This window comes from Clostridium lundense DSM 17049, assembly GCF_000619945.1.
GTDB lineage: Bacteria > Bacillota > Clostridia > Clostridiales > Clostridiaceae > Clostridium_AO > Clostridium_AO lundense.
Genome location: NZ_JHVC01000008.1, coordinates 1 through 57,671, shown reverse-complemented (window position 1 = coordinate 57,671; position 57,671 = coordinate 1). Strand labels below are relative to the sequence as shown.

Below are 57,671 nucleotides of genomic sequence, written 5' to 3'. Positions count from 1 at the left end.
GAGCAGCAGCCATACTGTTAGTACCTTTTAGAAGAGCTAGATTTTTTTCCTATAGAAATCCTTGGGTAGATCCACAAAAAACTGGTTATCAGTTAATTCAATCTTTTTTAGCATTAGGTTCCGGTGGAATATGGGGAGTTGGATTAGGACAATCGAGACAAAAGTGCTACTACATACCAGAACCTCATAATGATTTTATATTTGCAGTAATAGGGGAAGAGTTAGGGCTTATTGGATGTGTTTTCATAATACTACTATTTCTTTTATTTATTTGGAGGGGAATTGTTACAGCTGTTAAAGCAAAGGATACATATGGTACTTTGCTTGCTACAGGTATAACTTCAATTATAGCAGTTCAAGCGTTAATAAATATTGCTGTAGTTACAGGTTCAATTCCTGTTACAGGAGTGCCTCTTCCTTTTATAAGTTATGGGGGATCTTCTCTTTTTGTTAATATGGCAGCTATGGGAATATTATTAAATATTTCAAGACAAAAAAGTAATATTTAAACAAATAGCATTGCATAAAAGCAATGCTATAATTATGTAAAAAAGTATTGAAATTTAATAATAAATTTAATGAAATTAATTTTATATCGTGTTATTATATATATAGCCTATAATTTAAAAGGTGGAGATAATATGATAGATACTAATAATTTAGTTAGAAAAGAAAAAAATGAACTTATAATAAAAAGGAGAAGAAAAAAGTTTATAAAAAAATGTATTCTTCTTTTAACATTACTTGTATCTACCTTAACAGCCCTTTGTTTGAAGCATCCATATTTTAATATAAAGAAGATTGAGATTATAAATAATAAAAATATACCCAAGGAGGAAATAGCAAAACTTTCCGGAATTTTTAAAGGAGACAATATATTTTATATTAATATGGACAGGATAAAAAAAGGTATATTGACTAATCCGTATATATTAGATTTAGAAGTGAAGAAAAAATTGCCTGATACTATAATTATTAATGTTAAAGAAAGGGAAGCCACTTTTTACGGAGAAAAAAATGGTAGGTTTGTTGTTATAGATAAAAATGGTGTTGTTTTAGAAAATAGAAAAGATATTAAAAATATGAATTTAGTTAAACTCCAAGGATTTGATTTTGAAAAAACTGAAGTAGGTAAACCAATCCTAAGTAAAGACGATAGAAGGTTACAGTTAGTATGTAATATGAGTTCTTTGATAGGAAATAAAAAGGATAATTATAAAATTGCGCTTGTGGATATACAGGATGTAAATGATATAAAGCTTTATTATGGGAATTTTTTGATTAAGTTAGGGAATGATGGGGATTTGGATAAGAAATTAAATAAGGCTTTCAATATTTTATTGCAGAAAGAGGAAGTGAAACTAGCTAAAAAAGGGTATATTGATGTTAGTTTTGATGGAAATCCTGTAGTATTTTTAGAAAAGTAGGAGGATAAAACTATTATGCGTAAGTGGGGTTCTCAAGTTAGTGTGGCTTTAGTTTGTGCTATTTTGGGCTTTATGTTGGCTCACCAATTTAAAGTTCTTCTTAGACAAGAAAAAATAAATATTAATCCATATAATGCTGCAGATATTACTGCAGAAATTGAACAGTATAAAAATGAAAAAGAAAAATTAAATAAAAAAGTAGATGAGCTTGAAGGAAAAGTAAAAAGTTATGAAGAAGCAGCAGCAGGAAGAGATGATGCTACTAAAAATTTGCTGAAGGAATTAGAGGATACTAGAATACTAACAGGAACCACTGATGTGCATGGTGAAGGAGTTATTATTTATTTAACTCCTAATAGTGGAATTTTTGGTGCAGGAGCTGAAGCTAGAATAACAGATAGACATCTTGTTTATTTAATAAATGAGTTAAAATATTCTGGAGCTGAAGCTATTTCTATAAATGATATAAGAATTACGGGAAGAACGGGAATAAGAATTTCAGGAAATAGCATATCAATAAATGGAGAGGATAGAGTTTCACCATCAAAAAGAATAGTTATAAAGGTTATAGGATATAAGAAAAACTTAATGGAATTATTTGATTTTCCAGAAACTTTATCTGAGTTTAAGGGTATTTGTGAAGTTAAATACGAACCAGTTGATGACTTAAAGATTGAGAAATATAATAAACCTTATAAGTTTGAATATGCAGAACCAGTAAAAAATGAATAATTTAATTTTATATAGGGGTGAGTTAAGTAATGATAGCGTTTTTAGGTTTAATAATAGGGATAATAGTGGGGGCTATATGGAAGGTAAATATTCCTGAAAAATTTTCACCCTATATGTCCGTGGCAATTCTTGCTTGTTTAGATTCTGTTTTTGGAGCAATGAGGGCAAGGCTTTCTAAAAACTTTCAGGCGGATATATTTATATCTGGTTTTTTTGGGAACTCAGTTTTAGCAGCAGGATTAGCCTATCTAGGGGATAAATTAGGGGTGCCAATATACATTGCTGCGGTAATTGTATTTGGAGGAAGAATATTTGACAACTTTGCTATAGTTAGAAGACTTTTAATAGAAAAGGCTAAGTCACGTCAATGAGGTGAATTTTATGAGAAATAATGAAGCTAATGTGTTTGTATTTGTAGCTTCTATTATAATTGGTATATTAATTGCTATGAATATAAGTTTTACTAGGGAAAATAAAACAACATTCTTAAGCAGTAAGCAATATCAAGATGCCTATGCTTATAGAAATGAATTACTTAATAATTTAAGTAATTTAAATGACCAATATATAATGTATTCAAATAAACTTCAAAAATATGAAAACAATGCAAAAGATAAAAACAAGATAATAGGGCAGATTAATGAAGAAATTTCAGCTAATAAAAAGATTATTGGATTTACAGAACTTGAGGGGCCTGGAATAAAGATATCCATGGAAGATGCTAGTACTGAATTTGTAGAAGATCCTGATGAGTATAAATTAAAATTAATACATAATGAGGATATGATTCAAGTAGTAAATGATCTTATGAATGCTGGTGCAGAAGCAATCTCCATAAACGGATTAAGGATAGTGTCTTCTACAGGAATATATTGTAATGGAGCTTTTTTAAGAATAAATGGTATTCAAGTATGTGCACCATTTTATATAAATGCTATCGGAAATAAGGATGTGTTGAAAAGCTATATGTTAGCAGATGAAAACCATTTAAGGTCTCTTATATTAAGAGGAATTCAAGTAGATATAGAAGAAACTGATGCAATTAAGGTTCCTGCTTATAATGGGGAAATAAAAAATAAATTCATAAAATCCATAAATAAATAGTATATGGTGAAGGATTTTTAAATTTTATGAAGAATACTAAAATTAAGACAAATTAAATCTAAAGGAGACGATAGAATTGTCAATGTTAGAAAATATAATGTCCATAAAAAGTAACATTGGGGAAGACATAACTTTAGTAGCAGTTTCTAAAACTAAACCTTTAGAGGATATAAAAGAGGCCTATAATTTAGGGATAAGAGATTTTGGAGAAAATAAGGTACAAGAATTGGTATATAAAATGGATAATATCTGTTATGATGATATTAAATGGCACTTGATAGGGCATCTACAAAGAAATAAAGTAAAATATATTGTAGGTAGGGTTTATTTAATCCATTCTCTAGACAATATAGGTCTTTTAGAGGAAATAGAAAAACAATATAAGAATAAAAATGAAATAGCACAGGTGCTAATTCAAATAAACATAGGAAAAGAGGAAAGTAAATCTGGGGTTTATGTAGAGAACTTGGAAGAGTTGATAGAAGCTTGTGAAAGTTGTAGTAATGTAAAAGTTAAAGGTCTTATGACAATAATTCCTAAAGGTGATGACGAAAGTTGTAGAAAACATTTTAAAGAAACAAAGAAAATATTCGATAATCTGAAAGAAAGAAAATTTAAAAATTTGGAAATGAAATATCTTTCCATGGGCATGACTGGTGATTATAAAATCGCAGTAGAAGAAGGCGCAAACGTTATAAGAATTGGTCAAGGAATTTTTGGAAAAAGAGATTATAATGTAAATGCATAGGAGGAGTAAAAATGGCAGGTAAAGTATTAAATAAAGTTATGGGAATTTTAGGACTAGAAGATGACATAGATGAATTAGAGGAAAAAGAATGTGAAGAAGAAACTGAAAACACAGAAGAATATGAACCGATAATTCAATCTTCTAAAAAACCAGGAAAAGTTGTAAGTATACACACAGCATCTACTGCGAAAGTAGTAATAGTAAAGCCAATAACTTATGATGAAGTAGTAGATATTTGTGATAATTTAAAGAGTAGAAAAATAATAGTAGTTAACTCTATATCTTTAGAGCCTAAGATTGCTCAAAGATTATTAGATTTTATAAGTGGAGCTACTTATGCATTAGGTGGAAGTCTTGAAGAGGTGGAAAAGGGAATTTATATAGTATCACCTTCCAATGTAGAAGTAGATAGTGAATTAAAAAATGAATTGTCAACTAAAGGAATATTTAACTGGAATAGATAAAATTTGGAGGTAGATATGAACTATACTTTAATTAGAATTATTAATATTTGTTTTAGTATTGCAGAATGGGCTATATTAATTGATGTACTCTTATCCTATGTGCCTATGGGAAGGGAAAATAGTGTTACTCAATTAGTTCATGCTATTACAGAACCTCTACTAGCTCCAGGAAGAAAGATACAAGAAAGAATAATACCAGGGCTTATGATTGATTTTTCACCTGTTTTTGCACTTTTAATACTATATGTATTAAAAAGAATTGTTTATTCTATAATAGCTGGATCATTTATGATATAATATTATGATAGATAAAAAAAATTTTGTGAATAATGTTGAATTTGATGACAAAAACAGGATATGTAATTTATACGATAAAATGTTACTTTCAAATAAAATTGGTAATACCGTATTTACTGATGAATTTTATCCGCCTAATGTATGGAGAAGGTTAGAAGAACTTAGAGAATGCATACCAGTAAATATATTTAGCAATGGTATATTTGAAGAAGCAGAAAGAAGAATTATTGCATTTTCTCCTCAGGAAGTATGGCATTACCCTTTAGAATTAATAAAAATAATAAATAAATCACCATTTAAATCACTTACACATAGGGAATATTTAGGATCTATAATGTCATTAGGTATTAGAAGAGATAAATTTGGAGATTTAATAGTAAAAGATGATATATGTTATCTTCCTTTACAAGATGAGTTAAAAGAATATGTAATTGCAAATTTAAAAAACATAGGGAATTGTCCATGTGATGTAAAGATAGTAGATATATATAATGAGGATATTCCACAGTATAATTTTCAAGATTTAAATATAATATCTACTTCTAATAGAATAGATTGTGTTTTAAGTGGAATTACAAATTTATCTAGAAGTAAAGCTTTAGAGTTAATTTCTTCAGGGAAGGTATTGATGGATTATCTTCCTATAAAGGATAAAGATAAGATAGTAAAAGAGAAATCCATAATTACTATAAGAGGATTTGGAAAATATAAATTCGTAGATAAGTCTGGCTTAACAGGGAGTGGAAGGCAAAGATTGTTATTTAAAAAATTTATTTGATTCGGGGTGTTGACAATGAAAATAACTTCAATGGATATTACAAGCAAGGAATTCAAAAGAGGTTTTAGAGGGTACGATATGGATGAAGTAGATGAATTCCTAGATAAGATTGCAGAACAATATGAAGCTATATATAAAGAAAATTCATCATTAAAAGAAAAACTAAATTCTATTGAAGAAAATTTGCAGCATTACAATAAAATGGAGGAGACTATACAAAATACTCTTTTATTAGCTCAAAATGCTGCGGACCAATCTAAAAAAGCTGCTCAAAGAGAAGCTGAGTTTATTATAAAGAATGCAAATGAAACATCAAAGAGAATTTTAGATAAGGCTCATAATGATGTTATAAAAATTAATGATCAGTTTGAAAAAACTAAAAATGAATTTTTTATGTTTAGAACTAAATATAAGAATTTTATGCAGTCCCAATTAGAAATGTTTGAAAATATGGAAAAGGATTTTGTAAAGAATTATAATATTGGAAGTAAAATGATGGATTCAGAGTTAAGAGAAAAAGATATAGAGATTAATAGCAATGATGACCAAAAGAAGGACAATAATAAATTTATGTTAGAAGTTAAAGAAGATTCAAAGGATGATTTTCAAAAGGACAGTTTAGAGGAAATAAAAAACTTTTTTGTTAAAGATTAAAATCTCGCTCAATATGAGTGAGATTTTTTATGTACAAATAGTGTAATAAATAGATAATAGTGAATAATAAAGAATAGAGAATAAATAATAAATCAATTATTTATATTTTACAATCTATTCTTTGACTAAAAGATGGAGGTGTTTTATGAAGGAATTAGAAGTGGGTGGTGTAAATGGCTATAGAGTATATATAGATAGTACTACAGATAGGCTTTATCAAGCATTAAGTGAGAATAAAGTAAAACATACTGACAATATTTTTTTAGTTACTGATGATAAGGTATATTCATTATATAAAAATGGAATAAAGAAATTTAAAGAAGACTTTAATATGAAGGTATGTTATTTTAAAAATGGTGAGAGTAATAAAAATATAAATACAGTGCAAGAAATTTATACTTTTCTTATAGAAAATAATGCTAATAGAGATAGTATAATTATAGCATTGGGTGGAGGTGTGGTAGGAGATATAGCTGGATTTGCTGCTGCTACTTATATGAGAGGAATAAAATATATAAATATACCAACTACATTACTTTCTCAAGTAGATAGTTCTATAGGAGGAAAGGTTGGATATAACGAAAATTCTATAAAAAATATTATAGGAAGCTTTTATAATCCATACTTTGTGTATGTATCTACTAATTTTATAAAAACATTAGATGAAAAATATTTTGTAGATGGATTGGGGGAAATAGTAAAATATGCTTTGATAAAAGATAAAGCACTATTTAACTATTTAAGTGAAAATTATAAAGGCATATTAGAAAGAGAAAATGATAAGATACTTCACATTGCTAGAAATTGTTTGAAAATAAAGAAGGATATAGTTGAACAAGATTTTGAAGACACTGGATTAAGAAATTTATTAAATTTTGGACACACTGTAGGTCATGGAATAGAAATGATATCCGGTAAGGAATTAACACATGGACAGTGTGTAGCATTAGGAATTTTAGTTTCTTTAAAACTTTCTGAAAGTATTTTAAACCTAGATAAACAGGTATATGAAAAAACAATAGAATTATATAAAAAGCTAGGATTACCTGTAAAGTACAAAGTTGACAATTATAATTTATTTATGTATGCTATTAATCATGATAAAAAAAATAATGATAAAATAAGATTTGTTTTACTTCAAGATATAGGAGAAGGAAAAATAAAGATAGAAGTAAGCAAAGAACAAATTTTTGAAGCTATAAGGCAAAGTATAAGCAAGGGGGAATAAAAATGGTTATTGGAATTATCGGAGCAATGATGGAAGAAGTAGAACCACTATTAAAGGAATTAAAGTTAGAAAGAAAACTAGTAAAGGCTAAAATGGAGTTTAACCTTGGTGAGTTGTGGGGAAAAAAGGTTGTTGTAGTACAAAGTGGAATCGCTAAAGTAAATGCAGCAATATGTGCCCAAATACTAGTTGATGACTTTAATGTGGATGCAGTTATAAACGTTGGAGTAGCTGGAGGAGTTGGAAAAGAAGTTTATCCAGGAGACGTAGTAATTGCGGAAAATCTTGTTCAGCATGATATAGATTCTACTGTGTTTGGAGATAAAAGAGGGCAAGTTCCAAGAATGGATACTTTTGATTTTAAATGTGATGAAACATTAGTGTTAAAAGCAAAAAGAGCATGTGAGAAAATTACTCACTGTAAATGCTTTATAGGAAGAATAGTTACTGGAGATCAGTTTATAGCAGACCCAGAAAAAATAAAATGGTTAAGCGAAGAATTTGAAGCATTAGCATGTGAAATGGAAGGCGGCAGTATAGCACAAGTGTGCTATTTAAATTCAGTTCCTTTTGTTGTAATAAGATCTGCCTCAGATAATGCTAATAATGGTGCACATGTGGAGTATGAAGAGTTTAAACCTGTTGCAGTAAGAAATTCAGTAGGTATTCTTAAGAACATGTTGGAAACTATGTAGGTGATATTTAATGAAAGATTTGTTAGTAGATTTAAAAAGTGGAAATAAAATTAAAGTAAAAGTAAAAGATGTAACTATTGGTGGAGAAGAAAAGGTATTTATATCTGGACCTTGCTCTGTAGAAGATTTAGATACCATGATTAATATTGCAAAAGAGTTAAAATTAGCAGGAGTACATATGCTAAGAGGAGGAGCTTTTAAGCCTAGAACATCTCCCTATGATTTTCAAGGACTTCAATATGAAGGACTAAAGATTATAAAAGAAGTTAGTAATGAAGTTAATATGCCTTTTGTAACAGAAATAATGGATACAAGGGATGTGGAAAAAGCTATAGAATATGTAGATATGATACAAATAGGATCAAGAAATATGTATAATTATAGTCTTCTAAAAGAAGTTGGAAAAACAAATAAGCCTATACTACTTAAAAGAGGAATGAGTGCTACATTGGCTGAGTGGTTATACGCAGCAGAATATATTATGTCTGAAGGAAATATAAATGTAGTTCTTTGTGAAAGAGGCATTAGAACTTTTGAAAGTTACACAAGAAATACTTTAGATTTAAATAGTGTTGCAGTAGTTAAACAGAAATATAGGCTTCCTATAATAGTTGATCCTAGTCATGGAACGGGTCTTAGGGAAATTGTCCCTGCCATGAGTGTTGCAGCTATAGCAGTAGGTGCAGATGGCCTTATGGTAGAAAGTCATATAAGTCCTGATAACTCAGTATCTGACGCTAGGGAAACTATATCTACTGATGCTATGAAAAAAATAATAGAGAGAATAAATACAAATAAGTTATTTTAATTTTAAAATTTCTTTATTTACTTTAATAGAATAATTTAGTCCATTAGCGATAAAATAATTATAGTTATTAAAACATCACTTTAAAGAAGGGAGATAACTATAATTATGGATAGGCAAACTATGGATAAATTTAAGGTGAGATTATTAGAAGAAAGAAAAAATGTAGAAGATATTCTTCATCTTATGAAAAAAAATGAGACTATAGATTCAAATGTGACAGATACTCAAGAATTATCATTATATGATAATCATCCAGCAGATTTAGCCTCAGAACTTTATGCTAAGGAAAGTGGTATGGCTTTAAAAGAAAATGAAATAAATATATTAAATAAAATAGATTCTGCTCTAAAAATGATAGATGAGGGAACTTATGGTGTATGTAAAAAATGTGGCAAAGAAATAAATAAAGGTAGATTAGAGTTTATTCCTTATGCAGAGTATTGTGTTCATTGTCAAGAAGAAATAAATGGGCCTGTGAATATTGATTTGCATACAAGAACTTTTGCTCCTAAAAATAGACCTATAGAGGAAGATATACTAGGACATAATTCAATGTTTATGGATAATGATTTTAGTTATGATGATGAGGTAGGATTTGATGGAGAAGACAGCTATCAAAGAGTAGGAATGTTTAATCAACGTGAAAAAATCTACTATGATGATTATGGTGAAGAAGATGATATGGGTTATGTTGAACCAATAGAAAAGATAAGCAATCAACAGTACAAAAATACTATGTTATAGAAGTAAAAACTCTTATGGGTAAGAGTTTAAAATGAAGAAGACAGAGGAAAATTATAAATAAAAAATAAGGAAACTTTATCTAAAAGATAAGCTGAAACTGAATTATATGCTTTTCTAAAAAGAAAAGTTTCCTTCATTATTCGGTTTTAATTAAAAAAGTGGGGGGTTCTTATGGAGATAGTTATTATTCTACTTGGTATAATTTTAGACAGAATAACAAAGCTTTGGGCTATAAAAACTTTATTATCTGGTAAAGATATAGTAATAATTAAAAACTTTTTTCAGTTTTCATACTTAGAGAATACTGGAGCAGCTTTTGGTATATTTAGAGATAAACTTATGTTTTTAACAGTTATTACCTTAATTGTTGTATTTGCAATTATAGTATATTTATTTAAATTTAAGCCTTCATCAAAAATTTTAAGAATAAGTTTAGCGTTTATAATAAGCGGAGCTATTGGTAATTTAATTGATAGAATACAATACAAATATGTAGTAGATTTTATTTTACTTCACTATAAAGATGTATACTATTTTCCTACATTTAATGTAGCAGATATTTTAGTTAGTGTAGGAACAATTTTATTAGCGTTTTTTATAATAAAGGAAGATGGGTATGGAAAATAGAGAATATATTATAACAAAGGATTATGAGGGAGTAAGACTTGATGTATTTCTAGTAGAACAGCTTCAAGAAAAATCAAGATCTTATATACAAGGCTTAATAGAAAAAGAAGAAGTTAAGGTAAATGAAAAGTTAAAAAAGAGCAACTATAAGCTAAAAGATAGAGATAAAGTAATAATTAATATTCCAAAAGCAGTACCATTAGATATACAGGGAGAGGATATACCATTAGAAATACTATATGAAGATAGTGATTTAATAGTAGTAAACAAGCCTCAGGGGATGGTAGTACACCCTGCTCCTGGAAACTTTAATGGAACATTAGTAAATGCTCTATTAAATCATTGTAAAGATTTATCGGGAATAAATGGTGTAACTCGTCCTGGAATAGTACACAGAATTGATAAGGATACATCAGGGGTTCTAGTTGTAGCGAAAAACGATTTAGCTCATAATAAACTTGCTGAACAATTAAAAGATCATTCTATGACTAGAGTTTACGTTGCCTTATTGGAAGGAGTTCTAAAGGAGGATGAAGGAACCGTAGATGCACCTCTTGGAAGACATCCAGTAGACAGAATAAAAATAGCTATAGTTCCTAATGGTAGAAATGCTGTTACTCATTATAGAGTACTAAAAAGATATGAATCAAATACTTTAGTAGAATGTAGATTGGAGACAGGAAGAACTCATCAAATAAGGGTACATATGGCACACATCGGGCATCCTTTAGTAGGAGATCCGGTATATGGATATAAAAAGCAAAAATTTAAGTTAGAAGGACAAATGCTTCATGCTAAAAAGTTAGGGTTTATACATCCATCCACGGGAAAATATATGGAGTTTGATACAGATTTACCAAAATATTTTAAAAAAGTATTAGAAATTTTAGAAATACAGTTGAAAATATAATAATAATGTGATATTATTATTTAAAATAAATCCTTTAAGTGATCCAGAGAGATCATAAGGCGTTGAATAATATTTTAATGAGTGCATTGCGCCTTACCTCTGTGTGAAGGTGCTTTTTTATTTAATAATTTAAGAATGGTGGTGAAATAATGAATTTAAAGGCTTTAGTACTAGATGAGAAAGGTATTAAGAGATCTTTAGTTAGAATATCTCACGAAATAGTAGAAAAAAACAAAGGTGTAGAAAATGTTGTACTTATAGGAGTCAAGAGAAGAGGAGAACCTCTTGCAGAAAGAATAAGTAAAAATATAGAAATGTTTGAAGGCGTAAAAGTTCCTGTAGGTAGTGTAGATATAACATTATACAGAGATGACTTAACTAAAAAATATGAACAACCACATATGAATAGTGAAAAAATAAATGTAGATATTGAAAACAAAACAGTTATAATTGTGGATGATGTGGTGTATACAGGAAGGACTGTCAGAGCAGCAATAGATGCTATATTTCATCAAGGAAGACCTAAAATGATTCAACTTGCTGTAGTGGTAGATAGAGGACATAGAGAACTTCCTATAAGGCCAGATTATGTAGGTAAAAATATACCTACTTCAAAGGTAGAAATGGTTTCTGTAGAAGTAGCAGAAATCGATGGAGAAGATGCTGTAAAAATATTTGATTTATAAAAACTTTTAAAATAGTCCTGTGAGACTAAAAAGGGAGGAATTATTAATGAAAAATTATGTAGGGGTAGATGAAAAATTACCTATCTTAAAGACAATACCTTTAAGCTTGCAACATTTATTTGCTATGGTTGGAGCTACAATACTAGTACCAATGTTAACAGGTATGAGTCCAGCAATAGCTTTATTTTGTAGTGGTGTAGGAACTCTTTTATACATTTTATGTACTAAGGCTAAGCTTCCAGCGTATATAGGTTCATCTTTTGCTTTTATTGGACCTATGACTGTAGCTTCAGCAGCTTATGGCCCTAATGCTATGATATCAGGTGTAATAGCATCAGGATTAGTTTATACTATTGTTGCTTTAATAATTAGTCTAACAGGTACAGAATGGTTAAATAAATTATTACCACCAGTAGTAGTAGGCTCTGTAGTAATAGTTATAGGACTTGGATTAGCAGGAGTGGCTATAAATTGGGCAGGCTTAAATTCTTCTTTTACAGTTCCTGATATGGCTAGTGTACCAAGATGGGCGTGGATAACAGTATCCATGATAACTTTAGGTGTGGGAGTATTTGGAACTATGTATTTTAAGGGATTTTTAGGAGTAATCCCAATACTTATAGCAATGATTACAGGATATATATCTGCATTAGCTTTAGGAGTTATATCTCAAGAAAGTTTAAATAGAATTGCGGAAGCTAAGTTATTTCAACTACCACCATTCATGTTGCCAAAATTTAATCTAAATGCAATGATACTTATGGCTCCAGTAGCTTTTGTAACTTTAGCTGAGCACATAGGGCATGTTTATGTAACTAATAATGTAGTAGGAAAAGATTTTACTAAAGATCCAGGTCTTCATAGATCCATTCTTGGAGATGGTGTAGCAACTATGTTTGCAGGATTTATAGGTGGTCCTCCAAATACTACTTATGGAGAAAACGTAGGTGTTATGGCTATAACTAAAGTATATAGTGTATGGGTAATAGGTGTAGCAGCAGTAATTGCTATAATACTATCATTCATTGGACCAGTGGCAACTGTAATAGAGACTATGCCAATGCCAGTTATGGGCGGGGTAAGTATATTACTCTTTGGTATAATAGCTTCTTCAGGATTTAGAGTATTTGTAGAAGATAAAGTTGATTTTAGTAAGAAAAGAAATTTAGTAATAGCTTCAGTAATAATAGTACTAGGAATAGGGGGAGCAGCAGTTAAGTTCAAATTTAATGGATCAGACGTAGAAATAGCAGGGGTTGCATTAGCTACATTAGTAGGAATAATACTTAACTTAGTGCTTCCAGCAAAAAGTAGTACAGAAGAAGATGAATCACCAAATAGTAATGATAATAAAGAGAATGTTAAAAAGGCAATTTAAAAATTGTACTAGTTTTTAGAATATAGAATATGGACAGAATTTTCCATTGTCTCCAATACTAAAACCCACGACTGAAATGTCGTGGGTTTTAGTGTATTGCTATATATTCAAAAGTTGTTTTATGATTTATAATCCATAAAAGTTGTTTCTTACTTTTTTTATTATATAAATATTGTATAATATAGGTAATGACCTATTGAAATCATATTATTTGGGGGAATAGATATGAATAGAAAAGTATATTTCCTATCTAATATAAAAAAAGGAAGTTGGGAAAAATTATTTTTTTATTTTATAAACAAAGGAGATAGCTTTAAAATACATTTGCCATTAAAATCAGACGGAACAAAGGATGGTATAGCAAATGATTTTAGCAAATTATCTAAAGTTAATATAAGAACTTGGAAAGGTATGAAAAATAGCATAGAAATAAGCGGAGAATTAAATAAGGATTCAGAAGAATTAATAGTAAAATATGAAACCCCTTCCTTTTTAGGGCAAAGTGGAGGGCTTTGGAGTTTAGAAATATACTTAGAAGAAGAAAAGCTAGTGTATATTGGCAATTTTAATGATAAATTAGTATATTTAGATGAATTTGATTTTAGATTTATAAAAGAAGAAAACATAAATACTGAAGAGTGGATGGAAATAGATATGAAAAATGAAGAAGATTGTGAAAGAGAAGAAACAAAAACAGCATCCATTACATATGAAGAGTTGAAAATTATGAAAAATACTCTAGGAGAACAAGTTGATAATTTAAATGATTAGGATTTTATTTGATAAGGTTAAGATAGATATGGAATTTTTAAAGTAGAGAAAAAACTAGGAGGGCTTTTATGGACTGTTGGTGGAAGCAGTGGAAACATTCGGGAAGAAGTTATAAAATCACCTTTTTCAGTTTGTGGCAATAGTGAACTTATAGCAGTAAAAGTAAAGGACAATAATATAAAATATATGGCTGCAGCTTATTTAGATATAAATCCAAAGAAGAATGAAGATAAATATGATATAGGTTCAGATAGTAATTTTATTATAACTAATTTAAGGATTAAAGAGTTATCTGAGGGATTAAAAGTGAAAGAAAATTACGGTGGTATAGATATACAGGGAACTATAAAAGAACATGAAAACATTAGATTTATTGTAGAAGGGAATACTAGATTACGTGGTTTTGGGTGGAATAGACAGCAGGGAGAAAGGTTTGAAATTAATATTCCTTTCTATGATAGAAATATTTCGAAGTATCCATTAGAAAACTTTAATTTTACTATGAGCTTACCATGTAATTCAAAAAATATAACAAATAATAAAATAAGGGTAGAAGTTTTAGATAAGAGAGACATAATAGAAAAAGAATTATACGTAAGTGATAAAGAAAGTATACCTTCTATATGCTATAGAACTAATAATTTTAAGGATATCAAAAAAGGAAATATTCAATTTGAGTTTTATTCTTTAGGAAAAAACGAAATAGAGGAAAATAGAAAATATATAAAGTTTTTAACAGTTGCTGTAGTATTATTAGTTTTAAGCAATATATATTTATTCAGCAAAATCAAAGGGGGAAAATCACAATGATGGAGTTAATGGCAATATGTGGTGTAATAGATCCAGTTGTTACTATAATGGCCAAAATGGCGTTTATATTTGCTGCTTATAAGGCTATGCAAGCTATGAATGTATATATAAATAGAAATAATAAATAACCGTTTATATATTAAAGGTGTATTCAGCATAGATTACAATAAAAATTTAAAATTGAAAGAATAAAGGTGATAAAAATGAGAATTTATTCATGGAATGTAAATGGATTAAGAGCAATAGCTAAAAAAAATTTTTTTCAATGGATCGAAGAAGAAAAACCAGACATATTTTGTCTTCAGGAAACTAAAATTCAAGAAGATCAATTAGAAAATAATTTAAGAGACATAGAAGGATATTATTCTTATTTTAGTTTTGCAGAAAAGAAAGGTTATAGTGGGACAGCTATTTATACAAAAATAAAACCTAAAAATGTGTATCATGGTATTCATATGGAAAAATTTAATAGTGAAGGAAGAATAGTTATAGCTGAATATGATGAATTTATTCTTTTAAATATATATTTTCCAAATGGACAGATGAATGAGGAAAGACTTAAGTATAAATTAGAGTTTTATGATGCTGTATTAGATTATTGCAATGATTTAGTGGAGAAAGGGAAAAAGTTAATTATATGCGGAGATTATAATACTGCACATAAAGAAATAGATTTAAAGAATGCTAAAGCTAACGAAAATACTTCTGGATTTTTACCTATAGAAAGATCTTGGTTAGATAAGCTTATAGAAAATGGATATACAGATACATTCAGGAATATTTATCCACAAGAGGTTGAATATTCATGGTGGAGTTATAAATTTAAAGCTAGGGAAAGAAATGCTGGATGGAGAATTGATTATTTTTTCGTATCCAATAATTTATTATCACAAGTTGTTGATGCAAAAATACTTACAGATATTTATGGTTCTGATCATTGCCCAATAGAACTTATAATTAATGATTAAAAGAATTTATTGCTATAATTGCCTCCAATTTAATATCATATTAAAGTGCTGTTTTGTACAAACTTATAATACAAAAACAAATAATCACTAGATAAATAAAAAATATATTTCAATAAGGAGGTAATCTTATGGCAAGAAATTCAAATCGAGTATTAATACCAGAGGCTAGACAGGGATTAGAAAGATTTAAAATGGAAGTAGCTCATGAATTAGGATTCTCCGATTATGAAAATATTGATAAGGGTAATTTAACATCAAGACAAAATGGTTCAGTAGGTGGAGAAATGGTAAAGAGAATGGTAGAAGCCTACGAAAAAAATCTTTAGTAATATAAGTAAATTCCTGCATTTGGATTAAATTAGGTATTGGGAAACACTTATTTCATTTAAAGTTTAGAAGAACTTTTAGTGGAGCTATAAGATAAAAGGGTTAGCAATTGCTAGCCCTTTACTTTTAAGAGTATATTATTTTAATCAATTCTTTTTAAAGAAGGCTTTTCGGGAGTTATATAGATTGTTTTATTTGTGTAATATATAACCATTCCCGGCTTAGCTCCATTAGGTTTATGAACATTTTTTACTTCAGTATAGTCCACTGCCACCTTTGAGGAATCTTTACCTTTGCTATAGTAGGCAGCTAGATTTGCTGCTTCTTCTAAGGTTTTTTCAGAGAAGGTATTTACTGTTTTTATTATTACATGAGAACCAGGTATATCTTTTGTATGAAGCCATATATCATGATTATTAGCGAATTTTAAGGTTAAATAATCATTTTGGATATTGTTTTTTCCAACATATATATCTATGTCTTCAGAAGATATAAAATGCATAGGTTTACTTAATTTTTCTTTTTTCTTTCCTTCCTTTTTAAATTTAATATAACCAGTTTCCATAAGTTCTCTCTTTATATCGTCAATACTTTTATAATCTTCTACATTTTTAATACTTGTAAAGACAGATTGAAGATAGTTTATTTCTTCTTTTGTAGATTCTATTTGAACTAAAGCAGCTTCTTCTGATTTTTTACACTTATTATATTTTTTAAAATAGCTTTGAATATTTTGAGCAGGAGTTTTATTAGGATCCAATTTTATATTTACATATTCTTCATTTTCACTATAATAATTTAAAACAGTTACTTTTTCTTCTCCAGTTTTTATACTGTATATATTAGCAGTAAGTAATTCTCCGTATATTTTATATGTGTCTTTTCCATCACATTCTTTTAAGGTATTTTCTAATAAATTAAGCTTTTTATAACATCTATCTAAATTATTATGAATAAGTCTTAAAAGATTAGAGCTTTTACTAGTTAGTCTATCTTCTTTATCTTTATGATAGTAGTATTCATCTAAAAGTTCAGAAGCAGAAGTATATTCAGTTAATTTAATATCATTTAAATTTGTTAGTTCAAAACAATAGAAATCTTTAAACTCATTTTCTTGTGAATACAAAGCAAAAAAGAAATGATTTTCCTTTATTTCTTTAAATATATTTTCTAGTTCATTATATATTTCATACAAGTTATCAATATTTAACTGAATATTAGATTTTGACATTCTATAAAAGATTTCTTTAGAAAATTGAGTACTTATACCAGTAAAAATTTTTGAAAAAATATTTTTTTCAAATTTTATATTTTTTTCTTTAACAAAAGCAACTAAATCTTCGTATATATAATTTAGAGGGCTTAATTTTTCAGAAGCTGGAGGAAATACATATGGTATACTAGGATAAAGACATCTAACACTATTTATATCTGGGGTAACGTGTTTGATACTATCCATAATAATATTATCCCTATGGCGTACTAAGGTAATGTTGCTATGTCTCCCCATAATTTCTATTACTAAGGAGTATATGCTATTAAACCCTAATTCATCTGTACTTTCAAAATCCAAAAACAATATTCTATCTGTATCTAACTGGCGTATATTAACTAACTTAGAGCTATTTAAGTGCTTTCTAAGTAACATACAGAACATAGGTGGTGACATAGGATTTTCTTTTGACATTTTTGTTAAATGTACTCTAGGATATACAGGACTTGAACTTATAAGCAATTTATAATTAGTTCTTTCCTTTTTAATGGAAAGAATAATTTCATCTTTTTCTGGTTGATTAACTTTTTCAACCCGTCCATTTATAATTTTATTTTTTAATTCTTCTGATATGCTATATAAAAAAATACCATCTAAAGCCAAAGTTATCATCCTTTCAGTATGGTTATTAGTAGCTATAACTAGGAAGTAAAATTTACCGAAATATTCCTAATTTATCCGCTATTATTGTAGTATATAGTATAACATTATAAAAATTTAAAATAAAGACATATTTATTATTGATATTATTAAAGTAAAGTAGTAAACTAATTCTGATATTTTTTTAGGAGGGAAAAGGATATGTATTTTACTAAGATGCAAGGGAATGGAAATGATTTCATAGTAGTGGAGGATTTTGAGGGTATTTATTTAAATAGAGAAGAGGAATTAGCAAAAAAGCTTTGCGATAGACATTTTGGTATAGGTGGAGATGGTATACTTTTAGTTAGAAAAAGCAATGTAGCTAAAATACAAATGGTAATAGTAAATGCAGATGGTTCTTATGCTTCTATGTGTGGAAATGGTATAAGATGTTTTGCAAAATATATTTATGATAAAGGTATTGTAAAAGATGCGAAAATAGAAATAGAAACAGGAGATGGAGTAAAAGAAGCATTTTTAGAAATTGAAAATGGTAAGGCAAAAAATATAACTATTAATATGGGAAAACAATCTTTTAATCCAAAAGATATACCAGCTAATTCAAAAAATGAAATAGTACGAAAAAAAATAGAGGTAGAAAATAAAGAATATGAAATAACATCTATGTTAATGGGGGTACCTCATACAGTAATATTTGGAGAATTAGATAATTTTCATATTTTAGAAGGTAGTTTTATAGAAAGATATGAACTATTTCCTAAAGGAACTAACGTAAATTTCTGTGAAATAATTAGTAAAGATAAAATAAAAGTAAAAACATGGGAAAGAGGAGCAGGACCAACTCTTGCTTGTGGTACAGGAAGCTGTGCTAGTGTAATTGCTGCTAACAAACTTGGATTGATAAATACTAAAGCAGAAGTAGAGCTGCCAGGGGGAATACTTTATATAGAAATTACCAATAATGGAGTATTAATGACGGGACCCGCTGAAATAGTATTTGTAGGAGAGATCAATATATAAATGGCTCTTTTTAAAAAAATAACATTAGCAATATGTTTAGGATTGCTAATAATTACCACTTCATCCTGCAGCAAAGGAAAAAGCAAAATTAGTGACAGTGAAAAAAGTATTAATATACCCAATTATCCTAATACTATAGTTATGGAAAATAAAGATACAAAGTTAAATATTTATAAGACAGATAAGGAAGCTATTGCTAAATTAGATTCTTTAGATTATGTATCAGATATAGAATATAATAATAAAAATTCAATATATACATTTGTTACTTATAATCAAGAAGAATTAGGAAAAAATAATATAAAAGTAATAAGTAAAAATGGAGGAAAAGTAATAAATGATTTTTATTTTGCAAAGGATCTAAAGCTTTCCTCTCAAGGAAGTAAATTAGCATATAGAACTTTTAAGAGCCAATCTTTAGATAGTGCACAAGGATTATCACTATATGATATAGAGAAAGGTAAAAAAGTTGATTTGAAAAGTCAAGTGCTTATATCGGGAAGTTTATATTCATGGATAAATGATGAAGAAATTATTTATTATGGAATATATAGTGGTAATGGGAAAAGTACAGGAATATTTAAATATAATATAAAAGATCATAAAGAAGAAATGTATTTAGATAATATACAAGGATATTGTACGTACTTTATGTATTTAAATAATAATATGTTAATTTTTTCTAAGAACATAGAAGAAAACAAGTTATATCTATACAATAAGCAAAATAATGAAAGTGTTGATTTTAGTGTAAATATAGAAAATGTATATGATGGAGTTTTTGATAAAAATAATAATTTGATATATATTATAGCATCAGATAAAAATACTGGTATAACAATTTTATATAAGATAGATTTAAATACTTTAAAAATAGAAAGAATTAATTATGATTTTCCTCAAATGGTGGATTCAGAAGGTGGACTTCATGTAGATTCAGAAGGATTATTATATTATTGTGGATTTACTAATTTAGAAGAAAATAATGATAAAAATGAAGTGTTTATGTATAATCCTAAGGATAATTCTAATAATCTTATATCTATAAATCCATCTAGATATAAGGTAAATGGAAGCAATTAATTGTAAACCTATTCTTATTCTTTGTAGAATTATAGACTACTAAAGAAAGAGTAGGTTTTTTGTTTATAAAAAAGTATTATGGATATAATGGCAAATAATATAGGAAAAAGGTATTCTGAAAAGAGGTGAGCATTGTGGCAGAAGGTATAAAGAAAAATATTGAGTTGAATGTAAATAATGAAGCATTAAAATATATCCCTTTAAATATTGCTTTAACATATGTAATCCTTCCATATGATGTGGTGAATAATACACTATATTTATTTGCAACAGATAAGTTTACAACATCTATAGGGGAAGAATTAAGATTTATTTCAGGTATGGATATAGAAGTGAAAATAATACCAGAATATATCATTAGCGCATCCATACATAAATTTTACTATAAAAATCAAGAAAGAAAAGGAATAAATAATTTAATAGAAGTTTGGGAAAAGAAAAATGAAGGAAAAAAATATTTACATAATGAAAAGAATGTAGTACATACTATACCTACAATAAAGGTTACAGATTATATTATAACGTCTGCTATTTTAAAAAAAGCTAGTGATATTCATATAGAGCCTTTTAAAGGAGAAGTGAATATCAGATTGAGGATAGATGGAATACTTAGTAATTTTACGGTTATACCAATGGACATATATTATCAAATACTTCGTAGAATAAAGATATTGTCCTTTATGGATGCTACTGAAAAAAGAATACCTCAAGATGGGAAATTTGAATATAAAGTTGAAGAAAAAATTTATGATTTAAGAGTTTCTACTCTGCCAACAGTTAATGGAGAAAAAATCGCTATAAGAATATTGTACAGCGAGGAAAATAAAATCACATTAGAATCATTAGGCTTTGATAAAGAAGGAGTGGAAACTATAAAAAATATATTAGGTTGTTCCCAAGGTATGGTGCTTGTTACAGGGCCTACAGGTAGCGGGAAAACTACTACTTTATATGCTATGTTAAATGAATTAGATAAGGCGCATAAAAATGTAATTACTGTAGAAGAACCCGTAGAATATTCCATTAAAGGAATAAATCAAGTAAATGTTAATAATAAGGTTGGATTAACTTTTTATTCTGGGTTAAAGAGTATAATTAGGCAAGATCCAGATGTAATTATGATAGGCGAAATAAGAGATGAAGAAACAGCTGAAATAGCAGTAAGGGCAGCAATAACAGGACATTTAGTCTTGTCTACTTTGCATACAAAAGATGCTCCAGCTTCAATATTAAGGCTTATAGATATGGGGATACCTAAGTATTTAGCAGCTGATGCTATTACTGCAGTAATAGCTCAAAGGCTAGTAAGGAAACTATGCCCATATTGTAATAGCAATAACTTTAGATATGATAAGAAAAATAAATGTAATCAATGTAATAACAGCGGATATTTGGGTAGAACAGTAGTATATGAACTTATGAAAATTGAAAATAAACATAGATACATAATATCCAAAGATTTTAGTGTAGAAAAGCTAAGAGATTATAGTCTACAGAAAGGTATGAAGTCCTTAAAAGAAAATGGTTTGAAACTAGTTAAAGAAGGAATTACTTCTTTGGAAGAAGTAGAAAGACTTTAATCTTAGAATTACATAATAAACTGCACTAATGGTAAGGTTCGACTTTTATATATAACAAAGAAGAAAAAATTTAGTATTTATACTCTGTCATTTGTACTCTAAAAAGTTGCGTATCAATCCTTTTTTAGGAGGTGATGAAGTATATATTTTTATAAGGCTATTGATGGAAAAGAAAAAAAGATAAAGGGAATATATTGTGGAGATAATATTTGTGAACTTAAATATAGTCTTCGGACTAAAGGTTTTTATCTTATTAACATAAAAAAGAAAAATTTAATTAATGGATTTTTTATAAACAATAAATTATCATATAAGGATTTATATGTGTTTTGCTATGAATTATCAATTTTGCTGGAATCTGGTGTAAGCTTACCTAATTCAATAGATCTCTTACAAGATTACTTTAAAGATGTTATAGTTAAAAGCAGTTTAAAAAGTATAAAAGAAGGCCTTTATTTAGGTCAAACATTACATTTTGTCATTAATAAATATAGTTTTATATATCCAACATTTTTGATAGAAATGATAAGAATAGGAGAGGAAAGTGGAGAATTACCTAAGATTTTAAAAAAGTTATCTAGTTACTACAAATATGGCGAAGAAATAAGTAAGGAATTAAAAAAATCTTTATCATATCCTATTATAGTTTTATGTGTAGCAATATCCATAATAAGTTTTCTAATATTTAATATCCTACCAAAATTCATTCAATTGATAGAATCTTTTAAAATTCCAGTTTCATCATTATCAAAAGCTATGTTTTCATTTGTGAAGTATGCAAATAGCGGAAAGCATTATATTGCTTTTATATTATTAGGGCTAAATTTGTATCTTTTATACTGCTATAAGACTAGTGGAGAATGGAAAAAAATTCATAATATTTTAATTAATATACCCTATTTGGGGAAGGTATATAAAAAAATACAAATATCTAGGTTGTTCATGGCTATGGGTATTACCTTTAGTTCAGGTATGAGTATTTTAGATTCTATAGAAAAGTCAAGCATGTTAATAAAGAACAAATTGATTTTAAAGAAAATAGAAGAAGTAAGAAATTCTATTCTTAAAGGTCAATGTTTAAGTAAAGCTTTTAAAAAATCAGATTTATTTAGTGAAAGCGTTAATTCTATAATAGCTATTGGAGAAGAGGAAGGAAATTTACAGGATATATTTTCAAGAATTTCCGAAAGGTATAAAGAAGATGTATTAGAATGCATCGAAAAATGTGTTAAGTATATAGAACCTATAATTATTGTAATAATATCTATTTTGGTTGGAGTTATAACAATATCTATACTTATGCCCATGTTAAGTTTAATGGATTCCTTGGCTATATAATTAAGCATTTATATTTATTATATGGAGGGAGTATTATGAAAAAATATTCTATAAAAAAAGGTTTTACAATAATAGAATTAATAACTGTAATGTCTATAATTTTAGTTCTTATGGGATTGTTAATTCCCAAACTAAATGGTTATAGGGGAAAAGCACAAAAATTAAAAGTAGATAATTATGCAAGGCAAATATATATGGCTGCTATGGCAAGTTATGCAGATAATGGAGGGAAATTCATCAAAGGAAGTATACAAGGAGACATAAATAATTTAATAAGCTTTAGTGATGGTGAAAATGATAATATTATTACAGTATCAACGGCTAAGGATGATGAAGCCACAATAACATTTACTATAGAAGGAACTAAACATGAGATGACCATAAATAAGGATGGATATAATTTATCAAATGAAAAATTTACAGAAAATAATTCAGAACAAAATATATAAAGATAGATATAGTAAATTAATGAAAGGGTTTACTATTATAGAATTATTAGTATATATGGGACTATTATCTATATCAGCAGCATTTATAACTTTAAATATTAATGGATTTTCTAATATAACGAATAATTTAGATTATACATTATGTGATCAATCTATAATTAATTTTATAAATAATGGAAAGCAATATTGTAGAGAGAAAAAAATATCTGGCAAAATATGCTTTTTAAATAATGATAAGAGTATTATATTTTATTGTAGTGGTATAAGGATAAATAAATACGACTTGCCCACAAAATTTGTATTTACAAAAGCCGGGAATAGTAAAAGAGAAATAGGTATAAATGAAAAAGGAATAACTGGAGATGCTTGCACTATAGCTTATAAGGATAGGAAAGGAAAAGTACATGAAATTACTATATCAGTGGGAACAGCCCATGTGGAAATTAAATAAAAAGGCATTTACAATAATTGAAGTATTATGTAGTATGACTTTATTTTCTTTAATGGCCATAACTGCTGTTAGTGTAATTATAGTTTCTTGTAAATTAAAATTATATAATGAAAATTTAAGGGAATATGCTTATTTTATTGAAGGATTAAAAAATAATATAGCATATAACTTAAAAGAGGAGGAATTATTTTATATAAAACAAGGTGAAGAAAAATTTATCCATAAGGAAAATATTAATATGGAAAATTTAAGGAAAAAGCATTTGAAAGAAATTTTATCTAAGAGTAATCCAAAAGAAGAGCCATATATTCATGTAAATGTGGAGAAAGTAGAAGATAAACATAAGCGATATAATGTAAATATCCTTTTAAAAATATCGGATGATAAATATATTGAGTGTGATTTTGATAAGGATTTTGAACAATGAAAAAAGGATTTTCTTTAATAGAAATTTTAATATCTATAAGTATAATTTCAATTATATCATTAGCAGGAATAAGAAGTTTAATAATATATTTAAATTTATATAGGAAAGAAAGTAATCATATCATGGAAGAATTTTATGTAGATCAAGCATTTATTTTTATTGAGCAACAATTAGATGCAGCAGAAAGCATTGATATATTTAAGAATAATAAAGATGTAAATGAAATAAAGGTTAATAATAAGGATAAAAGTAATTATATAAAATTAAAGAATGGAAAGCTAGTGATTTCTTACAATAAAAGCAATTCAAAATATAGTAATACTATAATGTATGATGTTAAAAGTTTTCTAGTGGAAGGCGTCTGTAATACTGTATATGTAAAAATAAAAACAAAATATGGAAGGGAATATGAGCGATGTTTTGGAATAAGAAAAAAAGAGGATTTATTCTTATATATACCTTATTAGTTGGTACTATTTGCGTTGTTATTTCCTTTTATATATTGACACTACAATGCATGAGGATTAATAATAATAAATTTATTATTAATTACATAAGGGACACATCTAATTTAAAATAAGTAATATAAATCTTGAGGAGGAAAATAATTGTTTAAAAGAAATAGTGTAATAGAGATAGATGATGAGTACATATATCTAAATGATTATGGTGGCAGAAAGTTGTTAAGGAAAAATATTAAAGAAGGTATGGAAAGAAAAATTATTGGTGATAGAAATGAATTGAAAAATTTAAAAGTAAATATTCAGAAAAGAAATATACATTTTATTTTAAATGGAGAAAAGGTTTTTGTTAAGTTAATAACTATACCTAAGGTGAAAAAGTCTTATCTGGATAAGGTTATTAGGGGAGAAATTGAATATTATTTTAAGGATATAGATAATCTTATTTATTCTTATAGTATTTACAAAGAAGGAGAGAAGAGCATAGAGGTATTAGTTTTTTGTTTGAATTGGAAAGAAATTGATATGCTTAAGAATATTGAATTTAATAAAAATAGTGTTAAGGGAGTATGGCTAATACAATTTTGTTTTTTAAATTTTTTTATGAAAAGTTTTAAAGAAAAACAATTTATATTTACTTTTATTCATAATTATAAAACATATCTTATAGCTTGCAAGGATAATAAACTAATTTGTAATAATATAATAAATAATTATGATGAAAACACATTTATTAAATATTTAAAAGATTTTATAGAACACAGCAGTAGAAAGATGGGAGAACAGAATTTAAATGCAGTATATTTTGTGAATTTTAAAAATAAAGATTTGATAAAAGAAAGTACAAAGTATTATGAGTGTAAAGATTTAGGATCTGTTGGTAGAGATGATATAATCAAGAAGTTCATTTATATGGGAGGATAATATTATGAGTAATACTAATTTTATTCCCTATAGTTTTATGGAAGAAAATTTAGAAAGAAAGAAAAAAATATTTAAATTAATATTTTTTATAGCATTGGCTTTACTACTTTTTTCGATATGTATTCTAAAAGCTAATATGAATAGATTAAATAATTTAAAAAGGGAGGAGAAAACATTTGACGCAAAAGTTCAAGATATGTGTTTAAAAGAAAATAATAAAATAATTAAAAAAAATATAGAAGATTTATGGGAAATAACAAAGGATAATAATAATTTCTATTTTATAACTTTAAGAAATAATACATTATATATAGATGGTATTGGTAGTAGTATTAAGGAGTGTAAGCAAAGCATAATAAATTTGGAACAAAAGAATAATTTTACAGTGGTGAATCTGAAAGGACCTGAAAAAAAAGGGGATAATTATTATTACAAAGTAGGTGTAGCACTAAATGCAAGATAATAACTATAAATTGTTAATTGTATTAACTTTATGCATATTACTAATATCTGTTGTTTTTAATTATAAAGTCTATGATAACATAAAAAAACAAATATCTGTTAATAAAAAAATTCAGAAAAAGTATAGAAATTTATCTGAAAAAAAAGTGAAAAAGTATACATATAGTGATATTATAGAACTTGTAGAAGAAAATAAAAATTTTAGTATAGTTAATATTGATAAAGATAAAAATAATAATATAGATGTTGAATTAACCTTTAAAGGTAGTATAACTTCTTTTTTTAGTTTTATAAATAGCATCAAATATAATAATAGATTTAAGGAGATAATATTTTTAAGTTTAAAAAAGAATAGCGATGACATAAACAATGTTGTAGGAAGATTGAGATTAGGTTTATGAATTTTATTTGGTGTTAAGAAAATTTCATCTAAAGCTAAGAATCACTTGATGGGGAGGGATAATATAAATATAATTTTAATTGGTATGCCAGGTTCCGGTAAAACTGCTATAGGAAAAATTTTAAGTCAAAAATTAAACTATTCTTTTATGGATACAGATGAGAGTATAATACATAATGAGAATATGACTATAAAAGAAATTTTTAAATGTAAGGGGGAAGAATATTTCAGGCAATTGGAAAAAAGAATTGTGGATGATATCATGTGTATGGATAAAAGAGTAATATCTACCGGAGGAGGGTTGCCTGCATTTTATAATAATATAGATAAATTAAATAATGCAGGAATAACTATATTTTTAGATGTACCTTTGGAAATATTGATTACTAGAAATGAGATATCCAATGACAGACCATTATTACAAAATAATATAAAAGAAAAATTGATAGAACTGTACAAAAAAAGGTTACCAATATATAATAAGGCTCATATAAAAATAGATAATTATAATAAATCTATTGAGGCAATTGGTGATTATATAATTAATAGTATTATGAAATATAAAAAATAATAAAATGAAATAATTATGCAATATTATTTGCAAATAATCACAAGTTTTGATAAAATATCATTGTTCAGCAGTAAATATACATCTGGGGGTGAAAACATGTTTCAAAATAGAATAGAGAAGTTAAGAGAAAAAATGAAAGAAAAGGGTTTAAACGGAGTTTTACTTGTAGGAGACCCAAATAGAAACTATATAAGTGGTTTTACTGGAGATGAAAGTTTTGCTGTCATAGGTTTAGATAGAGCTGTATTTATAACAGATTCAAGATATACAGAGCAAGCCATGGCACAGGTAAAAGGCTTGGAAGTTAAACAATACAAGGGAAAAATTGAAGAGTTTTTAAAAGATGTAGTAGAAGAACTAAGAATAAAGACTCTTGGTTTTGAAGAAAATATACTTACATTTGATAAATATATTACATATAAAGATAAATTAAATTGCGAACTAGTTCCTATGGAAGGCATGGTAGAGGAACTAAGAATAATAAAAGATAGTGATGAAGTAGCAGCAATAAAAAAAGCAGCGGCTATTGCAGATGAAGCTTTTATAAAAATATTACAATTTGTAAAACCTGGTATGTGTGAGAGAGAAGTTGGAGTAGAATTAGAATACTGGTTAAAAAGATTTGGAGCTAGTGGATTATCTTTTCCTTCTATAGTAGCATCAGGTGAAAGATCATCATTACCACATGGACAGCCAACAGATAAGGTAATAAGAATGGGAGATTTCTTGACCCTAGATTTTGGTTGTGTGTATAATGATTATTGTTCCGATATGACCCGAACTATAGTTATGGGAAATGCAACAGAAAAAATGACAGAAGTATATAATGTAGTTTTAAAAGCTCAAGAAGAGGCTTTGAAAGCTTATAAACCTGGTATAACAGGGGCAGAAGTTGATAAAGTAGCAAGAGATGTTATTAAGAAAAATGGTTATGGTGATTACTTTGGTCATGGACTTGGTCATGGTGTAGGAAGAGAAATACATGAAAATCCAAGAGTAAGTCCTATGGGAAACACAATATTAAAGCCAGGTATGATAGTTACAGATGAACCGGGGATCTATCTACCAAATGAATTTGGAGTACGAATTGAGGACTTAATTCTTATCACTGAAAGTGGTTGTGAAGTACTTTCAAAGTCACCAAAAAATATGATATTTATATAAATTAATAAGTATTAACTTACCTGATAAGGTTATAATATAAATGAATTAATAGTTTTGGAGGGATTCTTAAAAATGATATCAGCAGGAGATATAAGAAAAGGAACTACTTTTGAATTAGATGGACAAGTTTTCACAGTTGTGGATTTTTTACACGTAAAACCTGGTAAAGGTGCAGCTTTCGTAAGAGTAAAATTAAAGAATGTTATGTCTGGTGGAGTTACTGAAACAACATTTAACCCAACAGCTAAATTCCAAGAAGCTGTAATTGAAAGAAAAGAAATGCAGTATTTATATTCTGATGGACAGTTATATTACTTCATGGATCAAGAAACTTTTGAACAAATTCCATTAAATTTTGAACAGGTTGAAGATGCAATTAAGTTCTTAAAGGAAAATATGTTTGCTATAATAAAGTTCTACAAAGGAGAAGCATTCTCAGTAGAACCACCAAACTTTGTTGAATTACAAATAACTCATACAGAACCAGGTGCAAAAGGAAATACTGCTACAAACGTATTAAAGCCAGCTACTGTAGAAACAGGAGCAGTTGTTCCAGTTCCATTATTCGTAAATGAAGGAGATATGATTAGAATAGATACTAGAACTGGCGAATATATGGAAAGAGTTTAGGTTATAATATAATAAGTGTACATTTTTGTAACGACATACATGTAATGTATGTCGTTATTATTAAATAAAAAAAGGATGTGAAAATATGGATACTTTAAAATCAAAAGTTGCTTATTTGAATGGATTAATCGATGGATTAGGGATTGATGAGGAAAGCAAAGAAGGAAGAATAATAAGAGAAATAGCTAGTATATTGGAAGATATCGGTGAAGAAATTGAAGAAATTAAAGATTCACAAAATGATCTTCAGGATTATGTAGATGAATTAGATGAAGATTTAAATTCAATAGAAGAAGATCTATATGATGATGAAGACGAAGATGATTTTGATGAAGAAGATATCGAAGACTTTATTGATATGACTTGTGATAATTGTGGTGAAACAGTATATATAGATACTGGAATTTTAAAAGGAAAAGATAGTATAATTTGTCCAAATTGTCATAAAGACATTCCACTTCATATAGGTTGTGGGTGTGGTTGTGATGATTGCGATGATTGTGAATAAAATTTAGTTACATAAGTATAAGTGAAAAATCAGATTGATAAAAAATCAATCTGATTTTTTTGTTTGGAAAAATTAAAAAAATTTTCTTAGTCAGTCATATTTTAATGGAATTTAAAATACCTTTTAATAAGAAAGGAGAATAAAAGATGATAAACGATAGAGAAATATTAAATATATTACCAGATAGTATTAAAAAATCTATTGACTTAAAAGACATGAATAATCTTCAAGAAATAAGAATTAGAGGAGACAAGCCAATAATACTTCAATATGGAGACGATGAAATAATAACTAATCATATTGCTAATTTAGAAGAAATCAAAATTATCATCCAAAGAATGAGTAACTATTCCATTTATGCCTATGATGAAGAAATTAAACAAGGATATATAACTATAAAAGGTGGACATAGGGTAGGTATATGTGGGAGATGTGTTATTCAAAATAATGAAGTTAAAACAATAAAGGATACGGCGTCAATGAATATAAGGATATGTAGGGAAGTAATAGGATGTTCTAATAAAATAATACCTTATATTATTGAAAATAATATTATGGAAAATACAATAATTATTTCTCCCCCAAAATGTGGTAAAACAACTCTTTTAAGAGATATAGCAAGAAATATATCTGAAGGAATAAAGGAATTTAGGTTTAAAGGGAAAAAAGTTTGTGTAATAGATGAAAGAAGTGAAATAGCAGCATGTTATAATGGCATTCCTCAATTAAATATAGGCATAAGGACAGATGTTTTAGATTGTTGTCCTAAAGCTTCAGGGATAATGATGGCCATAAGAAGTATGTCTCCGGATATAATAGTGTGTGATGAAATAGGTACTTTATCAGATATGGAAAGTATTATAGGTGCTATGAATTCAGGGGTTAGTCTTATAACTACCATACATGGTTATGGTATAGAGGATCTTTATGAAAGAGCTGTTTTTAAAGAGATAATGGATAATAAAGTTTTTAAGAAAGCTATTATTTTAAGTAATAAAAATGGTATAGGTACTGTGGAATATATATATAGTTTTAGAGATGATAAGGTTATTCTAAAAGGTTAGTATGTTGAAAATTATGGGCAGTTTATTAGTTTTAGCCTCTTCCACAACAACAGGCTTCATATTAAGTGAAAGATTTAAGAAAAGGACTAATCAGCTAAAGGAAATGGAAAGGGGCATACATCAACTGCAAAATGAAATTATATATACCCACACTCCTTTACCAGAAGCTTTTTATAATATATACCAAAAAAGCAGTTATCCATTAAATGAATTCTTTAAAATCGTATCAGATATGTTGCAATTGAATGAAGTGGATAGTGTTTATGATGGTTTTAAAAAAGCCTTTAAGAAAATGAAAGATTCATTAGATGTAAATAAAGAAGATATGAATGTGATTTTAAACCTTGGAAAAACTTTAGGAGAATCTGATGTTGAAGGGCAAAAAAGAATGTTTGTATTAACTTTAGAAAATTTGAAAAAGCAAATATTAGAGGCTGAAATATTAATGAAAAAAAATGTAAAGATGTATAGATACCTAGGTTTCACTTTAGGAACTATGATTGTAATTATGCTCATCTAAAAGGGGGAGAAGAAATATGTTGGATGTAAATTTAATTTTTAAAATAGGAGCTGTAAGTATTTTGATTATTATACTTGACAAGATACTAAAGACAAGCGGATATGATGATTATGCAGTAATAACAAATTTAGCAGGTATAGTAATAATATTAATGATGGTAATAAATCTTGTAAACAAGCTGTTTAATGTAGTTAAAACTATGTTCCAATTATAGGAGGAAGACATGGAAATAGTAAAAGTAGTAGCTTTTGCTTTTGCTTCTTTATTTATTGTAATGATAGTAAAAGATAGTAAAAAAGAAGAATTAGCAATACAAATCAGTATATGTGCTGGAATTTTGATTTTCCTTTTTATGATAACTAAAATAACATCCATTATGAATTTACTGCAACAGCTTGCTTTAAAAGCTAATATAGATTTTATTTATTTAACAACTGTATTTAAAATATTAGGTATTGCATACTTAGCTTCATTCTGTAGTGAAATATGCAAAGATGCAGGACAAGGAAGTATTGCTTCAAAGGTTGAGTTTGCAGGGAAGATATTAATACTTGTACTAGCTATACCAATACTTATGGCTGTATTGCAGTCAATCTTAAGGATAATGTAGGAGAGAAAGATGAAAAAGTGGATAGTAATTTTATTAACAGTTCTCACCATGATTTTTACAACTGTGTTCAATGTACAAGCATCTCCAACCACAGAGCAGGTTGACAAAAATAAAGAAGTTCAACAATTATATGAATACATCACTAACATGAAAAGCGATCATGAATTATTAAAGGATATGGACATAAGATCTTATGTAAAAGACTATATGAAAAAGGGAGAAGGCAATTTTTCTGTAAAAAAATTTACTAAAGCTATAGGTTCTTTTTTGCTAAGAGAAACTTCATTGTCCCTTAAACTTATGTCAATACTTATTATTATAGCTATTATTTGTGCCTTAATAACTAATTTAGAGAAGGCATTTAGTAATGAAAATTTGTCTAATATAGCTTATTTTGCTTGCTATTCTTTAATAATAATTATTATGGCCAAAAGTTTTTACATGGGAGTAGATTTAGCAAGACAAACAATAAAGCAAATGTCCGATTTTATGCTAGCGTTAATTCCTATACTTATAATGCTTCTTGCTACTATTGGAGGAATAACTGAGGCTGCAGTAATGGATCCTATTATAATAGGGACTATTAATATAAGTGCAAAAATATTTGCTAATGTAATAATACCACTAATATCAATGACCTTTGTATTACAATTCGTAAATAATATTACTGAGGAATATAAAATAGACAAGTTGACTAAACTGTTAAATCAAATAGCATTATGGGGACAAGGTATATTAATGACAATATTTATAGGCATTATGACGGTTAGAGGAATATCCTCTAAAACCATAGACCAAGTAGTTGCTAAAACTGCAAAATATGCTGTAGATAACTTTGTACCAATAGTTGGTAAATGCCTTTCCGATGCAGTGTCTACTGTGGCAGGGTATTCCTTACTTCTTAAAAATGCATTAAGTAGTGTAGGATTAGTGATTATTATACTAATAATGATTTTGCCGGTTTTAAAAATATTAATAACTGCACTATTATATAAACTTACAGCAGCTGTAATAGAACCTATTGGAGATAAAAGGCTTGTAAATTGTATAGCTTCAGCTGGGGATTCACTTATTCTTATAACTTCTTGCTTGATATGTGTCTCTGTAATGTTTTTTATAATGATATCAATAGTTGCTGCAGCAGGGAAAATAGCTATAGGAGGGTGATTAAATGCTAGAAAGTTTAAAAGGTTGGGTAATAAATATCTGTACTATAGTATTATTTATTACTGCTGTGGAAATGATTTTACCAGATAATAGTCTGAAGAAATACTCAAAGTTTGCTCTTGGATTAATACTTATATCTGTATTAATAAATCCGTTAATTAAGATTTTTGATAAAAATTTTGATATTAACGTATATAGCAACAATATATCCAAGGCTATGGATGAAGAAAAATATAAAAATACTATACAGGAGTATAGGGGAAAAACCTTAGAAAATACTATAAACAATTTCCAAGCAAATCTTAAAGGCATGATAGAGGAAAAAATTAAGGATAAGTTTCCTGATTTGAATACTACTGTTGATGTAAAAGCAGAATTTGATGATAAAGAAAATAAGTTTAATATAAAAAACATAAACGTAGGTATAAAGGATAAAAAAGTTAAGAAGGTTAAAAAGGTACAGGTAAACAGCAGTGAGAAAGGTAATGAAGATAATATATTAAAGGATCAACTCTCTAATAATATTAAAGAATATTTAAGTAAGGAACTAGGTGTTCAAAAAAACATAATAACAATTTATAAGATATAAAAGGAGGTAAACCATGGATTTGAAAAAGATTTTTGAGAAACTTAAAAGTAATAATGCAAAAAAAACATTAAACAATAAAACAGTAATGAATTTATTAATAATTTTTCTTATGGGTGTATTGATTTTACTAGCAGGAAGTTTTTTTAAAACTACCAGTAATTCTGTAAAGGAAACTATCTCTGGTGGTGATAAGAATAATACACCAGAAGAGGCGGTAATGAAAAAGCCAGAAAACGAAAGCGAAAGTGAAAAAGAATTAAGATACGAGCTAAAAAACATACTCCAGCAAACAGAAGGGGTAGGAAGAGTTGAAGTAATGATTTACTTTGCTAGCGGTGAAGAGCAAGTTCCAGCATTAAATATTAATGATTCAGTTAACTCTACAGAGGAAATAGATAATGAAGGGGGGAGAAGGCAAACAACACAAAAGAATAATGGTTCAACTGTAGTGATAACTAATAATGGGGACAAAACTCAACCATTAATAGTTAAAAAAAATAAACCAAAAGTGACAGGAGTACTTATAGTGGCAGAGGGTGCTGAAGACAAAGTTATAGAATACAGAATAAGAAAAGCAGTGACTAATCTTTTTGACGTAACTGATAACAAGGTAAATGTTTATCCTATGAAAAAATAGTATATATTTAAAAATGAAAGCATATAATTTGGTAGAAAGAAAGATAGGGGGAATTTTTTATGAATAAAAAACAAGCTGGTATTATTGTTACTTTAGTAGCTCTTATAGTATGTATGGGGTTGCTAGCTATGAGACTTAATAATCCATTATATGTTCAAGGCGATGGAGAGAAAAGTACTGTTTCAATGAAAACTAATGATAACAAGAAGAATGATACTACATCCAATTATTTTGTGGAATCAAAAATGGTAAGGGATAATAAAAATGCACAGACTTTGCAGAATTTAAAAAGCGTAATGGAAGATAAGAACATATCTCAACAGCAAAGGGATAAGACAGCAGAAAAATATGCAGTATTAGCTATGGCTGTAAACTATCAAAATAATATTGAATTAAATCTTCAAGCAAAAGGTTATACTGATGTAGTATGTACTTTGAACGAAAATAAAGCTACTGTTATAGTAAAAGCGAAGGAAAAGTTAACAGACAAACAGCTTAAGGAAATTCAAAGTGTGGTAATGAATGAAACAAAAATAAAAGAAGTAGAAGTTATAGCTAAATAAATAATAATATTTGTAAAAGGAAGATGTATTTGATATAATATACCTAAAGATAAACCTTTTACTAGTGCAGAAGAATTGCTAAGATAGAAGAGAAAACTAGGGGGTAGAGAACATGGAAGAAAATATGAATAATGAAATGGACATGGGCATTGTTAAAATATCTGATGAAGTAGTTGGCGTAATTGCAGGACTTGCTACTACAGAAATTAAAGGAATAGTTGGTATGAGTGTTGGTGCTGTAGGAGGTATTACTCAAATACTAACAGGTAAAAAGAACCTATCAAAAGGAGTTAAAGTTACTGTTGGAGAAAATAGTGCTACAATAGATTTAAGTGTTGTTATAGAATATGGAGTAAGAATTCCTGAAGTTGCTATTAAAGTACAGGAAAATGTTAAAAGAGCAGTAGAATCTATGACTGGTTTAACAGTTTCAGCAGTAAATATACATGTACAAAATGTATTAATTCCTAAGTCTGAGGATAATAACATAGAACAAATAGAAGAATAATTTTTTTCACCCTCTGTTTTCAGAGGGTGTTTCCATGTTATAAATAAGTTAGTATAATTATGAATTATATGACAATAATTTAAAATATAATAAATATACTAGGAGGAGTAACAATGAACAGAAAGAAAACAAGGGAAGTAACAATGAAGTTATTATTTGAAATGATGATTAAAAAAGAAAATTATTTAGATATAGTAAATAATTTAAAGGAAATAAATAATGAAGAGGAAACTGCAACAGAGCTTATGGGGATTAAAAAAGAAAAGGATCCAGAAAGTTTGGATTTAGAAGATGTTGATATGGATTATTTACTTAGAATACTAAGGGGTATACAGGAAAATGAAAAGGAACTTGATGAAAAAATAGAAAAATATCTTAGCAATTGGAAAATAAATAGACTTGCTAAAGTTGATTTAGCAATTTTAAGATTATCTACTTATGAAATGTTATTTGAAAAAGATATACCAACTAATGTTTCTATAAATGAAGGTATAGAATTAGCTAAAAAGTATGGGGAAGATAAATCACCAGCTTTTATAAATGCAGTATTAGATAATATAGCGAAAGAAATGTAAGAGGAGTGAAAGCTTAAATGGGAGTACCTATTGATGGAAAAAAGGTAGCTATAAGTTATAAAGAAAAGTTAAAGAAATTTATTCAGAATAGATTAGAAAATGGGTTAAGACCACCATGCATTGCTAGTATATTAATAGGTAACGATAAGGGGTCACTTTTTTATATAAGAAACCAACATAGATTATGCACAGAAGTTGGAGTGGAATTTAAAAGCATAATTTTAGAAGAAAATGTTCCAGAAAAAAGTGTTTTAGATGCTATAGATAAATTGAATGTGGACCCTAATATAGATGGAGTAATATTGCAAATGCCATTACCTTCATACTTAGATGAAGAAAAAATTATAAGTAGAATAAATCATTTAAAGGATGTAGATGGTTTAACTGATATTAATGCAGGAAAATTTTATAAGGGAGAAAAATGTTTTACTCCTTGTACATCTCAAGGTATTATAGAGTTAATTAAAAGTACTGGCATAGAAATATCAGGTAAGAAAGCAGTAGTGTTAGGAAGAAGTACTATAGTAGGAAAACCTGTAGCTCAGCTTTTAGTAAATGAAGATGCTACTGTAACTATATGTCACTCAAAGACAAGGAATATAGAAAAAATATGTAGAGAGGCAGATATTTTAGTTTCTGCAATAGGAAAACCAAGATTCATAACAGAAGACTTTGTGAAAGAAGGAGCTGTAGTAATAGATGTTGGCTTTTCTGTATTAGATGGGAAAATGGTAGGGGATGTAGATTACGAAAAAGTGTTGCCTAAGGCAAGTTTTATAACTCCGGTACCAGGTGGAGTTGGATCTATGACACCTATCATGCTTATAAAAAATACATGTGAGGTTTTGAAATAATGTTTATAAAAACCCTAACGGTTTCAGATGTAAATAATTACATAAAAAAAGTTATAGATAATGACTTTATTTTAAGTAATGCAGGAGTTAAAGGAGAAATTTCTAACTTTAAACTTCATTCTTCGGGACATATATATTTTTCTCTAAAAGATTCTTTTAGTAAAATAAATTGTGTTATGTTTAAAAGTTATGCAAAAGAATTAACATTCATTCCTGAAGATGGAATGAATGTAGTTATAAAGGGGAAGGTATCAGTATATAGTAAAGAGGGGTCTTATCAGCTTTATTGTGAAGAAATAGAACCAGAAGGTTTAGGGGAATTGTACATAGCTTTTGAAAAGTTAAAAGGTAAGCTAGAAAAAGAGGGACTTTTTGATCCCTCTCATAAAAAAACTATACCTAAATATGCAAAAAAGGTAGGTGTAGTGACTTCGCCTACTGGAGCAGCTATTAGGGACATAATAAATGTTACCAAAAGAAGGAATAGAAATTGTGAGATTTTAATATATCCTGCAGCTGTTCAGGGAGTAGGAGCAAGTGAAGAAGTAATAAATGGGATAAAAGAATTAAATAAAAGAAATGATGTAGATGTAATAATAGTTGCAAGAGGTGGGGGCTCCATAGAAGAATTATGGGCATTTAATGATGAAAAATTAGCAAGAACTATTTATAATTCTAAAATACCTATTATTACTGGAGTAGGACATGAAATAGATTATACTATAGTAGATTTTGTTTCTGACAGAAGGGCACCTACACCTTCTGCAGCAGCAGAAATTGCAGTGTTTAATTTGGATGAGATTCAAAATAAAATAGAAAATTATAAAAGAAATTTGAACTATTCAATAAATAGCAATTTAAAGGATAAGTTGAGTAAAGCACAGTTATTTAGAAGAAATTTAGAGTTAAATAGTCCAGGTAAAATTATTGTTAATGAATATAACAAGATAGATAGGCTAAATGAAATATTAAATTATAAAATTAATAGGCAAATAGATATAAGAAAAGAAAAGCTTAGTAAAATAAATGCTCTTTTATCTGCTCAAAATCCTTTAAATATATTAAATAAAGGTTATGCTGTAATACAGGATGAATTTAATAATGTAGTTAGTGAAATTAGTAAATTAAATGAACAAACAAATATTAAGATCATATTAAAAGATGGAGAAGGAAAATTTAGTATATTGAAGAGTGAAGAATGAAGAGTGAAGAATAAAGGACAATTTTTCTACATTGTCATTACGAAAAATTTTAGATTAAGTAAAAGTATCCAGTATTCTTCATTATTCACTATTAACTCTTCACTGAAAAGTGAGGGATGTGCCATGCCGAAAAAAACTGAAAGTTTTGAAAATCTAATGGGAAGATTAGAAGAAATAGTAAATGAAATGGATAGTGGGGAACTATCTTTAGAGGATTCTATGAAGAAGTATGAAGAAGGAATAAAAATTTCTAATAAGTTATATAAAATTTTAAATGAAGCAGAAGGAAAGATAAAGATTTTAACGGAAAAGGGAGATAAAGAATTTCAATTATAATTCTAGTAATTCTTCATTTTAAATGAGGTGATTTGATGATAATGGAAGAATTAAAGTGTGAAATAGAAAAGTGGCTATATGAATATTTTAAAGATAAGGGTACTTATAATAAAAAAATATATGAAGCTATGGGATATAGCGTGAATATAGGTGGAAAAAGAATAAGGCCTATTTTAATGCTTCTTACATATAAAATGTATAATAAGGATTATAAAGAAGCACTTCCAGCAGCGTGTGCTTTAGAAATGATACATACTTATTCTCTTATACATGATGATTTACCTGCTATGGATAACGATGATTTAAGACGTGGAAAGCCTACAAATCATAAAGTATTTGGAGAGGCTATAGCTATACTTGCTGGTGATGGTCTTTTAAATGAGGCATTTAATATTTTATTTGAAGAAGCTTTAAATAAAGATAAAAGGTGGTTAAAAGTAGGCCATTTAATTGGTCAATGTGCTGGTTCAGAAGGAATGATAGCAGGCCAGGTTGTAGATATTTTAGGTGAGAATAAGGAAATGGATGAGAAAGAACTAAGATATATGCATAAAAATAAGACAGGAGCGCTTATTAAAGGAGCTATACTTTCTGGAGCGATTTTAGCAGGAGCAGATGAATCAGATTTAAAAATTTTAAATGAATTCGGAGAAAAATTAGGATTGGCCTTTCAGATTAAAGATGATATTTTAGATGTAATTGGTGATGAGAAAAAACTAGGAAAGACCATAAAAAAAGATGAAATACATAATAAGAGTACATTTGTTAGTGTATATGGATTAGATAATTGTAAAGACATGTGTTGTAAATTAACGGAGCAGTGCATAGAGCTTTTAAATAATATAGACAAAGACGGTTCTAAATTGCAGGAGTTGACATTATTTCTGTTAAAAAGGGATTATTAGAACATTGACTTTATAATTTGCATACTGTAAAATTAAGAAATGTTAGTGTAATAATTATACCTATTTTTGAATATATAAGAAATATTCTATTTAATTAATAATGTTATATATATAAATTTGGTATAAACTTAAGGAAAGGTGGCGCAGTATTCTAGTCAGGTAAGTATCTTTTGAAGGCGGGGCTAAAAATCCGTCAAAGGGCATATCGATGAAGTTCCTTGTGCTGGCTTATGACGCCCAGTCATGGGTTGGTGCTGGGAGTAAGGAAGATGGGGCAGCCGCAATGGCATGCGACAACTGACCCTACTTTCGTGGAGACCGTTATCTGTGTTTTAGGTTAGTCGCCTATTGCACGGAAATGGATTAAACCTGTATTGTGGTGTAAAAGCTATGTGCAGTGTAGCCTGCCTTGAGTGATATAGGGAGAGGTGATAACACCTTTAAAATTTGGCCAAAATTTTAGAGGCTTTGCTTACTGAAACCTATATTGCAAAAGAGGCTAGAAGGATACCTAACTGTTGAGGAAATCTCCTAGACTGTTCCTAAAAGAAATATTTTGAGGATTGCAGTGCGGACTAAGTGGCAATCCAGTCCTACTTATGGTGACAAAGTAGATGGAGTATTAAAGGGAAACCGTCAAAATGGCGACATTTTGGTTATTCTGTGGGAAATCCTACTGGACCTAAGCCGCAAGTTTTACTCAGATTATTGCCACTTTTCCTTATATATTAACTATAAATGAATAACCAAAAATTCATAGAAGCGACCAGTGCTAGGAATGTGGTAAAGTGAGAAGCAGAATTTAGATATCTAAATAAGCATCAAAGCGAACCAACATGACGCCGCAATATGAAGCTTATAGGAATTTTTTCATTTGGGGGAATAATTACTTGGATAATAACTTTAACAGCAATAATAAGAAGGCTAGAAAGAATGAAATAAAAGATAATAAATCAAAGAATAATAGAAAATGGGTAAGAACTATTATTTTTTGGACAATATTAATATCTGGAAGTGTAAATCTTCTTTCTGATGTGCTACTAAGAAATGTAAATATATTAGTAGCTTTTATTATATTAATTTTTATAATATTTATTGGAATAATATTTGATATAATTGGAGTAGCAGTTACAGCAGCAGATGAAACCCCTTTTCATGCTAAAGCCGCAAAGAAGATTCCTGGAGCTAAAATAGCAGTAAAGCTTATAAGAAATGCAGATAAGGTTTCAAATTTTTGCAATGATGTAATAGGGGATGTATGCGGTATTGTGAGTGGATCTATAGGCGCTTTAATTGTAAGTAAAGTTAGTGAAGCTTTTCAAAATGCTAATGCTACAATAATAGCAGCGCTTATTGGTGCACTAGTTGCAGCTGCCACCATTGGAGGTAAAGCCTTAGGAAAAAGTTTTGCAATGAGCGAAAGCGAATTGATAATTGATAAAGTTTCAAGGATAATATACTTGATTAAAAAGGAACGATGAATATGATCAAAATACTAGATAAATATAAAGATATAAGTGAAATAAAAGATATGTCCCTAGAAGAGCTGGATATGTTTTCAGGAGAAATAAGGGAGTTTTTAATTGATAAAGTTTCTAAAACAGGAGGACATTTATCTTCTAATCTAGGGGTAGTAGAATTGACCATAAGCCTTTACAATGTATTTGATTTTAAAAAGGATAAATTGGTGTGGGATGTTGGTCATCAAAGCTATGTACATAAGATACTTACTGGTAGAAAAAATAAATTTGATACCTTAAAAAAATTTGGAGGACTAAGTGGTTTCCCTAAAAAATGTGAAAGTCAGTTTGATCACTTTCAAACAGGACATAGTAGTACTTCTATATCTGCTGCACTAGGCATGGCTAGAGCTAGAGATTTAAAAAAAGAAGATTACGAGGTAGTTGCAGTTATAGGAGATGGAGCATTAACTGGTGGTATGGCTTTAGAAGCTTTAAATGATGTAGGCTATAAAAAGTCAAAGATGATTATAATATTAAATGATAATCAAATGTCTATCGCTAGTAATGTAGGGGGGCTATCTACATATTTAAGTAAAATAAGGGTAGATCCTGGATATAATAAATTTAAGAAAGATGTAGATTCTGTGCTAAAGAAAATACCTAATATTGGGAAAGGTATGGCTAAGACTTTGGAAAAGGTTAAAAATGGAATAAAGCAAATGGTGGTTCCAGGAATGCTTTTTGAAAATATGGGTATTAAATATTTAGGACCAATAGATGGTCATGATATTAAGCAGTTAAGCAAGGTTTTATCAATGGCAAAGGAAATACAGGGGCCTGTATTAATACATGTAGTAACAAAAAAAGGTAAAGGATATAAATATGCGGAGAAAAATCCTGGAAAATTTCATGGTATAGGACCTTTTGATTATATAAGTGGAGAAGTATGTGGTAGCAAATGTCTAACTTATTCCAAAGCTTTTGGAGATGCTATGATAAAAATTGCATCAAAGGATGATAGGTTAGTAGCTATAACAGCTGCTATGAAAGATGGTACTGGGCTTGGAGAATTTGCAGAAAAGTTTAATAATAGATTTTTTGATGTAGGCATAGCTGAACAACATGCAGTTACTTTAGCAGCAGGTATGGCTACAGAAGGGTTAAAACCTGTTTTTGCAGTATATTCTACTTTTCTTCAAAGAGCTTATGATCAAATATTGCATGATGTATGCATACAGAATTTATCTGTAATTTTGGCTATAGATAGAGCTGGAATTGTTGGAGCAGATGGAGAAACTCATCAAGGAGTTTTTGATTTATCATATTTATCTCATATACCTAATATGACAATAGTTGCGCCTAAATGTGTATCAGAATTGGAGTATATGTTAAATTGGGCTGTAAGTCAGGATTCACCTATGGCTATAAGATATCCTAGGGGAGGAGATAACCCAAATGTTACCTTAGAACCTTTAAAAGAATTTAAAAAAGGTAAATGGGAGACATTATATGATGAAGGTGAAATAATGTTTGTGGCTGTTGGAAGAATGGTTCAGCAGGCTGTATTAGTAAGGGAAAAACTAAAAAATTCTGGCATAAAAGTTGGAATAATAAATGCAAGCTTTGTAAAACCTTTAGATAGATCCTTACTAAAAGATTTAGTGTATAGTGGCAAGAGTATAGTTACCCTAGAGGATAATATTATAGAGGGTGGATTTGGTTCTATGGTACTTGAGTATGTTAACTCATTACATAAGGAAACTAAAGTAATTAATTTAGGCTTTAAAGATGAATTTATTCCTCATGGAGGAGTAGATATATTATATAAAAATTATGGTTTAGATGTGGATGGTATTATACAAAGCATTATAAAATTGATATAGAAAAGGAGCTAAATATGTCTGAAAAGAAAGTTAGACTAGATGTTTTACTTATAGATAAAGGAATTTTTTCTTCAAGAGAAAGAGCTAGAGGAAGCATAATGGCAGGAGAAATATTTATTGATGGTATCAGAGTAGATAAATGTGGAGAAAAAGTAAAAGAAAATTCTAATATAGAATTCAAAGGAGAGCAAATGCCATATGTTAGTCGTGGTGGTTATAAATTAGAAAAGGCAATAAATAGTTTTAATATAGATTTAAAGGATAAAGTATGTTTAGATATAGGTGCCTCTACAGGAGGATTTACTGATTGTATGCTTCAAAATGGAGCCAAAAAAGTGTTTTCAATTGATGTAGGTTATGGACAATTAGCTTGGAAGTTAAGAGTGGATCCAAGAGTTGTATGTATGGAGAGAACTAATTTTAGATATGTTACCCATGAGCAAATAGGAGAATATGCTGATTTTGCTAGTATTGATGTATCTTTTATTTCACTAGAAAAAGTTATACCAGCAGCATTAAGTATATTAAATGAAAAAGGATCAATTGCAGCACTTATAAAACCACAGTTTGAAGCAGGCAGGGAAAAGGTAGGAAAAAAAGGAGTAGTTAGAGAAAGAAGTACTCACGAAGAGGTTATAGAAAAAATAATAAATTTTGTAAAATCTTTAGATCTTAGAATAGTAGGGCTTCAGTATTCTCCTATAAAGGGACCTGAAGGTAATATAGAATATCTTATATATTTTACTAAGGATAAAGGGTATGAAGAGAATTTGCCTTCAAGTATTGCTCATGATATAGTGGAATTATCTCATGAAAATCTAGATGAAAGGTAGTAAAATGAAAATAATAGGAATAAATGTTAATACAAATAAGGACATTGGTGGAAGGATAATGGAATCCATTATTCAAAAGGTAAAAGAAAATTATAAAGATGTAGATATAAGGATTTATAAAGATTCTATAGGATTAGAGAAAGAAGAAACAGCAAATTTAGAAGCAGTTATAGTATTAGGTGGAGATGGTACTATATTAAAAGCTTCCAAGTTTTTAGCTAAATATGATGTGCCTATATTAGGAATAAATATAGGTCATTTGGGTTTTTTAACTGAAGTGGAAAGTTCTAATTTTCATTTAGCTATTGAAAGTATTTTAGAAGGTAATTATAAAATAGAAGAAAGAAAGATGGTACAATGTACAGTAGACTATGAAGATGGAAGCAAGATATTTCATGGATTAAATGATATAGTGGTAGCTAAAGATGTAATTGGAAGAGCTGTAAAATATAAAATTTATATAGATGACAATTACTATACTACTTTTGTATCCGATGGATTGATTTTATCAACTCCAACAGGTTCTACAGCGTATTCTTTATCTGCTGGCGGTCCAATTATATATCCTACTTTGGATGTTGTTTGTTTAACTCCTATATGCTCGCATTCTTTAGGTATGAGAAGTATAGTGCTTAATGGAGATAGTAATATAAGAGTCACTATGGAGAGAAAATTTGCTAACGTACACTTAGCTATAGATGGACAGGAGACCATAAATTTACATGGTATAAATCATGTAGACATAACTTCTTCTCCTTATAAATGTAAGCTTATAAAGTTAAAAGGAGAACATAGCGATTATTTTAGTATATTAAGAAAAAAATTACATCTATAAACATTTAAGAAAGGCGAAGGTGAATACAAATGAAAGTAACCCGTCATGCAAAAATATTAGAGTTGATTACTTCAAAGAATATTGAAACTCAAGAAGAGTTGGCGGAAGAATTAAGGAAAACTGGTATGAATGTAACTCAAGCTACTGTATCAAGGGATATAAAAGAGTTAAAACTTATAAAGGTGTTATCAAACAATGGTAAGTATAAATATGCTACAATAAATCATACTGAAAATTACCTTTCAAATAAGCTTGTAAATATTTTTTCACAATCTGTAGTGCATGTAGAAAATGTTTTAAATTTTGTAGTGATAAAAACGTTACCAGGCTCAGCTTCAGCGGCAGCAGAGGCTATTGATTCTTTAAATTTTGATGGTATAGCTGGAACATTAGCTGGTGATAATACAATTTTTGTTATGGCAAGAAGTTCAGAACAAGCTATTCAAATTACTCAAAGAATGAAAAAAATGATTACGGAATAGGAGGATTTAATGTGCTCCTTCAATTGAATATTAAAAATTTTGCTTTAATAGAGGAATTAAGTATTTCTTTTGAGAAGGGATTTAATATTTTATCCGGTGAAACTGGAGCTGGTAAATCAATATTAATTGATGCAATTAATTATGTACTAGGTGGTAAATTTAATAAGGATCTCATAAGAACAGGAAAAGATCGAACTTTTGTTGAAGCAATTTTTACTTTGGAAAATGAAAAGTCCAAAGAAGAACTGATAAAACAAGGTATAGAATATGAAGATTGGATAATAATAAGTAGAGAAACTTTTCAATCTGGAAAAAGCATAGCTAAAGTTAATGGTAGGTCTATTTTACTTTCTCAATTAAAACTTTTAACTGAAACACTTTTGGACATTCATGGGCAACATGAAAATCAAAATCTTTTAGATTCTTCTAAGCATATATTTTATCTAGATTACTTTGGGGAAAATAAAATAGAAGAATATTTAATTAAGTATAAGGAAGTTTACAGGAATTTAAAAGAAGTAGAAAATAAAATATATGAACTATCAGGAGAAGATGGAGAAAGAGAAAAAAGAATAGATTTTTTAAGGTATCAAATAGAGGAAATAAATAATGCTAATTTAAAATTGGAAGAAGAGGAAGAATTAGAGGAAAAGTATAGTGTATTATCTAATGCGGAAAAAATTAGCAAAATTTTGAATTATAGTTATCAAATTCTTCATAATGGTGGTGAAAATACACCGTCTATATTAGATAGTATAGGATCAATTGTTAGGGATTTAAAATCTATCCAAATGCATATGGATAAAATAAAAAAGGTTAGCAGTTCCTTAGAAGAAATATATTATAATATAGAAGGCAATATTGATGAAATAAGAGAAATAAAAGATGATATATATTATGATGAAGAAGAATTAAATCTCATTAATAGTAGACTATATTTAATTGCTTCATTAAAGAAAAAATATGCTCCAGATATTAAAAGTATACTAGAATATAAAGAAAAAATAAGTAATCAATATGATGAACTTATACATAGTGGAGAAATAATTCAGCAATTAAACAATAAAAAATCTACATTAATAAATGACTTAAAAGAAAGAGCAATCTGTATTCATAATATAAGATCAAATATCGCTAGTATTTTAGAAAAAAATATTTTAGAGGAATTAAAATATATTGGTTTAGAAAAGAGTACATTTAAAATAGATGTAAACTTAATGGAAGAGTTTAATGAAAATGGACTAGATAAAGTTCAATTCTTAATTTCTACCAATCCTGGAGAACCATTAAAACCTTTAGAAAAGGTTGTATCTGGTGGTGAGCTTTCAAGAATTATGCTAGCATTAAAAACTGTGTTTGTAGATAAAGATAAGATACCTTCTGTTATATTTGATGAAATAGATACTGGAATAAGCGGTAGAATTGCTCAAAGCGTAGCAGAAAAAATGTATAGCATATCAGGGAAACATCAAGTGTTTTGTATTACACATCTTCCACAAATAGCATGTATATCAGATACCCATTATTTAGTTTCTAAAGAAGTGTTAGAGGATAAGACTTATACTTCTGTTAGAAAGTTAACTAATGAAGAAAAAAAAGGAGAAATTGCTAAGATGATAGGTGGAACTGAAGTAACAGAACTAACATTAAAACATGCTGAGGAAATGATTAGAATGGCAGATGATAAAAAACCATCTCTTATATAATAAAACAAATATAGAATGATATATTTTTTACTAAAAAGGTTACAATATTAATGTTATTGTAATCTTTTTTATTTTACTTTATAAATTTAGTTTTTAAAAGGAATAGTTAACTTCTTATACAGTGATATTATAGCATAATAAAGGTCTATAGCGGGTAACTTAAAGATAACAAATGAAAGAAACAGGAGGTATAAGCATGAAAAGATCTAAATTAAAATTTATTTATCCTTTTATAATATCCGTCCTGTTAATAACTATAGGTGCCTATTATAGAGCTTTTAATATACCGACAACTATATTTGTAAGAGAAGGAGATACGGCAAGGTCAAGTAATATAGTAAAATTAATACAGGATAATAGTGTTAAAGCGTCTCCAGGAGTAATTGGTGGAGAAAAGAGTGCAGATGTTAGTCTTTTGGGAATATTTAAGGTTAAATCTGTTTCAATAAAATCCATACCTAATGAATTATCAGTATATCCTGGAGGACAGCCAATAGGAGTAAAACTTAATACAAAAGGTGTTTTAGTAGTTGCATTATCAGATTTAGATACAGATAAAGGAAAAATAACTAGTCCTGCATCATTAGCTGGGGTTCAAATAGGTGATAGTATAGTAGAAATAAATAATGAGAAAATTACCAATGCGGAAAAAGTATCTTCTATAATTAATGGATCAGAAGGTAAAGAGTTGAATTTTACCATTGAAAGAAAAGGTACAGTTATAAGAAAAAAAATAAAACCTGTAAAAACAAATGATGGTAAATATAAAATAGGTTTATGGATAAGGGACTCTACTGCTGGTGTAGGAACATTAACCTTTTACGATGATAAAACTGGCATATTTGCAGCATTAGGACACCCTATTACAGATGTAGATACAGGTACTATATTAAATGTTAATTCTGGCCAAATCGTAAATTCTTCCATAGTAGCAGTAAGAAAAGGAGTAAGAGGAACTCCAGGAGAATTAAAAGGAATTTTTGTTGATGAAGATGTAGTATTAGGAGAAATAACGAAAAATACTGAATGTGGAATATTTGGAAAAAGCAATTTAAACTTAAAAAATAAATACAATAAAAAAATGAAACTAGCTTTAAGAAACGAAATAAAAGAAGGACCAGCACAAATCCTTACTACAATTGACGGAAATGATCCCAAGTTGTATAATATAATGGTAGAAAAGTTATTACCTCAAAATTCACCAGGACCTAAGAGTATGGTAATAAAGATTACTGATAAGAAATTATTGGAAAAGACTGGCGGTATAGTTCAAGGTATGAGTGGTAGTCCAATTATACAAGATAATAAAATAATTGGAGCTGTTACACACGTATTAATAAATAAGCCAGATACAGGATATGGTATATATATTGAGTGGATGCTTAAAGATGCAGATATATTAAATAAATAGCTATGTTAAGAAAATATACAGAAGACAAATAGATAGCTTTTACTGCTATCTATTTATTTATATTATTTTATTGAAAAAATTTTCTTATTTAAGAAGGATTTATCATTCTTTTGTCGAAATTATTAATTGTTAAGATATGGGAATTAAATGAAATAGGAATTTATTTGTGAAGGAGAGTAGTTTTATGGAAGATTCAAAAATTAGTGTAATTATTGCTGATGATAATAAGGAGTTTTGCAATATTCTTAATGATTATCTTTTAAATCAAAGAGATATCGTTGTAGTGGGTGTAGCAAAAGATGGTGTTGAAGCTTTAAAGTTAATAGAAGAGAAAAAACCTGATTTAGTTGTATTAGACATTATAATGCCCCATCTTGACGGATTAGGAGTATTGGAAAAATTAAACAGTATGGAATTGGATCCAATGCCAAGAATTATAGTTCTATCAGCAGTAGGTCAAGATAAAATTACACAAAGAGCTATAACTTTAGGTGCTGACTATTATGTTGTAAAGCCATTTGATATGGATGTATTTACAAAAAGAATAAGACAGATGTTTAACAATACTATTTCCAGTGATGATGTTAAAAAAGTGTACCAGTAGTAGAAATCCCAGAGATAAGAGTTAATAGAAATGAGCCTATTGATTTAGAAGCAGAAATAACTAATATTATTCATGAAATAGGTGTTCCAGCTCATATTAAGGGATACATGTACTTAAGAGAAGCCATAACTATGGTAGTAAACGATATGGAACTTTTATCAGCAGTAACTAAAGAATTATATCCATCTATTGCTAAAAAATATAATACTACAGCTAGCCGTGTAGAAAGAGCAATAAGGCATGCTATAGAAGTTGCTTGGTCTAGAGGTCAAGTGGATACAATCAATAGAATATTTGGATATACCATACATAATGATAAAGGCAAGCCAACAAACTCCGAATTCATTGCTATGGTAGCTGATAAGTTAAGATTAAAAAATAGAGTTAGCTAGAAAAGTAATATAAATGGTTTGAATACAGTTCGCTTTTTATTTAAAATGATAAATCGTGAATGTATGTGTATTGATTTCTAAAAAATGCTAATAGACTTTCTTCATTTATAGCGTAAATGTAGAAAGTCTATTTTTATGAAAAATTTACATATATTTTGTTTACGAATATAAGGGTAAGCATTAAAGGCTTACCTATATGTTATACGGCTCTTTTTATAATTATTTAGGCATAATTCTTCTAAAAATTTCTTCGACTTCATTACCAAATTCAGATAAAGGTTTTCCTTGACGAATTCCATTTCCTACATTAGTAATTCTTTGTACTATATCTACATCAGCAGATGTGGCTACGGTTTTTATTTTAGGATCTACAGATTTTACTTTTTTATCTACTTCATTTTTTATGTTATCGGTAAGTTTACCTTCTATGTTTTTATCAAGATTAATTCCAACCAAAGCTCTTTCTTCACTAATTACTACATTAGCACTTTTTACTCCTTTTATAGTAGTTAATTCTTTTGCTATTTTATCTGCTCTTTGAGTTAATTCTGTTGTAGTATTTTGAACTACATTTGTTTGTTCAGGAGCTTTCTGAGCAGCAGGTGGTGTAGGGGTAGTTTTTTTAGTTGTACATGCAGAAATATTCAAGGAAAACACAGTTACTAGTAATAAAGACAATACTTTTTTGTTACTTAAAAATCTCATAACTTATCACCTCATTGTTATTATGTACAGTTTTAAATATTTTAGTATAAAAATTTTTATTATTACAAAGATGAAATAAATAGTATTCATATACTAAAATTTATAATCATAAATATAAGAGAATAGAGAACAAAGGGGGATATATATGTTAAGAAAGGATTTTTCAGTAAACTTTAATGAGCATATACAAAGTAATTTTTTGCTTTATATAATAAGCTTATTATGTATCTTTACAGGAATAGTATTAGGAATATATAAAGTAAAATATTTAGGGGATACATATAAGAATGAGCTTTTAAATTACATAAATAGCTTTACAGATTATTTAATAAATAAAAATGTAGATTATAAGAATGTGTTTATGGCAACTATGAAAAATAATATACCATTCATAGTTTTAATTTGGTTTTTAGGTATGACTATGATTGGAATTCCAATTATATTAATAGTAGATGTAATCAAAGGTTACGTTCTGGGCTTTGCAATAAGTATCATGATAAATTCTATTGGGACTAAGGGATTATGGATAGCACTTTTGGGAATAGTGCCACAAAATGTAATATATATACCTTGTATAGTTTTGTCTTCAGTATTGGCTATGGAGTTTTCTATTAATTTTTTAAGTGAAAGAATTGGAAAAAGGTTTACTAAAGGATTAGGGTTAAGAATTTTTTCATATTCTGTATCTTTTTTATTTATAATAATGGTAATGTTTATAGGGTTTATTTTTGAGGCTTATGGGACTCCTAATGTATTAAAAGTTGTAATCTAGGCTATATGAAAAATTAATAATATTTTGGAGTGGGAATATGGAAGAAAATAATTTGTATTTAACAGAATTATTTATATGTATTTTGAAATGTTTTTTTATATTATTAGTTTTTGGTGAATTTTTGCCTAAGATTTTAGATTATATATTATATAGATATATAGAAAAAATAAGTGTTTATGATAATAGTATTTTAGTTTACAATATTATTAAAAAAAATAAAAGTATATTATATAATTATATGTATATTTTCAAGGAATTTATAAAATTATGAAGGTTTTTTTATTCAATTGTTGAATTAATAATATAATGATAGATTTATTAGGAGAAATGCTTATGGATGAATTAATTAATAACTATATGAATTATTTAAAAAGTAAAAATTTAAGTAAAAATACTTTAGATGCATACAGTAGGGATATAAAAAGATTTTGTCAGTTTTTACAGAATAGAAATGAAGATATAGATTCAGTAGAAGAAGTAACTATAATGGCTTATGTGCAAGAGTTACATAATAACAAAAGGGCCAATTCTTCTATTATAAGAAATATAGTTTCTATAAGAAATTTTTATAAGTATTTAAGTAGGAGAGGAGTATTAGAAGAAGATCCAGTTATAAATTATGAAATGCCCAAATTAAAAAGAAATATTCCTCAAATATTAACAGTAGATGAGGTAGAAAAGCTATTACAAGCTCCTGACTTAAGTACAGAAAAGGGTATAAGAGATAAAGCAATGCTTGAAGTGATGTATGCTACTGGTATGAAAGTAAGTGAACTTCTTAATATAACTACATTTGATATAAATCTAAAGTTATGCTATATAAAATGTAAAGGAAGCAAAGGAAATGAAAGAATAATTCCTATTGGAAGCTATGCCGTTAATTGTTTAAATGAATATTTAAAAATTAGGCCTTCTTTAAATATTTATAATTTGGATTATCTATTTTTAAATGTCCAAAAAACAAAAATGACAAGGCAGGGATTTTGGAAAATAGTTAAGCAATATGCTAAACTGTCTGGAATTAAAAAAACTATAAACTCATATACTTTACGACATTCCTTTGCAGTACATTTATTGCAAAATGGAGCAGATATAAAAGCAGTACAGGAGTTATTAGGACATAAGGATATGGCCGCCACCCAAATTTATTCAACTATAACTAAAAAAAGTAAAATCGTGGAAATATACAAAAAAACTCATCCCAGAGCATAAAATATATGTTATAATAATGACTCAATATTTAGTTAATACTAATATCACACGAGGGAAATAAGGAGGAATATAGGGAATGAATTTAGAACAAATTAAAGAAAGTGTACAGTATGTTAAGAAAAAAATAGATATAATACCAGAGATAGGTATTATTCTTGGATCGGGTTTAGGAGACTTAGCAGACAAAGTTGAGGATAGAGTTAATATAAAATATGAAGACATACCTAATATGCCTAAATCAACAGTAGTAGGTCATGCAGGACAATATGTATTTGGCAAATTAAATGGTAAGAATGTGGTTATGATGCAGGGGAGAATACATTATTATGAAGGACATAAGATGGAAATGTTAGCTATGCCGATACATATTATGAAGTATTTGTGTATAAAAACTTTGATAGTAACAAATGCTGCTGGTGGAGTAAATGAAGAATTTAAACCTGGAGATTTAATGATAATAAATGATCATATTAATTTAGCTTTTACTAATCCATTAATAGGTAAAAATGAAGAAGAAATAGGTCCTAGATTCCCAGATATGAGTGCTGCTTATGATAAAGATTTAATCCAAATAGCAGATAAAATATCTAAGAATATGAATATAGAACTTAAAAAAGGAGTTTATGTTATGATGACAGGACCAACCTACGAAACTCCAGCGGAGATAAGAATGATAAGAATATTGGGTGGAGATGCAGTAGGTATGTCAACGGTTCCAGATGTTATAACAGCTAAACATTGTGGACTTAAAGTTTTAGGTATTTCTTGTATTACCAACATGGCAGCAGGAATACTAGATCAACCTTTAAATCATCAAGAAGTTATAGAAACTTCAAATATGGTTAAGGATAAGTTTGTGAAATTGGTAAGTGCAATAGTTAAAGAAATATAAGTTACATTTAAAAGCTATTCTTTATAAGAAAGGAAGGTGTACTATGGATTTATTAGAAAAGGTACAAAGAGCAAAAGAATGTATAAAATCAATTGATAATTCAAAAATTGACTTAGCTATAATATTAGGGACTGGACTTGGCAGTATAGTAAATGATATAGAAAATAAAAAAATTATTAAGTATAAGGACATACCTGGCTTTCCAGTATCAACAGTAGTAGGGCATGCAGGAGAACTTATAATAGGTGATCTTATGGGAAAAAAGGTTTTAGCCTTAAATGGAAGATTTCATTATTATGAAGGATATCCTATGAGTGAAGTTACTTTTCCCATTAGAGTAATAAAGAGTTTAGGAATAGAAAAAATAATAGTTACTAATGCTTGCGGAGGTATGAACCCAGATTTTTCAGCAGGAGATTTAATGATAATAGAGGATCATATAAATTTTATGGGAAGTAATCCGCTTATAGGTAGGAATTATGAAGAGTTTGGACCAAGGTTTCCCGATATGTCACAAGGTTATAATAGGGAACTATTAAAATTAGCAGAAAGCTGTGCTAATAAATTAAATATTAAAGTACAAAAAGGTATATATGTAGCAGTATCAGGACCAACTTATGAAACACCATCAGAACTTAGAATGTTAAGAAATGTAGGAGGAGATGCAGTAGGTATGTCTACTGTACCAGAAGTTATTGTAGCAAATCACATGTCTATGAAAGTTTTAGGTATATCTTGTATAACAGATATGGCAATTGCTGATAACTTAGAACCACTAGATCATAAAAGGGTTGTTGAAACAGCAAACAAGGCTATGGTGAAATTTGTATCTTTAGTAAAAGAAATAGTTTCAAATATGTAATAAATATTGTTTTATTAAAGATTTATATTTTGCGGGGTGAAGAATTATGAGAATGTACGATATAATTTTAAAAAAGAGAAATGGAAAAGAATTAACTACAGAGGAAATTAACTTTTTTATAGAAAACTATACTAAAGGTAATATACCTGATTATCAGGCATCGGCTTTAACTATGGCTATATACTTTCAAAAAATGAATAAAAGAGAAACAGCAGATTTAACTATGGCTATGGCTAATTCAGGAGACATATTAAATTTAGATTCCATTGAAGGAATTAAAGTAGACAAACATAGCACTGGAGGGGTAGGAGATACTACTACACTAGTACTTGGACCTATGGTAGCATCTTTAGGTATACCAGTAGCTAAAATGTCTGGTAGAGGACTTGGTCATACAGGTGGAACTATAGACAAATTAGAATCTTTTAAAGGTTTCTCAGTAGAGATGTCTGAAGAGAAGTTTGTAGAAAATGTAAATAAGATAAAATTAGTAGTAGGTGGGCAAACTGGTAATTTGGCTCCAGCAGATAAAAAACTATATGCTCTAAGAGATGTTACAGCTACAGTTGACAATGTATCCTTAATAGCATCTAGTATAATGAGTAAAAAAATAGCTGCTGGTGCAGATTGTATTGTATTAGATGTAAAAGTTGGAGAAGGAGCCTTTATGAAAAGTAAGGAGGCTGCTTTTGAATTAGCCGAAGAAATGGTAGAGATAGGTAAAAAGGTTAATAGAAATACAGTAGCAATAATTTCTGATATGGATCAACCTCTCGGATTTGGAATTGGAAATGTATTAGAAGTAAAAGAAGCTATAGATACCCTAAAGGGAAAAGGACCTAAGGATTTATATGAGTTATGTTTAACTTTAGGATCTCATATGGTAGTTCTTGCAGGAAAAGCTAAGAATATAGAAGAAGCTAGAGCTATGCTTATACACACTGTTGAAAGTGGAAGCGCTTTACTAAAATTAAAAGAATTTGTAGCTGCTCAAGGTGGGAATCCATCTTATATAGATAATCCAGAAAAATTCTCAAAGGCTCAGTATATTATTCCTGTTAATAGTAATAAAGAAGGTTTTATAACTAAGATACATGCAGAAAAGGTTGGAATTGTAGCTATGGAATTAGGTGCAGGTAGAGCTACAAAAGAGGACATTATAGACTTATCTGTAGGTATTGTATTAAATAAAAAGAGAGGGGATAAAGTTTTAAAAGGAGAACCAATAGCTTATGTACATGCAAATAATATGGAAAAGGCAGAAAAAGCAGTAAAGGACATTTTAAATAACTATGTTATAGCAGATGAGTATAAAGAAACTATTCCATTGATTTATGGAATAGTAAAATAATAAAAAAGCAAAGAGATTTTTAAGTCTCTTTGCTTTTTTATTATTTTTCAATGGATAAATTTTTGAAAGCCAGGAGAAAATACTATTGAAAGGAAGGAGGAAATTATGTTATGAAAAGGAAAAATAGAAAATTAGTAAGTTTAGTTTTATCTTTAGCAGTATTTTCACAGATTGTGTTTGTACCTACAAGTGTAAAGGCAGAAGCAGAAGGAACAAATGTAGAGGCATCTTCTGCTCTTTTAATGGAACCAACTACTGGAAAGATAATATATGAAAAAAATTCACATGAAAAGCTTGCCCCAGCGTCTGTAACAAAAGTAATGACTATGTTAATTGCTATGGAAGCCATTGATTCAGGAAAAATAAAGTTATCAGACAAAATAACTGTAAGTGAAAATGCAAAAATGAAGGGCAAAAACGGAAATAGCAGTATGCTTTTGGATACAGGGGAAATAAGAACAGTGGAAGAAATACTTAAAGGTATAGCTATTGCTTCAGGTAATGATGCAGCTACAGCAATGGCAGAATATATTGCAGGAAGTGAAGAAGCTTTTGTAAAAATGATGAATGATAGGGCAAATGCTTTAGGTATGAAGGATACAACCTTTAAAAATTGTTGTGGCCTTTCTGCCCCAGGACATGTAACTACTGCATATGATATAGCTTTAATGTCTAGGGAGCTTTTAAAACATCCTAAGGTACTTAAATATACTGGAACTTATATGGAAACTATATCAGAAGGAAGAAAAAGCCCTATTGGACTTGTAAATCATAATAAATTAGTTAGATTTTTCAAAGGTTGTGATGGATTAAAAACTGGATTTACAAATGAAGCAAAATATTGTATTTCTGCTACAGCGGTAAGAGATGGAGTAAGAATGTTAGCTGTAATTATGGGAGCTCCTACATATAAGGTTAGAAATAGGGATGCTAGCATGCTTATGAACCATGGCTTTTCAAAATTTGAATGTAAGAAGGTTATAACAAAGGATTCTAATGTGGAAAAACTACTTTTAGGAAAAAGACAAGATAGATTTTTTATGGCTAAAGCTGTAGAGGATTTAAATGTAGTAGTAGAAAGAGGTACTGATAGCAAAATAACTAAAAAGTGTGTAGTTAATTTAGATAAGAAACATTATAATAAAGGTGATGTAGTTGGATATTGTGAAGTATATTTAAATGATAAATTGGTAGGAAAAGTAAGAGTTTATTGTGATAGAGAAATTAAAAAGTCCAACATTTTTAGTAATTTAATATATAACTTTAAGAACCTTTTTAATAATGGAATATAATATTATTTTAATTATATGATAGTTCTTTTAAGAACTATCATATAATTTTTATAAGGAATTTAAAGTTGTAAATTGATATTTTAAATAGCCTAAATGAGGATTTTGTTGTAAAATTAGATATTAGACAGGAAATAATTTTAGCACATATGAAGAAAATAAGTTTAACTAGAAAGGTAAACAATGTCTAATAAAAAATCTAGGAGAGATAGTATATGTCATTAAAAATAAAGATAGATAATTTTGAAGGTCCTTTTGATCTTTTATTGCATCTTATAAAGAAAAACGAGATGGATATATATAATATAAGGATTTCTCAAATAACTAATCAATATCTTCAATATATAAATTCTTTAAAGGAAATGGATTTGGAAATTACTTCAGAATTTATAGTTATTGCAGCTACTTTATTACAAATAAAATCTAAAGAATTGCTACCTAAGGTTAAAGAGGATGAAACTGCAGTAACATTAGAAGAGGTAGATCCAGAAAAAATGCTGATTCAAAAGCTAATTGAATATAAGAAATTTAAAGGTGCAGCGGCTTTTTTAAGGTCAAAAGCTGGAATGGAACATGCTATGTTCACAAAAAAGCCTGAAGTAATAGAAGAAGAAAAAAAAGATGTTGATATGGATGAACTATTTAAAAATATTACTATGTTAGATTTGTACAACCTTTATAACGAATTAATGAGAATATATAAAAATAAGATAAATACAAATTTGATACCTAGGGAAATATCTGTAGATCAGTACAAAATTGAAGATAAAATGGTATATGTAAAAGACATAATGTATAGAGAGAAAAGGGTATCATTTTCAAAGTTAGCCAAAGAATGTTCTGTTAAAATAGAAATAGTAGTTACTTTTTTAGCTTTATTAGAACTTATAAAGTTGAGAATGGTAAAGGTAGTACAGGAAAATAATTTCAAAGAAATATATTTAGAAAGGATAGATCCAAATGAAGAAAGTAAACATGAATCAAATTGAAATGGAACAATTTTCCGTAAAGAATAGATTTATTTCTGTTATAGAGTCACTTCTTTTTGTAAGTGGAGAACCTATAAAAGTAAAGGAAATTGCTAGTATATTAGAATGCGATGTAAAATTTATTAAAAACCTAATTGAAGAAATGAAGAAAATATATGGAGAAGAAAATAGAGGAATTACTATAATAGAAATAGAAGATAGTTATAGTTTGGCTACTAAAAAAGAAAATAGTGAATTTGTTCAAAGATTATTAAAAACAAATGTGAGACAATCTCTCTCTCAAGCAGCATTAGAAGCATTAGCTATAATAGCATATAAGCAGCCTATTACAAGAATTGATATAGATGAAATAAGAGGAGTAAAAAGTGATAGAGCAGTTCAGACACTATCAGAAAAAAATTTGATAAAAGAATGTGGGAGATTGGAGGTACCTGGTAGACCCATACTTTATGGAACTACAGAAGAATTTTTGAAGCATTTTGGTTTAGAAAGCTTAAATGAAATGCCTAGCCTAGAAGATGTATTAACTAACTTTGTAGATAAAGAAGAAGTGGTAGAGAATAATACTGAAAATGATATTGAAGAAAAATAGTGCAGAGAAGATTTTAAATCTTACTGGAGCCTGTGAAAAAAAGTCTGTAAATTACAAAATATAGCAGCTTTCTATGATAAAATATAAATATCATAGGAGGCTGTTTTGTTATGGGTAAAAGAAAAGAAAGATTAACAGAGGGAAAAAAGAATATTATTGCTGATTTAATTAGGGAGTATGACATTCAATCTGCTGAGGACATTCAAGACGCATTAAAAGACCTTCTTGGAGGTACTATTGAAAGCATGCTTGCAGCTGAGATGGATAACCATTTAGGGTATTCTCCATATGAGCGTACTGATGTAGAAAATGCACGCAATGGAAAGAAACAAAAAACTATTCGTAGTAAATATGGAGAAATGGAAATA

Annotated in this window: 70 protein-coding genes and 1 pseudogene (1 of these 71 running past the window's edge); 69 read left to right on the top strand and 2 right to left on the bottom strand. The window is 28.4% G+C overall.

What is annotated here, in order from left to right:
- The 23 genes from spoVE to T514_RS0110265 all read left to right on the top strand — a co-directional run.
- Nucleotides 1-509, top strand: the 3' end of a protein-coding gene (spoVE, locus tag T514_RS0110375; RefSeq protein ID WP_027624720.1) for a stage V sporulation protein E. 598 nt of this gene lie to the left of the window's left edge; only the last 509 of its 1,107 coding nucleotides appear in the window; its start codon lies off the left edge, out of view; its stop codon occupies nt 507-509.
- A 132-nt stretch (nt 510-641) separates the two neighbouring features.
- Nucleotides 642-1,427 carry a cell division protein FtsQ/DivIB gene (locus T514_RS0110370; protein ID WP_027624719.1) on the top strand — a complete coding sequence of 262 codons (786 nt, stop codon included), beginning with the start codon at nt 642-644 and terminating at the stop codon, nt 1,425-1,427.
- 15 nt (nt 1,428-1,442) lie between these two features.
- Nucleotides 1,443-2,159 (top strand): DUF881 domain-containing protein, encoded by a 717-nt coding sequence (locus tag T514_RS0110365; RefSeq protein WP_027624718.1) that lies wholly within the window; start codon nt 1,443-1,445, stop codon nt 2,157-2,159.
- Between the two features lie 29 nt (nt 2,160-2,188).
- On the top strand, nt 2,189-2,530 hold the full coding sequence (locus T514_RS0110360; protein ID WP_027624717.1) for a small basic family protein: 342 nt from the start codon (nt 2,189-2,191) through the stop codon (nt 2,528-2,530).
- Between the two features lie 10 nt (nt 2,531-2,540).
- A complete protein-coding gene (locus T514_RS0110355) occupies nt 2,541-3,263 on the top strand; it encodes a DUF881 domain-containing protein (RefSeq protein WP_027624716.1) in 723 nt (240 codons plus the stop codon).
- 76 nt (nt 3,264-3,339) lie between these two features.
- Nucleotides 3,340-4,011, top strand: coding sequence for a YggS family pyridoxal phosphate-dependent enzyme (locus T514_RS0110350; RefSeq protein WP_027624715.1), 672 nt, complete (start codon nt 3,340-3,342; stop codon nt 4,009-4,011).
- 11 nt (nt 4,012-4,022) lie between these two features.
- On the top strand, nt 4,023-4,475 hold the full coding sequence (locus tag T514_RS0110345; RefSeq protein WP_027624714.1) for a cell division protein SepF: 453 nt from the start codon (nt 4,023-4,025) through the stop codon (nt 4,473-4,475).
- Nucleotides 4,476-4,490: 15 nt separating this feature from the next.
- Complete coding sequence (locus T514_RS0110340) at nt 4,491-4,772, top strand: YggT family protein (RefSeq protein WP_034868815.1); 282 nt, start codon at nt 4,491-4,493, stop codon at nt 4,770-4,772.
- Between the two features lie 4 nt (nt 4,773-4,776).
- On the top strand, nt 4,777-5,550 hold the full coding sequence (locus T514_RS0110335; protein WP_051541993.1) for a YlmH/Sll1252 family protein: 774 nt from the start codon (nt 4,777-4,779) through the stop codon (nt 5,548-5,550).
- Nucleotides 5,551-5,565: 15 nt separating this feature from the next.
- Complete coding sequence (locus T514_RS0110330; RefSeq protein ID WP_027624711.1) at nt 5,566-6,204, top strand: DivIVA domain-containing protein; 639 nt, start codon at nt 5,566-5,568, stop codon at nt 6,202-6,204.
- A 145-nt stretch (nt 6,205-6,349) separates the two neighbouring features.
- On the top strand, nt 6,350-7,432 hold the full coding sequence (gene aroB / locus T514_RS0110325) for a 3-dehydroquinate synthase (RefSeq protein ID WP_027624710.1): 1,083 nt from the start codon (nt 6,350-6,352) through the stop codon (nt 7,430-7,432).
- 2 nt (nt 7,433-7,434) lie between these two features.
- On the top strand, nt 7,435-8,127 hold the full coding sequence (locus T514_RS0110320) for a 5'-methylthioadenosine/adenosylhomocysteine nucleosidase (protein ID WP_027624709.1): 693 nt from the start codon (nt 7,435-7,437) through the stop codon (nt 8,125-8,127).
- A gap of 10 nt (nt 8,128-8,137) precedes the next feature.
- The gene (gene aroF / locus T514_RS0110315) at nt 8,138-8,935 is read left to right on the top strand and encodes a 3-deoxy-7-phosphoheptulonate synthase (protein WP_027624708.1); all 798 of its coding nucleotides are present in this window, start codon (nt 8,138-8,140) and stop codon (nt 8,933-8,935) included.
- Between the two features lie 105 nt (nt 8,936-9,040).
- Complete coding sequence (locus tag T514_RS0110310; RefSeq protein ID WP_027624707.1) at nt 9,041-9,679, top strand: TraR/DksA C4-type zinc finger protein; 639 nt, start codon at nt 9,041-9,043, stop codon at nt 9,677-9,679.
- A 171-nt stretch (nt 9,680-9,850) separates the two neighbouring features.
- Nucleotides 9,851-10,306 (top strand): signal peptidase II, encoded by a 456-nt coding sequence (gene lspA, locus T514_RS0110305; RefSeq protein ID WP_027624706.1) that lies wholly within the window; start codon nt 9,851-9,853, stop codon nt 10,304-10,306.
- Entirely contained in the window at nt 10,296-11,216 is a 921-nt protein-coding gene (locus T514_RS0110300) for an RluA family pseudouridine synthase (protein ID WP_027624705.1), read from the top strand. The genes lspA and T514_RS0110300 overlap by 11 nt, the downstream gene beginning before the upstream one ends.
- A 149-nt stretch (nt 11,217-11,365) precedes the next feature.
- Nucleotides 11,366-11,902 (top strand): bifunctional pyr operon transcriptional regulator/uracil phosphoribosyltransferase PyrR, encoded by a 537-nt coding sequence (pyrR, locus tag T514_RS0110295; RefSeq protein ID WP_027624704.1) that lies wholly within the window; start codon nt 11,366-11,368, stop codon nt 11,900-11,902.
- A gap of 46 nt (nt 11,903-11,948) precedes the next feature.
- Nucleotides 11,949-13,280, top strand: a complete 1,332-nt coding sequence (gene uraA / locus T514_RS0110290) for a uracil permease (RefSeq protein WP_027624703.1) — start codon at nt 11,949-11,951, stop codon at nt 13,278-13,280.
- Between the two features lie 225 nt (nt 13,281-13,505).
- Complete coding sequence (locus T514_RS0110285; protein ID WP_027624702.1) at nt 13,506-14,051, top strand: hypothetical protein; 546 nt, start codon at nt 13,506-13,508, stop codon at nt 14,049-14,051.
- 186 nt (nt 14,052-14,237) lie between these two features.
- Nucleotides 14,238-14,861 carry a hypothetical protein gene (locus T514_RS0110280; protein WP_027624701.1) on the top strand — a complete coding sequence of 208 codons (624 nt, stop codon included), beginning with the start codon at nt 14,238-14,240 and terminating at the stop codon, nt 14,859-14,861.
- Complete coding sequence (locus tag T514_RS27535; RefSeq protein WP_278246521.1) at nt 14,858-14,989, top strand: hypothetical protein; 132 nt, start codon at nt 14,858-14,860, stop codon at nt 14,987-14,989. Before T514_RS0110280 ends, T514_RS27535 begins: the two co-directional genes overlap by 4 nt.
- A 75-nt stretch (nt 14,990-15,064) precedes the next feature.
- The gene (locus T514_RS0110270; protein WP_027624700.1) at nt 15,065-15,829 is read left to right on the top strand and encodes an exodeoxyribonuclease III; all 765 of its coding nucleotides are present in this window, start codon (nt 15,065-15,067) and stop codon (nt 15,827-15,829) included.
- Nucleotides 15,830-15,957: 128 nt separating this feature from the next.
- Nucleotides 15,958-16,155, top strand: a complete 198-nt coding sequence (locus T514_RS0110265) for an alpha/beta-type small acid-soluble spore protein (protein WP_027624699.1) — start codon at nt 15,958-15,960, stop codon at nt 16,153-16,155.
- 143 nt (nt 16,156-16,298) lie between these two features.
- Here T514_RS0110265 and T514_RS0110260 read toward each other — a convergent pair whose 3' ends face one another.
- The gene (locus T514_RS0110260) at nt 16,299-18,032 is read right to left on the bottom strand and encodes an Rqc2 family fibronectin-binding protein (protein ID WP_027624698.1); all 1,734 of its coding nucleotides are present in this window, start codon (nt 18,030-18,032) and stop codon (nt 16,299-16,301) included.
- Between the two features lie 198 nt (nt 18,033-18,230).
- Between T514_RS0110260 and dapF the strand changes: the two genes are divergently transcribed.
- From dapF to spo0A, 37 genes and pseudogenes are all read left to right on the top strand, one after another.
- On the top strand, nt 18,231-19,052 hold the full coding sequence (gene dapF / locus T514_RS0110255; protein ID WP_027624697.1) for a diaminopimelate epimerase: 822 nt from the start codon (nt 18,231-18,233) through the stop codon (nt 19,050-19,052).
- Nucleotides 19,053-20,135, top strand: a complete 1,083-nt coding sequence (locus T514_RS0110250) for a hypothetical protein (RefSeq protein ID WP_027624696.1) — start codon at nt 19,053-19,055, stop codon at nt 20,133-20,135.
- 134 nt (nt 20,136-20,269) lie between these two features.
- Entirely contained in the window at nt 20,270-21,715 is a 1,446-nt protein-coding gene (locus tag T514_RS0110245) for a GspE/PulE family protein (protein WP_084284484.1), read from the top strand.
- Nucleotides 21,716-22,039: 324 nt separating this feature from the next.
- Nucleotides 22,040-23,053: a type II secretion system F family protein gene (locus T514_RS0110240; protein ID WP_027624694.1), complete on the top strand. Its 1,014-nt coding sequence runs from the start codon at nt 22,040-22,042 to the stop codon at nt 23,051-23,053.
- Between the two features lie 35 nt (nt 23,054-23,088).
- Nucleotides 23,089-23,502 carry a type II secretion system protein gene (locus tag T514_RS25690; protein ID WP_051541992.1) on the top strand — a complete coding sequence of 138 codons (414 nt, stop codon included), beginning with the start codon at nt 23,089-23,091 and terminating at the stop codon, nt 23,500-23,502.
- Nucleotides 23,462-23,953 carry a type II secretion system protein gene (locus T514_RS0110230; RefSeq protein ID WP_051541991.1) on the top strand — a complete coding sequence of 164 codons (492 nt, stop codon included), beginning with the start codon at nt 23,462-23,464 and terminating at the stop codon, nt 23,951-23,953. Before T514_RS25690 ends, T514_RS0110230 begins: the two co-directional genes overlap by 41 nt.
- Nucleotides 23,937-24,380 carry a prepilin-type N-terminal cleavage/methylation domain-containing protein gene (locus T514_RS0110225; RefSeq protein WP_027624692.1) on the top strand — a complete coding sequence of 148 codons (444 nt, stop codon included), beginning with the start codon at nt 23,937-23,939 and terminating at the stop codon, nt 24,378-24,380. The genes T514_RS0110230 and T514_RS0110225 overlap by 17 nt, the downstream gene beginning before the upstream one ends.
- A complete protein-coding gene (locus T514_RS0110220) occupies nt 24,377-24,847 on the top strand; it encodes a prepilin-type N-terminal cleavage/methylation domain-containing protein (RefSeq protein WP_027624691.1) in 471 nt (156 codons plus the stop codon). Before T514_RS0110225 ends, T514_RS0110220 begins: the two co-directional genes overlap by 4 nt.
- 141 nt (nt 24,848-24,988) lie before the next feature.
- Complete coding sequence (locus T514_RS0110215; RefSeq protein ID WP_027624690.1) at nt 24,989-25,765, top strand: hypothetical protein; 777 nt, start codon at nt 24,989-24,991, stop codon at nt 25,763-25,765.
- Nucleotides 25,766-25,769: 4 nt separating this feature from the next.
- The gene (locus T514_RS0110210; protein ID WP_027624689.1) at nt 25,770-26,228 is read left to right on the top strand and encodes a hypothetical protein; all 459 of its coding nucleotides are present in this window, start codon (nt 25,770-25,772) and stop codon (nt 26,226-26,228) included.
- Nucleotides 26,218-26,628 carry a hypothetical protein gene (locus T514_RS0110205; RefSeq protein WP_027624688.1) on the top strand — a complete coding sequence of 137 codons (411 nt, stop codon included), beginning with the start codon at nt 26,218-26,220 and terminating at the stop codon, nt 26,626-26,628. Before T514_RS0110210 ends, T514_RS0110205 begins: the two co-directional genes overlap by 11 nt.
- A gap of 48 nt (nt 26,629-26,676) precedes the next feature.
- The gene (locus T514_RS0110200) at nt 26,677-27,198 is read left to right on the top strand and encodes a shikimate kinase (protein ID WP_027624687.1); all 522 of its coding nucleotides are present in this window, start codon (nt 26,677-26,679) and stop codon (nt 27,196-27,198) included.
- Between the two features lie 96 nt (nt 27,199-27,294).
- Nucleotides 27,295-28,362, top strand: coding sequence for a M24 family metallopeptidase (locus T514_RS0110195; protein WP_027624686.1), 1,068 nt, complete (start codon nt 27,295-27,297; stop codon nt 28,360-28,362).
- 72 nt (nt 28,363-28,434) lie between these two features.
- Nucleotides 28,435-28,992, top strand: a complete 558-nt coding sequence (efp, locus tag T514_RS0110190) for an elongation factor P (protein ID WP_027624685.1) — start codon at nt 28,435-28,437, stop codon at nt 28,990-28,992.
- Between the two features lie 85 nt (nt 28,993-29,077).
- Nucleotides 29,078-29,500 carry a CD1247 N-terminal domain-containing protein gene (locus tag T514_RS0110185; RefSeq protein WP_027624684.1) on the top strand — a complete coding sequence of 141 codons (423 nt, stop codon included), beginning with the start codon at nt 29,078-29,080 and terminating at the stop codon, nt 29,498-29,500.
- A gap of 146 nt (nt 29,501-29,646) precedes the next feature.
- The gene (gene spoIIIAA, locus T514_RS0110180) at nt 29,647-30,564 is read left to right on the top strand and encodes a stage III sporulation protein AA (protein WP_034868808.1); all 918 of its coding nucleotides are present in this window, start codon (nt 29,647-29,649) and stop codon (nt 30,562-30,564) included.
- A 1-nt stretch (nt 30,565) separates the two neighbouring features.
- Nucleotides 30,566-31,084 carry a stage III sporulation protein SpoIIIAB gene (spoIIIAB, locus tag T514_RS0110175; RefSeq protein WP_027624682.1) on the top strand — a complete coding sequence of 173 codons (519 nt, stop codon included), beginning with the start codon at nt 30,566-30,568 and terminating at the stop codon, nt 31,082-31,084.
- A gap of 16 nt (nt 31,085-31,100) precedes the next feature.
- Complete coding sequence (gene spoIIIAC, locus T514_RS0110170) at nt 31,101-31,298, top strand: stage III sporulation protein AC (RefSeq protein WP_027624681.1); 198 nt, start codon at nt 31,101-31,103, stop codon at nt 31,296-31,298.
- A 9-nt stretch (nt 31,299-31,307) separates the two neighbouring features.
- Nucleotides 31,308-31,694 (top strand): stage III sporulation protein AD, encoded by a 387-nt coding sequence (spoIIIAD, locus tag T514_RS0110165; RefSeq protein ID WP_027624680.1) that lies wholly within the window; start codon nt 31,308-31,310, stop codon nt 31,692-31,694.
- 9 nt (nt 31,695-31,703) lie between these two features.
- A complete protein-coding gene (spoIIIAE, locus tag T514_RS0110160; RefSeq protein ID WP_027624679.1) occupies nt 31,704-32,861 on the top strand; it encodes a stage III sporulation protein AE in 1,158 nt (385 codons plus the stop codon).
- 4 nt (nt 32,862-32,865) lie between these two features.
- Entirely contained in the window at nt 32,866-33,450 is a 585-nt protein-coding gene (gene spoIIIAF / locus T514_RS0110155; RefSeq protein ID WP_027624678.1) for a stage III sporulation protein AF, read from the top strand.
- Nucleotides 33,451-33,463: 13 nt separating this feature from the next.
- On the top strand, nt 33,464-34,087 hold the full coding sequence (spoIIIAG, locus tag T514_RS0110150) for a stage III sporulation protein AG (RefSeq protein ID WP_027624677.1): 624 nt from the start codon (nt 33,464-33,466) through the stop codon (nt 34,085-34,087).
- Between the two features lie 59 nt (nt 34,088-34,146).
- Complete coding sequence (locus tag T514_RS0110145) at nt 34,147-34,650, top strand: SpoIIIAH-like family protein (RefSeq protein WP_027624676.1); 504 nt, start codon at nt 34,147-34,149, stop codon at nt 34,648-34,650.
- 112 nt (nt 34,651-34,762) lie between these two features.
- Nucleotides 34,763-35,158 (top strand): Asp23/Gls24 family envelope stress response protein, encoded by a 396-nt coding sequence (locus tag T514_RS0110140; protein ID WP_027624675.1) that lies wholly within the window; start codon nt 34,763-34,765, stop codon nt 35,156-35,158.
- 113 nt (nt 35,159-35,271) lie between these two features.
- The gene (gene nusB / locus T514_RS0110135; protein ID WP_027624674.1) at nt 35,272-35,733 is read left to right on the top strand and encodes a transcription antitermination factor NusB; all 462 of its coding nucleotides are present in this window, start codon (nt 35,272-35,274) and stop codon (nt 35,731-35,733) included.
- A gap of 17 nt (nt 35,734-35,750) precedes the next feature.
- A complete protein-coding gene (locus T514_RS0110130; protein WP_027624673.1) occupies nt 35,751-36,587 on the top strand; it encodes a tetrahydrofolate dehydrogenase/cyclohydrolase catalytic domain-containing protein in 837 nt (278 codons plus the stop codon).
- Nucleotides 36,587-37,789, top strand: coding sequence for an exodeoxyribonuclease VII large subunit (xseA, locus tag T514_RS0110125; RefSeq protein ID WP_027624672.1), 1,203 nt, complete (start codon nt 36,587-36,589; stop codon nt 37,787-37,789). Before T514_RS0110130 ends, xseA begins: the two co-directional genes overlap by 1 nt.
- A gap of 123 nt (nt 37,790-37,912) precedes the next feature.
- Entirely contained in the window at nt 37,913-38,125 is a 213-nt protein-coding gene (locus T514_RS0110120; protein WP_027624671.1) for an exodeoxyribonuclease VII small subunit, read from the top strand.
- Nucleotides 38,126-38,160: 35 nt separating this feature from the next.
- Entirely contained in the window at nt 38,161-39,030 is an 870-nt protein-coding gene (locus T514_RS0110115) for a polyprenyl synthetase family protein (RefSeq protein ID WP_034868801.1), read from the top strand.
- 890 nt (nt 39,031-39,920) lie between these two features.
- Entirely contained in the window at nt 39,921-40,511 is a 591-nt protein-coding gene (locus T514_RS0110105) for a hypothetical protein (RefSeq protein WP_242850587.1), read from the top strand.
- 2 nt (nt 40,512-40,513) lie between these two features.
- Nucleotides 40,514-42,376 (top strand): 1-deoxy-D-xylulose-5-phosphate synthase, encoded by a 1,863-nt coding sequence (dxs, locus tag T514_RS0110100; RefSeq protein WP_034868800.1) that lies wholly within the window; start codon nt 40,514-40,516, stop codon nt 42,374-42,376.
- Between the two features lie 14 nt (nt 42,377-42,390).
- Nucleotides 42,391-43,209 carry a TlyA family RNA methyltransferase gene (locus T514_RS0110095; protein ID WP_027624667.1) on the top strand — a complete coding sequence of 273 codons (819 nt, stop codon included), beginning with the start codon at nt 42,391-42,393 and terminating at the stop codon, nt 43,207-43,209.
- Between the two features lie 4 nt (nt 43,210-43,213).
- On the top strand, nt 43,214-44,044 hold the full coding sequence (locus T514_RS0110090; protein WP_027624666.1) for an NAD(+)/NADH kinase: 831 nt from the start codon (nt 43,214-43,216) through the stop codon (nt 44,042-44,044).
- Between the two features lie 29 nt (nt 44,045-44,073).
- The gene (locus tag T514_RS0110085; RefSeq protein ID WP_027624665.1) at nt 44,074-44,526 is read left to right on the top strand and encodes an arginine repressor; all 453 of its coding nucleotides are present in this window, start codon (nt 44,074-44,076) and stop codon (nt 44,524-44,526) included.
- 11 nt (nt 44,527-44,537) lie between these two features.
- Nucleotides 44,538-46,232 (top strand): DNA repair protein RecN, encoded by a 1,695-nt coding sequence (gene recN, locus T514_RS0110080; protein WP_027624664.1) that lies wholly within the window; start codon nt 44,538-44,540, stop codon nt 46,230-46,232.
- Nucleotides 46,233-46,428: 196 nt separating this feature from the next.
- A complete protein-coding gene (gene spoIVB, locus T514_RS0110075) occupies nt 46,429-47,643 on the top strand; it encodes a SpoIVB peptidase (RefSeq protein ID WP_027624663.1) in 1,215 nt (404 codons plus the stop codon).
- Between the two features lie 184 nt (nt 47,644-47,827).
- Nucleotides 47,828-48,639, top strand: a pseudogene (gene spo0A, locus T514_RS24355) (sporulation transcription factor Spo0A).
- Nucleotides 48,640-48,858: 219 nt separating this feature from the next.
- Here spo0A and T514_RS0110065 read toward each other — a convergent pair.
- On the bottom strand, nt 48,859-49,344 hold the full coding sequence (locus T514_RS0110065; RefSeq protein ID WP_034868795.1) for a YhcN/YlaJ family sporulation lipoprotein: 486 nt from the start codon (nt 49,342-49,344) through the stop codon (nt 48,859-48,861).
- 145 nt (nt 49,345-49,489) lie between these two features.
- On the opposite strand from T514_RS0110065, the gene spoIIM reads away from it, so the two are divergent.
- The 9 genes from spoIIM to T514_RS0110015 all read left to right on the top strand — a co-directional run.
- Nucleotides 49,490-50,116 carry a stage II sporulation protein M gene (spoIIM, locus tag T514_RS0110060; RefSeq protein ID WP_027624661.1) on the top strand — a complete coding sequence of 209 codons (627 nt, stop codon included), beginning with the start codon at nt 49,490-49,492 and terminating at the stop codon, nt 50,114-50,116.
- 333 nt (nt 50,117-50,449) lie between these two features.
- Nucleotides 50,450-51,328 (top strand): site-specific tyrosine recombinase XerD, encoded by an 879-nt coding sequence (gene xerD / locus T514_RS0110050; protein ID WP_027624659.1) that lies wholly within the window; start codon nt 50,450-50,452, stop codon nt 51,326-51,328.
- Nucleotides 51,329-51,404: 76 nt separating this feature from the next.
- Nucleotides 51,405-52,220 carry a purine-nucleoside phosphorylase gene (locus T514_RS0110045; RefSeq protein WP_027624658.1) on the top strand — a complete coding sequence of 272 codons (816 nt, stop codon included), beginning with the start codon at nt 51,405-51,407 and terminating at the stop codon, nt 52,218-52,220.
- Nucleotides 52,221-52,263: 43 nt separating this feature from the next.
- On the top strand, nt 52,264-53,082 hold the full coding sequence (locus T514_RS0110040) for a purine-nucleoside phosphorylase (RefSeq protein WP_027624657.1): 819 nt from the start codon (nt 52,264-52,266) through the stop codon (nt 53,080-53,082).
- A 46-nt stretch (nt 53,083-53,128) separates the two neighbouring features.
- The gene (locus T514_RS0110035; RefSeq protein ID WP_027624656.1) at nt 53,129-54,433 is read left to right on the top strand and encodes a pyrimidine-nucleoside phosphorylase; all 1,305 of its coding nucleotides are present in this window, start codon (nt 53,129-53,131) and stop codon (nt 54,431-54,433) included.
- A 110-nt stretch (nt 54,434-54,543) separates the two neighbouring features.
- A complete protein-coding gene (locus T514_RS0110030; protein ID WP_027624655.1) occupies nt 54,544-55,725 on the top strand; it encodes a D-alanyl-D-alanine carboxypeptidase family protein in 1,182 nt (393 codons plus the stop codon).
- A gap of 212 nt (nt 55,726-55,937) precedes the next feature.
- A complete protein-coding gene (locus T514_RS0110025) occupies nt 55,938-56,711 on the top strand; it encodes a segregation/condensation protein A (RefSeq protein ID WP_027624654.1) in 774 nt (257 codons plus the stop codon).
- A complete protein-coding gene (gene scpB, locus T514_RS0110020; RefSeq protein ID WP_027624653.1) occupies nt 56,683-57,303 on the top strand; it encodes an SMC-Scp complex subunit ScpB in 621 nt (206 codons plus the stop codon). Before T514_RS0110025 ends, scpB begins: the two co-directional genes overlap by 29 nt.
- Before the next feature lie 110 nt (nt 57,304-57,413).
- The coding region (locus T514_RS0110015; RefSeq protein WP_027624652.1) for a transposase at nt 57,414-57,671 on the top strand (258 nt) is incomplete at its 3' end.

What these genes read in the sequence shown, in the direction of transcription:
- T514_RS0110370 (WP_027624719.1), top strand. Translation starts at nt 642, where the DNA reads ATGATAGATACTAATAATTTAGTTAGAAAAGAAAAAAATGAACTTATA.
- T514_RS0110365 (WP_027624718.1), top strand. Translation starts at nt 1,443, where the DNA reads ATGCGTAAGTGGGGTTCTCAAGTTAGTGTGGCTTTAGTTTGTGCTATT.
- T514_RS0110360 (WP_027624717.1), top strand. Translation starts at nt 2,189, where the DNA reads ATGATAGCGTTTTTAGGTTTAATAATAGGGATAATAGTGGGGGCTATA.
- T514_RS0110355 (WP_027624716.1), top strand. Translation starts at nt 2,541, where the DNA reads ATGAGAAATAATGAAGCTAATGTGTTTGTATTTGTAGCTTCTATTATA.
- T514_RS0110345 (WP_027624714.1), top strand. Translation starts at nt 4,023, where the DNA reads ATGGCAGGTAAAGTATTAAATAAAGTTATGGGAATTTTAGGACTAGAA.
- T514_RS0110340 (WP_034868815.1), top strand. Translation starts at nt 4,491, where the DNA reads ATGAACTATACTTTAATTAGAATTATTAATATTTGTTTTAGTATTGCA.
- T514_RS0110335 (WP_051541993.1), top strand. Translation starts at nt 4,777, where the DNA reads ATGATAGATAAAAAAAATTTTGTGAATAATGTTGAATTTGATGACAAA.
- T514_RS0110330 (WP_027624711.1), top strand. Translation starts at nt 5,566, where the DNA reads ATGAAAATAACTTCAATGGATATTACAAGCAAGGAATTCAAAAGAGGT.
- aroB (WP_027624710.1), top strand. Translation starts at nt 6,350, where the DNA reads ATGAAGGAATTAGAAGTGGGTGGTGTAAATGGCTATAGAGTATATATA.
- T514_RS0110320 (WP_027624709.1), top strand. Translation starts at nt 7,435, where the DNA reads ATGGTTATTGGAATTATCGGAGCAATGATGGAAGAAGTAGAACCACTA.
- aroF (WP_027624708.1), top strand. Translation starts at nt 8,138, where the DNA reads ATGAAAGATTTGTTAGTAGATTTAAAAAGTGGAAATAAAATTAAAGTA.
- T514_RS0110310 (WP_027624707.1), top strand. Translation starts at nt 9,041, where the DNA reads ATGGATAGGCAAACTATGGATAAATTTAAGGTGAGATTATTAGAAGAA.
- lspA (WP_027624706.1), top strand. Translation starts at nt 9,851, where the DNA reads ATGGAGATAGTTATTATTCTACTTGGTATAATTTTAGACAGAATAACA.
- T514_RS0110300 (WP_027624705.1), top strand. Translation starts at nt 10,296, where the DNA reads ATGGAAAATAGAGAATATATTATAACAAAGGATTATGAGGGAGTAAGA.
- pyrR (WP_027624704.1), top strand. Translation starts at nt 11,366, where the DNA reads ATGAATTTAAAGGCTTTAGTACTAGATGAGAAAGGTATTAAGAGATCT.
- uraA (WP_027624703.1), top strand. Translation starts at nt 11,949, where the DNA reads ATGAAAAATTATGTAGGGGTAGATGAAAAATTACCTATCTTAAAGACA.
- T514_RS0110285 (WP_027624702.1), top strand. Translation starts at nt 13,506, where the DNA reads ATGAATAGAAAAGTATATTTCCTATCTAATATAAAAAAAGGAAGTTGG.
- T514_RS0110280 (WP_027624701.1), top strand. Translation starts at nt 14,238, where the DNA reads ATGGCTGCAGCTTATTTAGATATAAATCCAAAGAAGAATGAAGATAAA.
- T514_RS27535 (WP_278246521.1), top strand. Translation starts at nt 14,858, where the DNA reads ATGATGGAGTTAATGGCAATATGTGGTGTAATAGATCCAGTTGTTACT.
- T514_RS0110270 (WP_027624700.1), top strand. Translation starts at nt 15,065, where the DNA reads ATGAGAATTTATTCATGGAATGTAAATGGATTAAGAGCAATAGCTAAA.
- T514_RS0110265 (WP_027624699.1), top strand. Translation starts at nt 15,958, where the DNA reads ATGGCAAGAAATTCAAATCGAGTATTAATACCAGAGGCTAGACAGGGA.
- dapF (WP_027624697.1), top strand. Translation starts at nt 18,231, where the DNA reads ATGTATTTTACTAAGATGCAAGGGAATGGAAATGATTTCATAGTAGTG.
- T514_RS0110250 (WP_027624696.1), top strand. Translation starts at nt 19,053, where the DNA reads ATGGCTCTTTTTAAAAAAATAACATTAGCAATATGTTTAGGATTGCTA.
- T514_RS25690 (WP_051541992.1), top strand. Translation starts at nt 23,089, where the DNA reads ATGAAAAAATATTCTATAAAAAAAGGTTTTACAATAATAGAATTAATA.
- T514_RS0110230 (WP_051541991.1), top strand. Translation starts at nt 23,462, where the DNA reads ATGAAAAATTTACAGAAAATAATTCAGAACAAAATATATAAAGATAGA.
- T514_RS0110225 (WP_027624692.1), top strand. Translation starts at nt 23,937, where the DNA reads ATGTGGAAATTAAATAAAAAGGCATTTACAATAATTGAAGTATTATGT.
- T514_RS0110220 (WP_027624691.1), top strand. Translation starts at nt 24,377, where the DNA reads ATGAAAAAAGGATTTTCTTTAATAGAAATTTTAATATCTATAAGTATA.
- T514_RS0110210 (WP_027624689.1), top strand. Translation starts at nt 25,770, where the DNA reads ATGAGTAATACTAATTTTATTCCCTATAGTTTTATGGAAGAAAATTTA.
- T514_RS0110205 (WP_027624688.1), top strand. Translation starts at nt 26,218, where the DNA reads ATGCAAGATAATAACTATAAATTGTTAATTGTATTAACTTTATGCATA.
- T514_RS0110200 (WP_027624687.1), top strand. Translation starts at nt 26,677, where the DNA reads ATGGGGAGGGATAATATAAATATAATTTTAATTGGTATGCCAGGTTCC.
- T514_RS0110195 (WP_027624686.1), top strand. Translation starts at nt 27,295, where the DNA reads ATGTTTCAAAATAGAATAGAGAAGTTAAGAGAAAAAATGAAAGAAAAG.
- efp (WP_027624685.1), top strand. Translation starts at nt 28,435, where the DNA reads ATGATATCAGCAGGAGATATAAGAAAAGGAACTACTTTTGAATTAGAT.
- T514_RS0110185 (WP_027624684.1), top strand. Translation starts at nt 29,078, where the DNA reads ATGGATACTTTAAAATCAAAAGTTGCTTATTTGAATGGATTAATCGAT.
- spoIIIAA (WP_034868808.1), top strand. Translation starts at nt 29,647, where the DNA reads ATGATAAACGATAGAGAAATATTAAATATATTACCAGATAGTATTAAA.
- spoIIIAB (WP_027624682.1), top strand. Translation starts at nt 30,566, where the DNA reads ATGTTGAAAATTATGGGCAGTTTATTAGTTTTAGCCTCTTCCACAACA.
- spoIIIAC (WP_027624681.1), top strand. Translation starts at nt 31,101, where the DNA reads ATGTTGGATGTAAATTTAATTTTTAAAATAGGAGCTGTAAGTATTTTG.
- spoIIIAD (WP_027624680.1), top strand. Translation starts at nt 31,308, where the DNA reads ATGGAAATAGTAAAAGTAGTAGCTTTTGCTTTTGCTTCTTTATTTATT.
- spoIIIAE (WP_027624679.1), top strand. Translation starts at nt 31,704, where the DNA reads ATGAAAAAGTGGATAGTAATTTTATTAACAGTTCTCACCATGATTTTT.
- spoIIIAF (WP_027624678.1), top strand. Translation starts at nt 32,866, where the DNA reads ATGCTAGAAAGTTTAAAAGGTTGGGTAATAAATATCTGTACTATAGTA.
- spoIIIAG (WP_027624677.1), top strand. Translation starts at nt 33,464, where the DNA reads ATGGATTTGAAAAAGATTTTTGAGAAACTTAAAAGTAATAATGCAAAA.
- T514_RS0110145 (WP_027624676.1), top strand. Translation starts at nt 34,147, where the DNA reads ATGAATAAAAAACAAGCTGGTATTATTGTTACTTTAGTAGCTCTTATA.
- T514_RS0110140 (WP_027624675.1), top strand. Translation starts at nt 34,763, where the DNA reads ATGGAAGAAAATATGAATAATGAAATGGACATGGGCATTGTTAAAATA.
- nusB (WP_027624674.1), top strand. Translation starts at nt 35,272, where the DNA reads ATGAACAGAAAGAAAACAAGGGAAGTAACAATGAAGTTATTATTTGAA.
- T514_RS0110130 (WP_027624673.1), top strand. Translation starts at nt 35,751, where the DNA reads ATGGGAGTACCTATTGATGGAAAAAAGGTAGCTATAAGTTATAAAGAA.
- xseA (WP_027624672.1), top strand. Translation starts at nt 36,587, where the DNA reads ATGTTTATAAAAACCCTAACGGTTTCAGATGTAAATAATTACATAAAA.
- T514_RS0110120 (WP_027624671.1), top strand. Translation starts at nt 37,913, where the DNA reads ATGCCGAAAAAAACTGAAAGTTTTGAAAATCTAATGGGAAGATTAGAA.
- T514_RS0110115 (WP_034868801.1), top strand. Translation starts at nt 38,161, where the DNA reads ATGATAATGGAAGAATTAAAGTGTGAAATAGAAAAGTGGCTATATGAA.
- dxs (WP_034868800.1), top strand. Translation starts at nt 40,514, where the DNA reads ATGATCAAAATACTAGATAAATATAAAGATATAAGTGAAATAAAAGAT.
- T514_RS0110095 (WP_027624667.1), top strand. Translation starts at nt 42,391, where the DNA reads ATGTCTGAAAAGAAAGTTAGACTAGATGTTTTACTTATAGATAAAGGA.
- T514_RS0110090 (WP_027624666.1), top strand. Translation starts at nt 43,214, where the DNA reads ATGAAAATAATAGGAATAAATGTTAATACAAATAAGGACATTGGTGGA.
- T514_RS0110085 (WP_027624665.1), top strand. Translation starts at nt 44,074, where the DNA reads ATGAAAGTAACCCGTCATGCAAAAATATTAGAGTTGATTACTTCAAAG.
- spoIVB (WP_027624663.1), top strand. Translation starts at nt 46,429, where the DNA reads ATGAAAAGATCTAAATTAAAATTTATTTATCCTTTTATAATATCCGTC.
- T514_RS0110065 (WP_034868795.1), bottom strand. Translation starts at nt 49,344, where the DNA reads ATGAGATTTTTAAGTAACAAAAAAGTATTGTCTTTATTACTAGTAACT.
- spoIIM (WP_027624661.1), top strand. Translation starts at nt 49,490, where the DNA reads ATGTTAAGAAAGGATTTTTCAGTAAACTTTAATGAGCATATACAAAGT.
- xerD (WP_027624659.1), top strand. Translation starts at nt 50,450, where the DNA reads ATGGATGAATTAATTAATAACTATATGAATTATTTAAAAAGTAAAAAT.
- T514_RS0110045 (WP_027624658.1), top strand. Translation starts at nt 51,405, where the DNA reads ATGAATTTAGAACAAATTAAAGAAAGTGTACAGTATGTTAAGAAAAAA.
- T514_RS0110040 (WP_027624657.1), top strand. Translation starts at nt 52,264, where the DNA reads ATGGATTTATTAGAAAAGGTACAAAGAGCAAAAGAATGTATAAAATCA.
- T514_RS0110035 (WP_027624656.1), top strand. Translation starts at nt 53,129, where the DNA reads ATGAGAATGTACGATATAATTTTAAAAAAGAGAAATGGAAAAGAATTA.
- T514_RS0110030 (WP_027624655.1), top strand. Translation starts at nt 54,544, where the DNA reads ATGAAAAGGAAAAATAGAAAATTAGTAAGTTTAGTTTTATCTTTAGCA.
- T514_RS0110025 (WP_027624654.1), top strand. Translation starts at nt 55,938, where the DNA reads ATGTCATTAAAAATAAAGATAGATAATTTTGAAGGTCCTTTTGATCTT.
- scpB (WP_027624653.1), top strand. Translation starts at nt 56,683, where the DNA reads ATGAAGAAAGTAAACATGAATCAAATTGAAATGGAACAATTTTCCGTA.